The organism is Mycobacterium sp. NGS61 (assembly GCF_059812325.1).
Window position 1 is genome coordinate 287,721 of record NZ_JCALCL010000002.1, and the last position, 57,089, is coordinate 344,809.

Sequence of the window (57,089 nt, forward strand, 5' to 3'; positions counted from 1 at the left end):
GCACCATCTACCAGACCGCGCGCGGCCTGGAGGGGCTGATCCGCAACGCCGGGGTGCACGCGTGCGCGGTGATCATGAGCAGCGAGCCGCTGACCGAGGCGATTCCGCTGTGGAAGCGACCGCAGGACGGCGCCATCATCACCGGCTGGGATTACCCGTCGTGCGAGGCCATCGGCCTGCTGAAGATGGACTTCCTGGGCCTGCGCAACCTGACGATCATCGGCGACGCGATCGAGAACATCAAGGCCAACCGGGGCATCGACCTCGACCTGGAAACGCTGCCGCTGGACGACAAGCTGACCTACGAACTGCTGGGCCGCGGCGACACGCTCGGCGTGTTCCAGCTCGACGGCGGCCCGATGCGCGACCTGCTGCGCCGCATGCAGCCCACCGAGTTCAACGACATCGTCGCGGTACTGGCGCTGTACCGCCCCGGACCGATGGGCATGAACGCACACAACGACTACGCCGACCGCAAGAACAATCGGCAGGCGATCAAACCGATCCATCCCGAGCTCGAGGAACCGTTACGCGAAATCCTCTCCGAGACTTACGGTTTGATCGTCTACCAAGAGCAGATCATGTTCATCGCCCAGAAGGTCGCCTCCTACACGATGGGCAAGGCCGACGCGCTGCGCAAAGCGATGGGCAAGAAGAAACTCGAGGTGCTCGAGGCCGAGTACAAGGGTTTCTACGAAGGCATGACCGCCAACGGTTTCTCCGAAAAAGCGGTGAAAGCGTTGTGGGACACCATCCTTCCGTTCGCCGGGTATGCCTTCAACAAGTCGCACGCCGCCGGCTACGGATTGGTCTCCTACTGGACCGCTTATCTCAAGGCCAACTATCCCGCCGAATACATGGCGGGTCTGCTCACCTCCGTCGGCGACGACAAGGACAAGGCCGCGGTCTACCTCGCCGACTGCCGCCGGTTGGGCATCACCGTGCTGCCGCCCGACGTCAACGAGTCGCTGGTGAACTTCGCCTCGGTCGGCAAGGACATCCGCTTCGGGATGGGCGCGGTGCGCAATGTCGGCGCCAACGTCGTCGGCTCGCTGATCAAGACCCGCAACGAGAAGGGCAAATACACCGACTTCTCGGACTACCTGAACAAGATCGACATCTCGGCCTGCAACAAGAAGGTCACCGAGTCGCTGATCAAGGCCGGCGCGTTCGATTCGCTCGGGCATGCCCGCAAGGGCCTTTTCCTGGTGCACACCGACGCCGTCGACAGTGTGCTGGGCACCAAGAAGGCCGAGGCGATGGGCCAGTTCGACCTGTTCGGCGGCGCCGACGGCGACGGTGCCGGCGACGCCGTCTTCGCCATCAAAGTGCCCGACGACGAATGGGAAGACAAACACAAGCTCGCGCTGGAGCGCGAAATGCTGGGGCTCTACGTGTCCGGCCACCCGCTCAACGGGGTGGCGCACCTGCTGGCCACCCAGGTCGACACCGCGATCCCGGCGATCCTGGACGGCGACGTCCCCAACGACGCGCAGGTGCGGGTCGGCGGCATCCTGGCGTCGGTGAACCGACGGGTGAACAAGAACGGAATGCCCTGGGCATCAGCACAATTGGAGGACCTGACCGGCGGTATCGAGGTGATGTTCTTCCCGCACACGTACTCTAACTTCGGCGCCGAGATCGCCGACGACGTGGTGGTGCTGGTCAGCGGCAAGGTCGCGGTGCGTGACGACCGGATCAGCCTGATCGCCAACGAGCTGGTGGTGCCCGACTTCTCGAACGCCCAACCCAACCGGCCGCTGGCGGTGAGCCTGCCGACCCGGCAGTGCACGGTGGACAAGGTCAGCGCGCTCAAGCAGGTGCTGACCCGCCACCCCGGCACCTCGCAGGTGCATCTGCGGTTGATCAGTGGCGAGCGGATCACCACGCTGGAACTGGACCAGTCGCTGCGGGTGACGCCGTCGCCGGCGTTGATGGGGGACCTCAAGGAGTTGCTCGGCCCCGGTTGCCTGGGTGGTTAGACCGACCCCGGGACACGCCTTGACGCGTCGCGGGATACGGACTCGGCGGGATGATTGAGCCCCTATTCGGCGGGCCACGGACGTACGCTCACCGTTATGACCGCGCCGCAACCGGCCTGACAGCGAGGGAGTAAGAGTGACTGCACGCGAAGTCGGTCGCAGCGGGGTGCGAAAGCTGTTGCAGCGCACCGGGCTTGTCGACGAAGCCACGACGCCGCTGGCGACCGACCCGGACGCGGTTACCCAGCTGTTGGATGCGCAGTGGTTCGGCGAGCGGCTCGACGCGTTGGCCGGCGAGCTGGGCCGCGACCCGGAGAGCGTGCGGGTGGAGGCCGCGGGTTACCTGCGCGAAGTGGCGGCGTCCCTGGACGAGCGCGCGGTGCAGGCCTGGCGGGGATTCAGCCGCTGGCTGATGCGGGCCTACGACGTGCTGGTCGACGAGGACCAGATCGCGCAGCTGCGCGCTCTGGACCGCAAGGCCACGTTGGCGTTCGCGTTCTCGCACCGCTCCTACCTGGACGGCATGCTGCTGCCGGAGGAGATCGCGGCCAACCGGTTGTCGTCGGCCTTCACCTTCGGCGGCGCCAACCTCAACTTCTTCCCGATGGGCGGCTTCGCCAAGCGCACCGGCACCATCTTCATCCGCCGGCAGACCAAGGACATTCCGGTCTACCGGTTCGTCCTGCGGGCCTACACCGCGCAGCTGGTGCAGAACCACACCAACCTCACCTGGTCGATCGAAGGTGGACGCACCCGCACCGGCAAGTTGCGCCCGCCGGTGTTCGGCATCCTGCGCTACCTCACCGACGCCGTCGACGAAATCGACGGACCCGAAGTGTATTTGGTGCCGACGTCGATCGTGTACGACCAGCTGCACGAGGTCGAAGCGATGACCACCGAGGCCTACGGCGCGGCGAAACGTCCCGAGGACTTCCGGTTCCTGGTCCGGCTGTCCCGCCAGCAGGGCGAACGACTGGGCCGGGCCTATCTCGACTTCGGCGAACCGTTGCCGTTGCGCAAGCGTCTCGAGGAGCTGCGGGCGGACCCGTCGGGCACGGGCACCGTCGTGGAACGCATCGCGCTGGACGTCGAACACCGGATCAACCGCGCCACCCCGGTCACACCGACTGCGGTGGTGAGCCTGGCCCTGCTGGGCGCGGACCGTTCGCTGTCGATCAGCGAGGTACTCGCCACGGTGCGGCCGTTGGCGAGCTACATCGCCGCCCGTGAATGGGCGGTGGCCGGGGCGGCGGACCTGACCAACAAGTCGACGATCCGCTGGACCCTGCACCAGATGGTGGCTTCCGGCGTGGTCAGCGTGTACGACGCCGGCACCGAGGCGGTGTGGGGGATCGGCGCCGACCAGCACCTGGTCGCGGCGTTCTACCGCAACACCGCCATCCACATCCTGGTCGACCGGGCCATCGCCGAGCTGGCGTTGCTGGCGGCCTCGGAATGCCCGACCGAGGGCACGGTTTCGCCGGCATCTGTCCGCGACGAGGCGCTGCAACTGCGCGAGCTGCTGAAGTTCGAGTTCCTGTTCTCGGCGCGCGCGCAGTTCGAGATGGAACTCGCCGCCGAAGTGCGCCTGATCGGCCCGGTCGAAGACACCACCAAAGCGGTCAGCGCCGCCGAGGTACGGCACTTGCTGGAGTCGGCGGATCTGCTGTTGGCGCACCTGGTGCTGCGCCCGTTCCTGGACGCCTATCACATCGTCGCCGACCGGTTGGCCGCCCTCGAAGACGAAGCGCTGGACGAGGATGCGTTTTTGACCGAATGCCTGGAGGTGGGCAAGCAGTGGGAACTGCAGCGCCGCATCGCCAACGCCGAGTCCCGGTCGATGGAGCTGTTCAAGACCGCACTGCGGCTGGCGCGGCATCGGGAGCTGGTGGACGGTCCCGACCAGGCCGACCTGGCCAAGCGACGCCGGGAGTTCGCCGACGAGATCGCCACTGCGACCCGGCGGGTCAACGTGATCGCCGAACTGGCCCGGACGCGCTGATCGTCCTGCGCTCTCGTCAGCAAGGTGGCAGGGAACCCGCAGGCGATCCCCAGTTGGCGGTGAGTCGTGCGTCGAGCTATCGAATGGTGCTGCGGTGCAACGTAATTGAGCAGGCAAACCCGACGAGCGCCGGAACTGTCCGCGGGGAATCCCGCTGGTAGTCTCGCGGCAACAGCAGTGGTGAAAGCCGCCAGTAGCACATGAACGGCAAAAGCTAACGCCTGCAGCGTAATCGAAGCGGAGCCACTCGGATCTCGGTATATCTCGCGCGACGATGAGCCAGGCCGGCGCGTCGAGGAGGTTCCCATGCACGAGCTCGTGATCGTCAGCGGCGACGACGCGCTGGCTACGACGGTCATCGACGAACTGGTACGCGCGGGTGCCAGCGTCGTGCGGCTCAGCGCTGCAGATCTGGCCGGTAAGCAGGTCAACGGTGAACTGGCCAGGGCCGGAATTGCGACGGCCACCGCCGTGGTCTGTGCAGGTGACGACGACGCGATCAATCTGGAAATCGCGCTGCTGGCCCGCCGGGCCAATCCCGACGTACGCGTGGTGGCCCGGCTGACCAACGACGTGCTGCGCGAAGCGGTGGCCGCCGACGAGGGGCCGAGCGCGATCTTCGACGTCGCGACCCTCACCGCACCCGCGGTCGTGGAAGCGTGCCTGGCGCGCACCACACATCCCCTGCAGGTGGCAGGTATCGACTTCGTTGTGTTCGGCGCCGACGCGACCCGCGACGCGACCATCCGCGACATCTTCGGGCAGTTGGCGCCCGTCGCCGTCGTCCGCGGCGAGAACAGTTGCACCCCGGGCGATGTCGTGGCCTGCCCGGGCCGCGACTTGACGGTGCGTGCCGGCGACTGGATGTCGATGATCGGCACTCGGGACGATGCGGCCGCCTACGGCATCCGGGTGCCTCGGACCGAGACGACACGTACCCGCCCGTCGCGCCTACGGCGGTCGCTGGCGTCGCTGCGCGCTCTGCCCAGCGACGTCAACCCGGCGTTCTACCCGGTGATCGCGGCGCTGGTCTGCTTGATCGCCGGGTCGACGACGCTGTTGCACTTCTCCTACACCCATCCCGGAATGTCGTGGGTCGACGCGTTCTACTTCACCAACGAGACCATCACCACCACGGGCTACGGGGACTTCAGCTTCGCGCAGCAGCCCACCTGGTTGCGGATCTTCGCCGCCATGTTGATGTTGGGCGGCGTGACGACCACCGCGTTGCTGGTCGCGTTCGTCGCCGATGTGCTGCTGTCGCGCCGCTTCGTGATGGCGTCCGGGCGGCCGCGGGCCCGGCATCTGCGCAGCCACGTCATCGTCGTCGGGTTGAGCGGGCTCGGGATGCGGGTGGTCAGCGACCTCACCGCGGCCGGTCACGACGTCGCGGTGATCGAACGCGACCCCGGTAACCCGTATCTGTCGGCGATGAACGAACTCGACGTGCCCGTCATCTTCGGCGACGCCACCATGCCGAAGGTCCTGGCTGCGGCGCGTGCTGATCGCGCCCGTGCGGTGGCGGTGTTGACCCGCAGTGACATGATCAACATCGAGACCGGGATTGTGCTGCGCGGGTTGTTCGGCTCGCAGGGGGAGGGCGGGCGAAACCGCTGGGGCCGAGTACCTTTGGTGCTCCGCGTCTACGACCACGAGCTCGGGTCTGCGGTGGCGCAGCGTTTCGGTTTCGAAAACGTCAGATCCACCGTCGAAATGGCGGTGCCGTGGTTCGTCGGCGCAGCGATCGGCCTGCAGGTGCTGGGCACGTTCTCGGTCGGCAACCGGTCGTTTCTGGTCGGCGGAATGCACGTGCAGCCGGGCAGCGAACTCGACGGTCAGCAGATGTTCGAGATGTCGAACCAGATCCGCGTCATTGCGATCACCCGGGACGACGCAGCGGCGCAACTGTTGCCGCGCCGCGACGCCCGGCTCATCGCCGGCGACACCGTGTACCTGGTGGGGCCCTACCGGGAACTGCTGGCCACCCTGCGCAAGGGGCAACCCGATCGAGTCGCTGCCGCGGCGCGACCGGCGACCCGTGCCGAGATGGCCGGGGTGCGCAGTCTGCGATGACGGTCGGGCGCGGGCCTAGAGTGGGTGCATGCCGTTAGAAGGTGAATACGAACCCAGCCCCTGGGATTGGTCCCGCGAGCAGGCCGACAAGATCGCCGAATCCGGCGGAACCGAAGGCACCGAACTCAAGGGCATGAAAGTCGTCCTGCTGACCACGGTCGGCGCCAAGACCGGCAAGCTGCGCAAGACTCCGCTGATGCGCGTCGAGCACGACGGCGAGTACGCGATCGTCGCCTCGCTCGGCGGCGCCCCGAAGAACCCGGTTTGGTACTACAACGTCAAGAAGAACCCCCGGGTCGAGTTGCAGGACGGCACCGTCACGCGCGACTACGACGCCCGCGAGGTTTTCGACGACGAGAAGGCCGTCTGGTGGGAGCGTGCCGTCGCGGCGTACCCGGACTACGCGGACTACCAGACCAAGACCGACCGCCAGATTCCGGTGTTTGTGCTCACCCCGGTGAACTGAGCTGGCGTTGCCGTGGCATGGCACCATTGACCGGTGTCCGCCGAACTGAGCAGGAGCCTGTCTGACCCCACCGGTCTGCCGCTGTGTGCGGCCGACATCGACGGCGCGGCCAAGCGGATCGCGCCGGTGGTCACACCCACTCCGTTGCAGCTCAGCGACCGGCTGTCCCAGATCACCGGCGCCACGGTCTTTCTCAAACGCGAAGACCTGCAGGTGGTCCGCTCGTACAAGCTGCGTGGGGCCTACAACCTGCTGGTGCAGCTGTCCGAGGAGGAGCTGGCCGCCGGCGTGGTGTGCTCGTCGGCCGGGAATCACGCCCAGGGCTTTGCCTTCGCCTGCCGGTCGCTGGGGGTGCACGGCCGCGTCTACGTACCCGCCAAGACGCCCAAGCAGAAGCGCGACCGGATCCTCTATCACGGCGGCGAGTTCATCGAGCTGATCGTCGGCGGGTCCACCTACGACCTGGCCGCCGAGGCCGCCCGCCTGGACGTGGCCCGCACCGGCGCCACCCTGGTGCCGCCGTACGACGATCTGCGCACCATGGCCGGCCAGGGCACCATCGCCGTCGAGATCCTGGACGCGCTGGGAGTTGAACCCGACCTGGTGGTGGTTCCGGTGGGCGGCGGCGGCTGCATCGCCGGCATCACCACCTACCTCGCCGAACGCACCACCACCACGTCGGTGCTGGGGATCGAGCCGGCCGGTGCCGCTGCGATGATGGCTGCGCTGGCCGCGGGTGCGCCGGTCACGCTGGATGCCGTCGATCAGTTCGTTGACGGCGCTGCGGTGGCGCGCGCGGGCGCCCTGCCGTATGCGGCTTTGGCGGCGGCCGGCGACATGGTGTCGATCACCACCGTCGACGAAGGCGCAGTGTGCACCGCGATGCTCAACCTGTATCAGAACGAAGGCATCATCGCCGAGCCCGCGGGCGCCTTGTCGGTGGCCGGCCTGCTGGAGGCCGACGTCCCGGCCGGCTCGACGGTGGTGTGCCTGATCTCCGGCGGCAACAACGACGTCTCCCGATACGGTGAGGTGCTGGAGCGTTCGCTGGTCCATCTCGGTCTCAAGCACTACTTCCTGGTCGACTTCCCGCAGGAACCCGGGGCGCTGCGGCGGTTCCTCGACCAGGTGCTCGGCCCAGGTGACGACATCACCCTGTTCGAGTACGTCAAACGCAACAACCGCGAGACGGGTGAGGCGTTGGTCGGCATCCAGCTGGGATCGGCCGCGGATCTGGATGGTCTGCTGGCGCGCATCCGCGACACCGAGATGCACGTGGAAACGCTGCTGCCCGGTTCACCGGCTTTCCGCTACCTGGTGCACTGAGGCCGTTCCGGCGAGTCCGCGGGCGTGACGATCAGTCCGCGGGTGTGACGACGCCGCGGACCACGGCGACGCACAGATCGGCGCAGATCGTCGCCAAACCGTCGGTGCTCTCGACCGGCTCGCGCAGCCAGGCATCGATGATCTGATTGACGCCGCCGACCATGAACTGGGCGCCGCGGCGCAATTGGTCAGGCGGGGGCGGCTGCGTGGCGAGCACCCGCGGAGCCTGCTCGATGACCGAATCGGTGATCATCTCCAGGATGCTGGTGCGGTGTTCGGCCAGCCCGGCGACGGTGCTCACGTCGCCGGTGGCGATGCGGTGGATGTGCGGGTCGGCGGCGATGATGTCGAGGAAGGCCTGCAGCGCGGACCGCAGTTTGTCCGTCAAGGTGCCGGGATTGGCCACGCCGGCCAGGAGCAGCGCATCGAGGAGCTGATCGCGCACGTCGTCGGACACGGCGAACAGCAGTGCCTCCCGGTTGCTGAACTGCTCGTAGAAGTAGCGGGGGATGAGGCCGGCCGCGGTACACACGCCGCGCACGGTCACCTCCGCGACTCCCGATTCACCCCAGATCTGCCGGCCTGCTGCCAGCAGTTTGCGACGGCGTTCGGCGCGACGGTCGTCGGCGCTGATCCCGCCGTAGTCGCGAACCACCCCCGCGCGCTTCATTGACAGCACCTTACCCGCGCTCTACATTCGGATCACAGCCGTTATCCAAAACTCGGTTTCCCTCAGGAGGGGCGAAATGACTGCCCAGACGCCCATTCCCACCCGCCACCCCGACCGGCCCCGAAGTGTCCCCGCGGCCGTTCGGTTGTTGGCGATGGCGCTGGGAGTGCGGGGGCCGTCGCCGCAGCAATGGCGCCATCTCGGTGAACGGCTGACCGTCGGTGACCCGCCGATGGACCGCTTGGTCGATTGGATGGCGTCGACGGATCTGACGCACGGGCGCTCGTTGTTCGAACGTGCCCTCACCGAGGGCATCGCGAATGTGCCGCAAGCACCGGAACCGTTGCGCGACTTCTTTTTTCAGGTAGAGGCGACACCGGACTGGGTCGACTGGGAAGTGATGCGCCGTGGGCAGCGCGCGCTGCGCCGAGGCGGCGCCGACGGCATGTACATCGCGCGCGACGTCTCGCTGCTCGGCGGGTACCAGTTCTCGGGATTCAATAAGACTCTGGTGCGCACCGGCGCGCTGGAGAAAGGCTCGAACCGGCGCTTCGCCGAGACGATGCGCTGGGCCATCGATGTCATCGACGACGGGGAAATGGTCCCGCACGGTGTCGGCTACTGTTCGACGCTTCGGGTCCGGTTGATCCACGCCCTGGTTCGTCGACACGTGGCGGCGATGCCGGACTGGCGAGCAGCGGACTGGGGATTGCCGGTCAACCAGACCGATATGGCCGCCACGCTGGTGGGCGCCCTGATCGCCCCGACTGCCGGTGCCCTCGGCATGGGCATTCTGCAGACGCCGGGTGACCTCGACGCGATCGCGCATCTGACCCGCTACGCCGGCTGGCTGATCGGGGTCGACGACGACTGGCTGCCAAGGAATTTTCGCGATGGGATCCGGGTGCTCTTCCACACCCTGACGGCGCTCTCCGATCCCGACGAGTCCACCAAACAGCTCGCGGTCCCGATGGTCGATGACCCGCTGACCTGGCACTATCGCACGCTGCCGGGCCTGCGCCGCCGCTTGGCCTGGGCCCAACACCTGTCGCTGACGAGCGGGTTCCTGGGGCCGCGCGCCATGCGCGCGCTGGGTTTGCCGGTGTACATGCCGCCGTGGTTCCCGCTGTTGCGGCTGCCGGTCAATCTGGTCCGCAGTGTCCTCGCCCTGACCCGGCCGGACGGCCTCGACCGTGCGGCCGCCCGCGGCCAGCGCGAGCAGGAAGCGTTGTTGCGCACCATCATCGGTGACGGCGGGGTCACCATCGGCGGAGCCGCCGCGCACCTGACGGCCGGGGTCAGGGCCGCAGATACGGCGGCAGTGGGGTAGCCGGATCGAGTTCGGCGGCCGGTACCGGTGTTCCGGTGGCCAGGCACAGTGGTATCACCCCGGCCCAGTGCGGCAGGACCAGATCTTCCGGCTCGTCGGCCACTCCGCCGGCGCGCACTTTGGCCGACACGTCGACCAGGTCGAGGGCCAGCACCGCGGTGGCGGCGAGTTCACGCGCGTTCGGGGGCCGGCAGTCCGCGGCCCTGCCGTGTCGGATGTGGTCCAGCAGTGCGGTCAGGGCGTGTGCTTTCTCTGTCGGGTCGTGCACCAGGCGTGCGGTGCCCATCGCCACCACCGAGCGGTAGTTCAGCGAGTGGTGCATCGCCGACCGGGCCAGCACCAGCCCGTCGACCACGGTGGCGGTGACGCAGACGCCGATCCCGGCCGTGCGGGCGGCCAGCATGGGACCGGCACCGGATGACCCGTGCAGGTAGAGGGTCTGTCCGACCCGCGCGTGGGTGGTCGGCAGCACCACCGGACGGCCGTCGGTGACGTAGCCCAGGTGGCAGATCAGCGACTCGTCCAGGATGCGGTGCACGGTCTCGTGGTCGTAGCGGGCCCGATCCCGGTACCGGCTGGGAGTTGTGTGCGGAGCAGGTTGATATGCGGTGGCCATCGGCTTGCCTTTAATGTTGTACTAGTACATAATGATTAACGTGCCAGTACGATACAACATATCCGGAACCGGCGCCGACTCGATTGCCGCAAGCGTCGAAGAGGGCATCTCGCAAGGCGCCCTGGCCCCCGGCGACACCTTGCCGTCGATCCGGGAAGTCGCGACCCAGTTGGGCGTGAACCCCAACACCGTGGCCGCCGCCTACCGGCTGCTGCGCGATCGCGGCGCGATCGAGACCGCGGGGCGGCGCGGCACCCGGGTGCGGCACCGTCCCGCGACCACCTCCCGTTCGTTGCTCGGCATCGAGGTTCCCGACGGCGCGCGCGACCTGTCCAGCGGCAACCCCAGTCCCAAGCTGCTGCCGATCGCCGCGGCCCAGCTGGCCCCGCCGCCGGGTGCACCGGTGTTGTACGGGAAGCCGGCCATGTCGAGCGCGTTGCTCGATCACGCCCGCGCCGACCTGTCCGCCGATGGTGTCAGCGCCGAGCACCTCGCGGTCACCAGCGGTGCGCTGGACGGCATCGAGCGGGCGCTGACCGCTCATCTGCGCCCGGGCGACCGGGTTGCCGTCGAGGATCCGGGGTGGGCCAACTTGCTCGATCTGATTGCAGCTCTTGGTCTTTCGGCCGAGCCGGTGCAGGTCGACGACGACGGGCCACTGGTGCTGAGCATGGCGCGCGCGCTGCGCCGCGGGGTGCAGGCGGTCATCGTCACCCCCCGTGCGCAGAACCCGACCGGGGCGGCGCTGTCCAAGGAGCGTGCCGCCGCACTGCGCCGGTTGCTGGCGGGCAAGACCAGCGACGTGCTGGTGATCGAGGACGACCATTGCGCCGGCATCTCCGGTGCCCGGTTGCACCCGCTGGCCGGTGCGACGCGCCGCTGGGCGTTCGTGCGGTCGACGTCGAAGGCGTACGGGCCGGACCTGCGCCTGGCGGTCATGGCGGGGGACCGCCGCACCGTCGAACGGGTGCATGGGCGGCTTCGGCTGGGGCCGGGCTGGGTCAGTCATCTGCTGCAGGACCTGGCCGTGCGCATGTGGCTGGACGAGGAGGTGACGGACCTGGTGATCGCCGCCGGGGACCGGTACGCCAACAACCGCAACGCCTTGTGCGACGCCCTGGCCGAGCGCGGCGTAGCCGCGCAGGGGCGATCGGGGCTCAATGTCTGGGTGCCGGTTCCGGACGAGACGGCGGCCATCACCCGGCTACTCAGTGCAGGCTGGGCGGCGGCTGCGGGCACCCGGTTCCGGATCGACGCGCCGCCGGGGATGCGCGTCACCATCGCCGAGCTGAGCCATGACGACATCGAGCCGCTGGCGGATGCCATCGCCGATGCGGTCCAGGGCACCGGGCGACCCAGCGTGTGACCGATCAAGTGAGCAGCAACCACACGAATACGAACGCGTAAACAGCGAATTGGGCCGCCGACAGCGTGATGCCGGCGATGGCGAACCGGCGCCCGGTGCGGTCGCTTACGTCGGTCTCATACAGCGCGTTCACCCCGAAGGGGATCGTCACCAGCCAGCACGGAATGAATAGGAAGAAGTACTGCAGAACGCCGAAGGCCAGGCTGAGGATGGCCAGGTTGCTGGTCTTGCACCGCTTGCTTGAGCGGGTCTCGAACGTGGCGGTGGCCGGTTGCGGGGCGATCGTCGTCATGCCAATAGCGTCGGGCACCGCGCTTGGTAGATCCTTGGCGGTTTCGCACCGTCGCGGGCAACGCGTGCGGTGCATTGGGGCCGATGGGGGCGACCGTCGACGGTGGTCGGTGGTCGGCTCACTGTCCCCACGCGCCCCAGCCGTCACCGCGCCGGGAATGGGCTCGGCTTCGCCCAGCTCCGAGCGACAATCCCACCTCACAGCGACGATGCGCCGTCGTGGCCTGACTGCGGGACCATCCGCACAACCGCGACCGGCACACTTTCGGACGCGAATTGTCGCTGGTAGGTGAGAAAGTCGCGATGAGGTGGGCAAAGATGTGTTGCCCGCGAAAATCCGCTGCGGCGGGCGGGCAGAGTCATGCCCAGATGCCCTGCTTGTAGCCGCAGTTCCATACTTCGGTGATCCGGCCGTCGACGACCCGGAAGATTTCGATGCTCCCGATGTCCACCGCGGTGCCATCCTTCAATGTCATCGGGGATTGGTAGACCACCGCGACGTGTTCGCCGTCGTCACCGGCGATCACCAGGTTCAGGTCAAAGCGAATGGTCTCGAACATCGCCCAGTGTTCGACGATTCGGTTGACCGCCTGCTCGTGAGTGAGGGTGGTCGCCTCACCCACGTCGTGGCGAATCACCGTGGCGCCCATCAGCTCTTCGGCCAGCGCGAAGTCACGCTGATTCCACACGACCAAGTTGTACAGCTCGACTACCTCGCGCGCGGTGCGGGTGTTCATGGACAGCGCAGCACTGCCACCGAATGACCGGGTAGCCGGGTCGCGTCGGTGCCGACGTCAGGCGTGTCCCAGGCCAACACTGGTTCGCCCGTCACCGGCACGCTCACCGGCCCGGCACTGAGGTTACAGGCGATGGCCAACTGGTTGCGGCGCAGCACGATCCACTGCTGTTCTTCGTCGTAGTCGGTGACGAGATGATCGAGCTGCGCGTCGGACAGATCGGCCTCGTTGTGCCGCAACGCAATCAGCTCTCGATAGAAATCCAGCAGCCGTGCGTGCTGCTCGGAGGTGACTTCGGCCCAATCCAACTTCGAGCGCAGGAACGTCTGCCGATCCTGCGGATCGGGGATGTCGTCGGCGTCCCAGCCGTGTTCGGCGAACTCCGCCTTGCGGCCGTCGCGGGTGGCCTGCGCGAGCTCGGGTTCGGGGTGCGAACTGAAAAATTGGAACGGAGTCGACGCTCCCCACTCCTCACCCATGAAAAGCATTGCCGTGTACGGCGACCCGAGCACCAAAGCGGCCTTGACGGCGAGTTGCCCCGCGGTCAGGTTCTGCGAGGGACGGTCGCCCAGCGCACGGTTGCCCACCTGATCGTGGGTGCAGGTGTAGGCCAACAGTCGGGTTGCCGGCACCCGGGCGGGATCGAGCGGACGGCCGTGCCGGCGGCGACGGAAAGACGAATACGTGCCGGCGTGGAAGAAGCCGTGGCGCAGGGTCTGCGCCAGCGTGGCCACCGCACCGAAGTCCGCGTAGTAGCCCTGCCGTTCCCCGGATACCGAGGTGTGGATGGCGTGGTGGACGTCGTCGGCCCACTGTGCCGTGATCCCGTAACCACCCTGATCGCGCGGAGTGATCAACCGCGGGTCGTTGAGGTCGCTTTCGGCGATCAGTGCCAGCGGACGCCCCAATTGCTGTGACAGCCAATCAGTTTCGGTGGCGAGCTCCTCCAGGATATGCAGCGCGGTGGTGTCCACCAGTGCATGCACCGCATCCAGCCGCAACCCGTCGGCGTGGAAGTCGCGCATCCAACGCAGCGCACAGCCGATGATGTAGCGGCGCACCTCGTCGGAGTCGGCGTCGGCGATGTTGATGCCCTCACCCCAGGGGTTACTGCCCGACGACAGGTACGGGCCGAACCGCGGCAGGTAATTACCGGACGGCCCGAGGTGGTTGAACACCGCGTCGATCAGCACCCCCACGCCCCGCGCGTGACAGGCGTCGACCAGCCGGACCAACCCGTCGGGCCCCCCGTAGGGTTCGTGCACGCTGTACCACAGGACGCCGTCATAACCCCAACCATGGGTTCCGGCAAAGGAATTCACTGGCATCACCTCGACGAAGTCCACGCCGAGATCGACCAGGTAGTCCAGCTTGTCCACCGCCGAGTCGAAGGTGCCACCGTCGGTGAAAGTGCCGATGTGCAGCTCGTAGATCACCGCACCCTCGACCCGTTTGCCGGCCCAGTCGCTGTCCGTCCAGACCGCCGTCGCCGGATCCCACAACTGGGAGCGTTCGTGTACCCCGTCGGGCTGGCGTGGTGAGCGCGGATCGGGCAGCACGGTGGGGTCGTCGTCGAGTAGGAAGCCGTAGCGCGCTTCCGGTGGCGCGGCTACGTCGGCGTGCCACCATCCGTCGTCGGAACGGGCCATGTCGTGCACGGCACCGTCGACGTCAAGTCGCACCTGCTCGGGAATGGGCGCCCAGACCCGGAATTCAGCCACGGTCACGCTCCAGCAGGACGACCGGCAGGTCCGCGAACAGTTCACCGGCCGACGTCGGACCGCTGGCCATGGCGCCGGTCAGCCGATCGGTCCAGGAACCGTCGGGCAGCGGCAGGACCGTGTCACCCCAGCCGGTGTCGGCCAGCCGCACCGTCCAGCGGGTCACCGCAACCAGAATGTCGGGGCCACGGCGAAACGCCACCACGTGGTCGCCGGCCTGACCGACCGGCAGCACCGGTACGTAGTCACCGTCCACAAAGCAATCCGGCCGCGTGCGCCGCATCCGGAGCGCGGTGGTGACAACCCGAATCTTGGGATGTTGCAACTCTTTCAACGCAGCACGGCGGGCCGTGTAATCGACCTCGCGACGATTGTCCGGATCCACCAGGCTGTCGTCCCACAATTCGGTGCCCTGGTAGATGTCGGGTATGCCGGGCACGGTGAGCGCCAACAGCTTCTGGCCCAGCGCGTCGCTGGCGGCGTGCGGATTGAGCTGGACCACCAGTTCGGTCAGCGCGCCGGCCACCGGACCGTCCAGGACGGTGTCCACCCACCGGTGCACGGCGTCTTCGAATTCGGTGTCCGGATCGTTCCACGTCGTATGCCACGCTGCTTCGCGGATCGCTTTTTCGGCGTAGCCGTGCAGCCGGTCGCGAAGTTCGTCGGTCACCTCGCCGGTCACCGGCCACACCCCGAAGATGTTCTGCCACAGGAACTGTCCAGTCGCCGGCTCGGGCGACGGGGCCTGGACCTCCCAGCGTCGGACGAACTCCGTCCACAGCGAGGGCACCTGGGACAGCACGCCGATCCGGGCCCGGACATCCTCGCCTCGTTTGGTGTCGTGGGTGGTGAGCGTGGTCATGGCGCGTGGCCACAGCCGAGCGCGGGTCGCGGCGCTCTGGTGGAATTCGCCGGCGCCGACGCCGAATCGGTGCGGCTCGCCGCCGACTTCGTTCAGCGACACCAGCCGCGCATCGCGGTAGAACAGACAGTCTTCGACCGCCTTGGCGGTGACCGCGCCACACAACTGCTGCAGCCGGGTGGCGGCCTCACCGCCGTCGGCGAGTGCGGCGGCCAGCACCTGCAGCGCCGGGCCGAACTCCGGTCGCCCGGCTTGGGTTTCGGCCAGCGCGGTGGGCAGCAGAGCGGCCAGCCCGCGGTAGTCGCACCGGTAGACGTCGATATGGGTCAGCAGCGCCGCCACCGCGTCGGACAGCAGCGGATCGTCCGCCCCCGCGGTCGCCACGATGCTACGCCGCAACCGGGCCAGTTCACTGGCCAGCGTGTCGGTGGCGGCCCGGATTTTGAGGTCGGCCAACATCTGGGGCATGTCGGCGTAGGACATCCCGGCGGATTCGACGAGCGCGGTGAGCGCCGGGGCACCGGTGGGGTCGACGAACACACCGCCCACTTCCCGCAGCACGTCATATCCGGTGGTGCCGGCCACCGGCAGGGTCGGCTCCAGCGCCTCGTCGACCCCCAGGATCTTCTCGATCACGATCCACGCCTCGGGCCCTACCAGCGTGCGCAGCCACGCCAAATATCCTGCCGGATCGGCCAACCCGTCGGGGTGGTCGATCCGTACCCCGTCCACGAGTCCGTCCCGGAACCAGCGAGCCACCTCGGCGTGGCTGGCGTCGAATACCGTCTGATCCTCCTGGCGCAACCCGGCCAGCGAGGTAATCGAGAAGAAGCGGCGGTAGCCGACGACGCCGCGCCGCCAGCCCACCAGGCGGTAGTGCTGCCGGTCGTGCACGTCCGGCCCGGCGCCGTCGCCGGTGCCGGGGGCGATCGGCAGCGCCAGGTCGCCCAGCCGCAGCAGATCGCCGTCGACACTCAAGTCGGCGACGTCGTCGTCGGAACCCAACAGCGGCAGCACAATTCGGCCGGCATCGTCCAGCGACCAGTCGATGTCGAAGTAGGAGCTGTACGGCGAATCTTTCCCGTGCCGCAACACATCCCACCACCAGTCGTTCTGCTGCGGATCGTCGATGCCGACATGGTTGGGCACAACGTCGACGATCAGTCCCATGTTGCGTGAGCGCGCCGCCGCGGCCAGCCGGGCCAGGCCCTCCGGCCCGCCCAGCTCCGCGGACACCGTCGTGGGATCGGTGACGTCATAGCCGTGCGAGGAACCGGTGGCTGCGGTCAGGATGGGGGACAGGTACAGGTGTGACACCCCGAGTTCGTCGAGGTAGTCCAACAGGTCCTCGGCGTCGGCCAGGGTGAACGCAAAACCGCTGGATTCGCCGCGCAACTGCAACCGATACGTTGCCGAAATTGGAAAAGGCATGCGTCACAACGTCTTACGCAGCACGAACATGGATCGTCCGGGGGCTACCAGCTCTTCGCCATCTCGGAACACCCGCTCGGACGCGCCGGTAGGACAGGTCGTGTCGAGTTCCACGATCCACTCTCGGGCATATTCTTCGCGGGGCATTACGAAGGTCACCTCTTCGTGATAAGCGTTGAAGCACAACAGAAATGAGTCGTCGACCACCCGTTCGCCACGACGGTTGGGTTCGGCCAGCGCCTGACCGTCCAGAAACACCGCGATCGATTTACCGAAGTCGTTGTCCCAGTCCTGGGCGGTCATCTCCTGCCCGGACGGCGTCAGCCAGTTGATGTCGTGCACTCCGGTACCGCTGCGGATCGGCTGTCCCTTCAGAAAGCGTCGGCGCCGAAACACCGGGTGTCTCTTGCGCAGCGTCGTCGCTTTGCGGGCGAACGCCAGCTGGTCGGCGTTGTGTTCCACCAATGACCAGTCCATCCAGGACAATTCGGAGTCCTGGCAGTACACATTGTTGTTTCCCCATTGGGTTCGACCGATCTCGTCGCCGTGCGAGATCATCGGCGTACCCTGGCTGACCATCAGCGTTGCCCAGAAGTTGCGCATTTGACGACACCGCAACTCGGTGATCTCCGGGTCGTCGGTAGGGCCTTCCACGCCGCAATTCCAGGACCGGTTGTGGCTTTCACCGTCGCGGTTGTCTTCGCCGTTGGCGGCGTTGTGTTTCTCGTTGTACGACACCAGATCATGCATCGTGAAGCCGTCGTGCGCGGTGACGAAATTGATGCTGGCCGAAGGGCGCCGCCCCGTCGCCTCGTACAGGTCCGACGAACCCGTTAGCCGGGAAGCGAACTCACCCAGGGTTGCGGGTTCGCCCCGCCAATAGTCGCGCACAGTGTCGCGGTATTTCCCGTTCCACTCGGTCCACAAACCTGGGAAATTGCCGACCTGGTAACCGCCTTCACCGACATCCCACGGCTCGGCGATCAACTTGACCTGGCTGACCACCGGGTCCTGCTGTACCAGGTCGAAGAACGCCGACAACCGGTCGACGTCGTAGAACTCGCGGGCCAGCGTGGCCGCCAGGTCGAACCGGAAGCCGTCGACATGCATCTCGAGCACCCAGTAGCGCAGCGAGTCCATGATGAGCTGCAGGGTGTGCGGGTGGCGCATGTTGAGGCTGTTGCCGGTGCCGGTGAAGTCCTTGTAGTGCCGCAGATCTCCGTCGACCAGCCGGTAATAGGCGGCGTTGTCGATGCCTCGGAAGTTGATGGTCGGTCCGAGCTGGTTGCCTTCGGCGGTGTGGTTGTAGACGACGTCGAGGATGACTTCGATGCCGGCCTCGTGGAAGGCGCGCACCATCGACTTGAATTCGGCGACCGCGCCGCCCGGCTTGCGGGTCGCCGCGTACTGGTAGTGCGGGGCGAGAAAGCCGAATGTGTTATAGCCCCAGTAGTTTCGCAAACCGAGATCGACCAGCCGGTGATCGTGCAGGAACTGGTGCACCGGCATCAACTCGATGGCGGTGACGTTGAGCGACTTGAGATGCTCGATGATCACCGGGTGCGCCAGCCCGGCGTAGGTGCCGCGCAGTTCGGCGGGGACGCCGGGATGGGTTTGCGTCATGCCCTTGACGTGCGCCTCGTAGATGATGGTCTCGTGGTACGGCGTGCAGGGCGCGCGGTCCGATGCCCAGTCGAAGAACGGGTTGATCACCACACTGGTCATCGTGTGGCCGAGCGAGTCGACCATCGGCGGAATTCCGGTCTCCGACGGGTCCTGGGCCGCGACGGCCAGATCATAGGAGTACAGCGCCTGGCTGAAGGTGAAATCGCCGACGAACGCCTTGCCGTAGGGGTCGAGCAGCAGCTTGCTGGGATCGCAGCGATGGCCCGCCGCCGGATCGAACGGTCCGTGTACGCGAAATCCGTAGCGCTGCCCGGGTGTAACAGTCGGCAGATAACAATGCCAGAGGTAGCCGTCGACCTCGTCGAGTTCGATCCGGGTCTCGGTGCCGTCACGGGCGATCAGGCACAGTTCGACCCGGTCGGCAACTTCGGAGAACAACGAAAAGTTCGTGCCGGCACCGTCATACGTGGCGCCGAGCGGAAACGGCGCGCCGGGCCACACCATCTTCACCGACGGCGACTCGTCGGCGCCGTCAAACGCGAAGTCGGTCCCGGCCATCACTCGACCTTAACGGTGTCGGGGTCACACCGGACGGTATGCGGGAAGACCCCTCACCACCAGCCGGTGACCGCCGCGATCTGCCGGCCCAGCTCGGGCGCCAAAGTGCGCATGTACGTCGGGGTCAAGTGATGCGGATCACGGTAGATCAGCACGTTGCCCTCGACCGCTCGGCAGGTGTCCGGCTCGCATATCGCGTCGGACAGATCCAGAGGCTTCAACAGCGGGAACTGCCCGACGAAGTCCAGCGTGCTGTTGCGCTCGGAAAGCAACTCGGAGCGTTTGATCTCGCACGAGTGCGACCCGGTGGCCTTGGCCAGGCAGTCGGCCGGGTTGAACGGCTGTCCATCCTTGACCAGCCAGGGGGTGTCCCGCACGCCCAGGATCGGAATGTTGTTGTCGGACAACGTCTGCCAGATGCCGATGTAGGTGGCGGGCATCACGTCGCCGGACTTGATATTCCAGGGGCGCGTGGTGGTGGTGAACACGTAGTCGGGACGGTCGGCGACCAGCTTGGCCATCGTCGTCTCCACCCATTGGCGGCACTGCGGATACGGCGCGTTGTTGCCCATGATCAGTGGGACCTGCTCGGTGGACAGCGCGCAACCCATCTTCAGGTAGGTCACCACCCGGAAGTGGTGAATGCGGCCCAGCAGGTCAAGCGCGGTGAGCCAGTGTTCAGCGTGCGACCCGCCCGCCAGCGCGATGGTGCGGGGCGCGTCGGTGTCGCCGTAGGTGCAGTTCACCACCGCCGGGTTGACGAAATCGCTGATGCAGCCGTCGCGGGTGGAGGCGGGCAGGTCCTCCTTGACCTCCAGCACAGTGGGCCGCATCCGCAGACTGGGCACCCGGACGTGTTCGGTCAGGGCCCGGGCGCCGGGGTAGTCGGCGGCGCTGAGCCCGCTGAGTTCCTTGCCCGAGGCCCGCTCGACGACCAGGTGCTCGCGCCAGGTGAACGACGTGGCGGTCAGCGTCACGGCCAGCAGTGCCACGACCGATCCCAGCGCGATGGTCGGGCGGCGCAGTCGAACCTGCCAGGTGGCCTCGTGAGATGGCTGAGGAGATGCCCGGTAGCGCAACGGATCCTCGATGTGCCGGGAAGTCAGGTACGCCAGGACCCCGGACACCAGCAGCACGGCCAGGCCCTCGACGAAGTTGGCGTGCTTGTGGCCGGTGTAGGACAGCCAGAAGATGAGCAGCGGCCAGTGCCACAGGTACAGCGAGTAGGCCATCGCGCCCAGCGTCACCAGCGGCCGTGCCGCCAGCAGGCGGCTGGGCAGCGGCATCTTGCCGCCGGTGGCGGGATCGGCGGCCAGGTTGGCCCCGGCCAGGATCATCAGCATCGTGGCGCCGACCGGCACCAGCGCCCACGGGCCGGGAAATTCCTTGACACCGTCGATCAGGGCGCCGCAGGACAGAATCGCCGCCAGCGCCGCGGTGGCGACACCGGTGCGCAACCACATGGGCCAGCGCAGATAGGGCACCAGGGCGCCGACCAGCACGCCCAGCAACAGTTCCCACGCGCGGGCGAAGCTGTTGTAGTACGCGGTCGACTGGTTCGCCTGATGAGCGACGACGGCGAAGACGAACGACGCCACCGTCAGCGCGCTCAGCACCACCACGAACAAGGTCCGCAGATGTCTGCCCAGCGGGGCTCTGAACAGATAACCGCAACCGGCGATCAGAATCAGGAACGCGACGTAGAACTGGCCCTGCACCGACATGGACCAGATGTGCTGCAACGGGCTGACAGCCTCCCCGGCACGCAGATAGTCCGAGGCCGAATTGGCCAGCTCCCAGTTCTGGTAGTAGCCGAGGCTGGCCAGGCTCTGGTCGGCGAAGGTCTCCCACCGGGTCTGCGGCTGCACCAGCACAGTGAGCAGCGCACACGCGGCCAGCACGACGATCAGCGCCGGCAACAGCCGGCGCACCAGTCGGACGAACTCGGTCACCGGCGACAGCGACCCGCCCAGCCCGGCGCGCAGCACCTTGCCACCGAAGAAGAACCCGGACAGGGCCAGAAAGACGTCCACGCCGCCGGACACCCGGCCGAACCAGACGTGGAACACGGCAACCAGCGCGATGGCTATGCCGCGCAGACCGTCGAGATCGTGGCGGTAGAACCCCGACGAACGGGTGCCCATCGCGCCCGACGCCGGGTCGGCGGCCGGTGCGCTAGGCGGGGTCGAAGTCTGCATGATCACCGCTAACTTACCGAAAACCGCCACTTGCTCCTGCCGGAGCAAGTGGCGGTCGCCGGGAGCCTGCCGGGAGAGGGGAGGCTACCGGGCGGGCGCAGCCGGCACCAACTGCAAGGGCGGCGTCGGTACCGGCTGGCCAGGCACCTGCTGGGCGGGCAGCTGCTGCTGCGGAGCCTGCTGACCGGGCAGCTGTTGCACGGGGGCCTGCTGTAGCGGGGCCTGCTGCCCGGGTAACTGCTGGGCGGGGGCTTGTTGCAGTGGCGCCTGCTGCGCGGGAGCCTGCAGCAGTGGCGCTTGTTGGCCGGGCAGCTGCTGCACCGGGGCTTGCTGCAAGGGCGCCTGCTGCCCAGGCAGCTGCTGCACCGGCGCCTGCTGCCCAGGCAGCTGCTGGACCGGCGCCTGCTGCAGCGGTGCCTGCTGGGCGGGCAACTGCTGTTGCTGCAGCGGAGCCTGTTGCGCCGGAGACTGGGCCAGCGGCGCCTGCTGGACGGGTGCCTGTTGCGCGGGGGCCAACGGCGCCGGGGCCGTTTGCGCACCCAGAATCCGGACCAGGTAGGGCGCCATGCCGCTGCTGCGCACCGGGGAAACCTGGACAACGTCGCCGACCTCGAGCATCTGGCCGTTGCCCAGGTACATCGCGACGGCCTGGGTGCCCTCAGGGCCGTAGAAGATCAGGTCACCCTTGCGGGCCTGCTGCGGCGCGACCCTCTCGCCGACCCGGTACATCTGACCCGAGGACCGGGGCAACTTGAGCCCGGCACCGGCGTAGGCGTACTGCATCAGACCGGAGGCATCGAAGCCGACGGTGTTGATCCCGGAACCGGTGCCGCGGGTGGGCCCGGTGACACCGCCGCCGGCCCAGGAGAACGGCACGCCACGCTGCGAAAGACCGCGGGCGATCACCGTGTCGACGGCCTGCTGGGAATCGGCCGGCCTGGTATACGGATCAGCGGACGCGAGTCCTGCTGTGGTTGCCATCGGCGCTCCCAGCATCATCAGGCCGATCGCGAAGGCGTAAACGCGTTTCATCTCGTTGCCTCTTTTCTGGGGCCCGTTGGCCCCTCGGTGCCTCAGCGCGGTGACCGCGCGCATCCGCCGTCGTTCCCCGACGGACGCGATCCGGCCGCCACGTCGGGGCCGAGCGCCGCTGGATGACACTTGGTGCGGTGAACCAGTCGGTAAGCCCGTTGTATTCACACCAGTCACTACAGCCACTTTGACAACAGAGAAGAGTGTTGGCCAGGGAGCCGAAAGAGAATTTGTGAGAACGTGACCAGACGGTGACGGGACCGGCCAATCTCGTAATAGCCGTGAGGATTTCGCTGGCAGATGTGTTGCCGGGGCGTGATGTTGCCGTCGGGAACTCAGCGCCCGAAGGTGGCGCTGAAATCGGTCAGAGCCCGGCCCAGGACCGACGCCAGGCTGAGGACGCCGACCGCAACGATCGGCCAGAACGACATGAACCAGCCTTTCACCAGCGACACGAAGGGACCGACCAACGCCGCGGTACCGGCTGCGCCGATGCCACCCCACACCAGCGGGAAAATGTAGTAATTCACGCCGAACGGCACCGGCGGGCAGTCCTCGCCCTGGCAGACGTTGTCGGTGAAGGCGAACAGCCGCGTCGGCCAGGTGGTCATCGTGAGAGCGGCGATCAGCAACGCCAGCAGCACGAACATGGTGGCCACGTCCCAGGGGGCCAAGCGCAGCCGGATGACGCGGGGGCGTGATTCGTCGTACGACTGCGGCGCGTCGTCGCCCGTGTCGAGGGATTCATTCGGTGCAGCCACGCCAAGCATGCTTCCCGATGGCCGGGCATATCGCGACTCCACGCGGGGAGTCCGGTCACGTGTTGAGTGTGAATCAGGGCTTTGCCAGCGAGGTGACGGCGGAAAAATCGGACATTCTGCGCCCTGACTTCACTACCGAAGCCGTGGCCGCACACCAGACGAGAAACCCGGCGGGACTGCTGGACTACTGTCGATCTCCGTGGCAGCGGCCGATTTTCCCGGCCCGGGGTTGACTCCCGAGCAGATCAGCGCGATCGACGCAGCTCATCTGTGGCATCCCTACAGCACCATCGGCAGCGAAGCGATCCCGCCCGTCGTCGCCGTCGCCGCCCGCGGCGCCTGGCTGACGTTGATCCGGGACGGCCGCCCGATCGAGGTGCTCGATGCCATGAGTTCCTGGTGGACCGCGATACACGGCCACGGCCACCCGATGCTCGACACGGCCATGACCGCCCAGCTGCGCACGATGAACCACGTCATGTTCGGTGGCCTGACCCACGAACCGGCGGCCCGGCTGGCCCGGCTGCTGGTGCAGATCACCCCGCCGGGACTGGAAACGGTGTTCTTCAGCGATTCCGGTTCGGTGTCGGTCGAGGTCGCTGTGAAGATGGCGCTGCAGTACTGGCGCAGCCGAGGCCGGCCGGCCAAACACCGGCTGATGACCTGGCGCGGCGGCTACCACGGCGACACCTTTACCCCGATGAGCGTCTGCGACCCGGACGGCGGGATGCACTCGCTGTGGACCGACGTCCTGGCCGACCAGGTGTTCGCCCCGCAGGTGCCACGCGACTACGACGCCGCCTACAGCACAGCGTTTGAAGAGCAGCTCGTCGCGCACGCCGCCGAGCTGGCCGCGGTGATTGTCGAACCCCTGGTGCAAGGCGCCGGGGGTATGCGGTTTCATGATCCGCGTTACCTGGCAGACCTGCGCGACATCTGCACCCGTCACGACGTGCTGCTCATCTTCGACGAGATCGCCACCGGATTCGGCCGCACCGGCGCACTGTTCGCCGCCGACCACGCCGGTGTCAGCCCGGACATCATGTGCGTGGGCAAAGCCCTCACCGGCGGCTACCTCAGCCTGGCCGCGACACTGTGCACCACCGAAATCGCGCACACCATCAGCACCGGGTCGACGGGTGCACTGATGCACGGGCCCACCTTCATGGCCAATCCATTGGCCTGCGCGGTCTCGGTGGCCAGCGTCGAGCTGCTGCTCGCCCAGGACTGGCGGTCCCGAGTCAACGAGCTCGCCGTCGGCCTCACGGCCGGGTTGGAGCCGGCACGGGCGCTGCCCGGGGTGGTGGACGTGCGGGTGTGCGGCGGAATCGGAGTCATCGAGTGCGCCCGGTCCGTGGATCTGGCGGTGGCCACGCCGGCGGCGCTGCACTGCGGGGTGTGGCTGCGCCCGTTCCGCAACCTGGTCTATGCCATGCCGCCCTATATCTGCGGCCCCGCCGAGATCGAGCGAATCACCTCGGCGATGGTGCAGGTCGCGGGCCTCGTAGGCTGAACGCCATGCAGGCCCCCATCGAGACCTCGCCGCTGGCCTGGCTGGCGGCGGTGGAAACGCAGCGCCGCGCGGCCGGGCTGCGTCGCTCGCTGCGTCCCCGCCCCGCGGTGGGCACCGAGCTCGATCTGGCTTCCAACGACTACCTCGGACTGTCCCAGCACCCGGCGGTCATCGACGGGGGCGTGCAGGCGTTGCGAATATGGGGTGCCGGTGCGACGGGATCCCGCCTGGTCACCGGGGACACCGAATTGCACGCGCAGTTCGAGACCGAGCTCGCTGAGTACGTCGGCGCAGCTGCTGGATTGGTGTTCTCCTCGGGGTACACCGCCAACCTGGGAGCCGTGGTCAGCTTGTCCGGCCCGGGGACATTGCTGGTCTCCGACGCCTACTCGCACGCCTCCCTGGTGGACGCCTGCCGGTTGTCGCGGGCGCGCGTGGTGGTCACGCCCAGTCGCGACGTCGCGGCGGTGGATGCAGCGCTGGGGTCGCGCACCGAGGAACGCGCTGTCGTCGTCACCGACTCGGTGTTCAGCGCCGACGGGGCACTGGCCCCGCTGCGCGAGCTGCACGCGGTGTGCCGGCGGAACCAGGCGCTGCTGATCGTCGACGAGGCCCATGGGCTCGGCGTGCGGGGCGGGGGCCGCGGGCTGGTGCACGAGGTCGGACTGGCCGGTTCGCCCGACGTCGTGGTGACCACGACGTTGTCCAAGGCACTCGGCAGCCAGGGTGGGGTGGTGCTCGGTCCGGCCGAGGTGCGCGCACACCTGATCGATGCGGCGCGTCCGTTCATCTTCGACACCGGCCTGGCGCCGGCAGCGGTGGGTGCTGCGTTGGCGGCATTGCGACTCCTCAAGACGGAAACCTGGCGACCAGACGCAGTGCTTGCTCATGCAGCAGAGCTGGCCCGGGTCTGCGCTGTCCAGCAGGTCCCGCAGTCGGCTGTGGTGTCGGTGATCCTGGGCGATCCGGAGGTGGCGGTGGCCGCGGCGGCGGCGTGCCTGGACGCCGGGGTCAAGGTGGGCTGCTTCCGGCCGCCGACGGTGCCGGCCGGCACGTCGCGACTGCGACTGACCGCCCGGGCGTCGCTGAGCGTCGAGGAATTGGAGTTGGCGCGGCGCGTGCTCGCCGATGTGCTGCAGGCGCGCGCTTGACCGTTCTGGTCGTCACCGGGACCGACACGGGTGTCGGGAAAACGGTTGCCACCGCCGCCCTGGCGTCGCACGCCCGCCAGGCCGGTATCGATGTCGCGGTGTGCAAGCCCGCCCAGACCGGCATCCGCGACGGTGACGACGACCTCGCGGAGATCCGCAGGCTGTCCGGGGTGACCGAACTTGCCGGGCTGGCGCGCTACGAGTTGCCGATGTCACCGATGGCCGCGGCCCAGCAGGCGGGTCTGCAGTTGCCCACCCGTGACCAGGTGCTGCGTCTGATCCGCGACCTGGACCGCCCCGGACGTCTGACCCTGGTCGAAGGCGCCGGTGGACTGCTCGTTGAACTCGCAGCCGGTGGCGTCACCCTGCGCGACCTCGCCGTCGATCTGTGCGCCGCGGTCCTGGTCGTGGTCCGCGCCGGTCTGGGCACCCTAAACCACACCGCATTGACGTTGGAAGCGCTTGCGGCACAGCATATTTCGTGCGCTGGTCTGGTGATCGGCAGCTGGTCGGCGCAACCGGGGCTGGTGGAAACAACCAATCGGGAAGCGCTGAACCAACTGGCTACTGTTCGCGCGGTGCTGCCCGCCGGAGCCGCGTCGCGCGCCGACTTCGCCGCCATCAGCACTACCGCGTTCGATGCCGCATGGGTACGAAATCTGTTGCGCTGATGGCCCATTCGATCGAGCTGCTGTTCGACCCCGACACCGAGGACGTCCTCCGCAGGATGTGGGACGACCTGGCGGCCTCGAGCGTCGACGTCCGCATCCCGCCGGGCCGTCCGCATGTCACCGTGGTGGTCGCCGAACGCATCGACCCCATCGTCGACGAACTGTTGCGACCCGTCGCGCGGCGGTTGCCGTTGCGCTGCTTGATCGGTGCGCCGGTGTTGTTCGGCCGGGACCCGGTGGTGCTGACCCGGCTGGTGGTGCCCAGCCGGGAGCTGCTGCGGCTGCATGCCGAGGTGCACCGGTTGTGCAACGCGCACCTGATCCCGATGCCCAACAGCCTGCCTGGACAGTGGACCGCGCACGTCACGTTGGCCCGCCGGGTCGGTAGCGCCCAACTGGGGCAGGCGCTGCCCCTGGTGACCCGGCCACCGCAGCTGGTCGGTCAGTTCGCCGCGCTACGCCGCTGGGACGGCGACCAGCGGGTCGACTACCTGCTCGGTTAGCGGACCGTCCGCGATCGTGGGGCTCCTGCGTCAGGCGTACTCGTCCCGAAGCCGGGTATCCGCCAGGCAGGTGGTACGGCAGTCCGGAATGTCAGGACCACTCAGCCCTCGGCGGTCCTGAAACCGGCTGCCGGGGGCGCTCCAGGCGACGTTCTACGACGCGGATTAGGGTTTTTGGTATGGCCGGAGAAGCTGCGCAGGATCTCGCGTCGCTTCTCGGCGACCTGGCGGTCCACATGCAGGGTCAGACCGACGTCGGTGAGACCCTTGCCGCGATCGTCGAGGGCGCGGTCGCGCTGGTGCCGGGCACTCGGTGGGCCGGGATTTCACTCATCGAGGCAGGCGCGGTGCGCGCTGAAGTTCCGACCGATCCACGGGTCGCCGAACTGGACGAGATGCAGACCGCACTGAATGAAGGACCGTGCCTGGACGCGCTACGAGAGCACCACACAGTGCTCGTCGACGATTTGAGCAGCGAGAAACGGTGGCCGCGCTACGCCCGGGCGGCACGGGACCGGGGCATGGGTAGCGTCCTGTCGTTCCAGCTGTTCGTCAACCAGCAGAACCTGGGCGCGCTCAATCTGTACGCCGCCGAAGCCGGAGTGTTCGGCGAAGATTCGGTCCACATAGGACTCGTGCTGGCCCAGCATGCCTCGATAGCGCTCGCCGGCTCCGCCGCCGCCACCCACTTCGACGCGGCCTTGACCACCCGTGACATCATCGGCCAAGCCAAAGGCATCATCATGCAGCGGATGAATCTCACTGGCCTGCAGGCATTCAACTTACTCATCAAGACGTCGCAGCGCGGAAACATCAAACTCATCGAGATAGCGCGGTGGATCGTCGAACAGCACGAGGCGGGACTGGACCGTCCGTCCTGAGGCGTCCGCGGCAGCGGCATGATCGTGACAGCGATCGCGCGTTACGCCTGCGCGCACGCCTGTTCCACTCTGGCGCGCCGATTCTCGATGGCGCGGCCCAGCTCCTGCTGCAGCACCGGCCTGCCCATCACGAATTGAGCGAGATGCTCGCGATCTAGTTGCAGCGCGGTCACTTCGCCGATCGCCCGTGCGTCGGCCAGATTGGGCTGACGGGTCAGCGCGGTCGCACCGAGGAACGAACCTTCGTCCATGGTGCCGATCACCACGGGCGATCCGTCGTCGGCGACCGCGGTCAACCGCACGCTGCCCTCGATAAGGAACGTCATGCTCGACGGCACCCGATCAGCGTGTTCGACGATCTCGTCGGCCGCGTACCGCACGATCCTGCCGTACGTGCCCAACGCCTGCCGGTCGTTCTGGGTCAGGCGCAACGCAGGTGCCACCACCGTGCGCAACGCCCAGTCGACCCTTTCCGGCGTCGAATAGTCGTCGTCCTGTTCGTCGAGGCGCAACCCCTCGCGGCGGGCGGCGTACCACAACCAGCGCAGAAAGGTGGCTTGCGCTGCGGAGTCGTCGGCCGGTGAGCGCAATCCGATGGTGACGCGGTACTGGCCGGTGCCGATGGGCAGGGCGGTGCTGTCGAAGTCGGTCCGGCGCTGCGGCAGCGCATCGGCGGTCCGGGTCAGCAGCGCGCACACCCGTTCCGGCGGGTCGGCCGCCGCGAACGCGGCGGTGATGACCAGCATGTGAGCACCGGCCGGCCGGCTCAAATTGGTGAACGACGTCGTGGCCAGCACCGAGTTCGGAGTGATCTGCAGTCCCTGGCCGGTCTGGATGTGCACGGAACGCCAGTTTGCCTCGATGATGCGCCCGCGCGCGGCCGGGGTGTCCAGCCAGTCACCGATGCGGAACGGCTGTTCGAACAACATGAACAGACCCGACACGATCTGGCCGACGGAATTCTGCAGCATCAGGCCGATGACCACCGACGTCACGCCCAGCGCGGTGAAGATACCGCCGACGCGCACTCCCCAGACGTAGGAAAGGATGACCGCCAGCCCCACGCCGATCAGCAGGAATCGGGTCACGTCCAGGAAGATGTCCGGCACCCGCCTGCGCCACGACCCCTGCGGGGCCCCCTCGAACACGGTCGCGCTGAGCCCGGAGAGCAGCAGCACCAGCAGTACGAAGCCGAAGACCGTGGCCAGCAGTCGAACCGAGGGGACGTCGGCGGGCAGCTTCGCGACCTGGACCAGCAGCACCAACAGTGCCCCCAGCGGCACCAGGTAGCTGCGCAGCAGCAACACCGGCCGGGCCAGTGGGCTGGCGCCGCGGACCAGGCTGTGGTGCCACTCGGTCAGTGCGATCAGCAGCAGCGGAAGACCGACCACCAGTGCGGTGGCCCACCAGAGGAATGACGTGTCAGTGCTGGTCATCAGAGTCCTCCGACAATTTCCAGATCTGCACGTCCCGGCCGCCGACGCTGACCACGCCGGCTTCGGTGAACTGCCGGATGTCGCGCATCGCCTCGTACACCTGAGAGGTCACGTAGATCCCCGACCGTGTGGTGCTGCCACGCACGCTGTGGGCCAGATTGACCGCCGCGCCCCACATGTCGTAGACGATGCTGGACCGCCCGACCAGCCCGCTGATGACGTGACCGGTGTTGATGCCGGCGCGCAGCGACACGTGGTAACCGGTCTTGCTGTTGAACCGCTCGATGATGGCCTGCATCTCCACCGCGAACTCGACGGTGCGGTGCACGCTGTCCAGTCGCGGGAAATTCAGTCCGCAACTGGCCAGGTAACCGTTGTGCAGTGTTCGAATCGGTTCCACGCCAAGCGCTTCCGCTGCTGCATCGAGCTCCTGGATGAGGTCGTCGACGATGCCGACCAATTCGTTTCCGGACAGGTGGTTGGAAACTTCGTCCAGTCCGACGAAGTCGGCGAAGATGACAGTGACGTCCTGATGTTCCTGCGCGATGGTCTGTTCGCCCTCGCGGTATCGCTGGGCAACCGGCTCGGGCATCAGCGACCCCAGCAACCGGTCGTTCTCCTTGCGCTGCTCCGAGAGCAGCTCTTCCTTGATCTGCAGGTTGTGGCTCATGTCGTTGAAAGCCTCGGTCAGTTCGCCGATCTCGTCGCGTGATGTCACCGGTATGGCGACGTCGTAGTTGCCTGCGCTGATCTGATGGGTTCCGGCCTGCAACCGCCGGATGGGTCTCACGAAGATCTGGGCTACCAGCAGTGCCCCCACGCATATCACGAAAACCATTGCCGCAGTAGCGATTACGATTGTCTTGGTGAGCGAGAGGAACCGGGCGTTAGCTTCGGAGGTCTCTCGCGACGCGAGTATCGTCCAGTGCAGGTCGGAATTCGGCAGCGAGAGCGGGGCGTACGCGACCAGTTCGCGCCGGCCCAGATAATCTCTGTCAATCATGGTGCCGGTGTCGCCGCGCTGCGCGGCACGCACCGCGTCGGTCGCCACCGGCTGAACCAGTGTCGTTCCGCGCCAACGCATCGCCTCTTCGATGGTGTCGGGCCGCGTGCCTGCCGCTATCGCCTCGGTCTGGTACTGCTGCGGGTCTTCCAGGAACAACCGCGAGTCCGAGCGCATCAGGCTGTCCGGGCCGGCGAGGTAGGTTTCACCGGTCTTGCCCATTCCGGCGGCCAGCCAGTTGCGGTCGGCGGTCATGATGCGGTTCACCTTGGCGATCGGGAGCGGCAGCGCCAGCACCCCCGCGGCCTTACCGGGCGTTCCGATCGGCGCCACCAGCCATGCGACGGGTTGGCCGAGTTGCGCCGCATAGGGTTGAAAGTCGGTGATCCACACGAAATTCGATGAGTTCGCACCCATCGCCCGCTCGAAGGCGCCGCGCAGATTGGACTGACGGTACGGGCCGGTGGCGATGTTGCTGCCGAGCGAGGGATTCTTGCGCACGCTATAGACGACATTGCCGCGCGCGTCGAGCAACAATGCATCCCGGTACTCGAAGCGGGTTGCGATTTCGCGGAAGTACTCGTTGAAGCGGGCGTTGGCCGCCGACCAGGCGCTGCCGTCGCCGGCGTCGTCGAGCGCTGAGGCATTCGGCGCCACCGTGTAATGGGCCTGCAGGTACCGCTGTGCGTTGCTGGCGGGCAGCAGGGCATCGAGGTCCAGTTTGGTGCCGGTCGCGCTTTCGACCGGCTTGATCACCCGATCGTTGTAGTAGGTGACCAGTGCCTGCTGCTGTGCGGGATCCACGGGTGCGTTCGCGAGTTGGTCGAAACCCGCGGTGAACGCCTGAACCGCCTCCAGTGCCGTCGTCCCGCGGCTGTAGATCACCAGCGAATTGGCCAGATCGGAGAACAGCGTCTCCACGGCTCGCTTCTGCGACTCGCGCAACTGTGTCATCCGGTCCGAGGCCGACGGTAACAGCGCGTTGCGCGCGGCGATGTATCCGACCACCCCGATCACGCCCAACGACATCAAGCTGGCGACCAGCAACATCGCCATCACCTTGGATTGCAGACTGAACCACGACGCGACGTGCGGGCGCCGCCATCGTCGGCCGGTCGGGGGCGGGTCGCCCGCAGCAATCTCTTCGGTCGAACTCGGCGAGGTCAATGAGGTTCCTTTCCCTTGCCGCTCACCCTCTCAACCACCAAACAGCAAATACAAGCCCATGAAGGTGTAACCAACCATGACCAGCATCATGGTGAGCTGACCGGTGAGCTGGTGGTCTTTGGGGAGCAGACGTAACGCTTTGTCGTGCGCTGCGATGACCGCCACGATGTGACCCGTGACCACGCACGCCACCTTGATCGTCGACAGCACCGCCGGATGCATCGACAACACGTAAGCGACGTGCTGGTCGGCCAGCCCGAACGGATTCCAGCCGCGTCCCAGCGGATCGGCGAGCGCGATGACGGCCTGCTGTCCACGCTCCACCAGGTAAGTGAGGTAGTGCGCAAAGATATAGCCCACCACGATCGGGATCAACGAGTGCGCCAGCTGCCCGGGCAACTCGCGGCGCTGCCCGGCGTCCACCCCGCCGGTCGCGCGTGCCGCCAGCGAAAAGGTAAGCGCGACAATCGAAATGAAGATGATCAACCCGGCTGTCCGCAGCGCGGAGGAGGTCAGCGTCTCCGGCACGCCGTGCATACCGCGGGCGATGCCGTCCGCGAAATTCCGCCAGGCCGGCGCCGCCGAGAAACTGTCGAAGGCGGTGGAGCCGAGCAACACCGACAGCACCATCACCACTCCCGGGCGCACCGGCAGTGACGGCAGGTGGTCGAACGGGTTGCCGATCACGATCTTGCCGGTTTCGGTGTTGCGCCAGAACGGGCACAGTCGCGACACCGCCATGCTGTACACGCCGAACGGGTCGGCCCGGGCCAGGAAGCGCTGCCCGCACAGCCACGCCCCGACGAACAGCACCACCGCATAGATCAGCAACCATGTCTTCACCGCGGTCAACGAAGCTGGATCCGGGCTCGCCAGTTCCATCCAGACGAATGCGAACAACCCGATCGCGGCCGGACGGTACCCCCAGCTCTCCGGATAAGCCAGTCGGGTTCGACGCAGGCGCTCCGGCAGGCAGCGTCGCACCAGCAGATACACCGTGCGCACCGGGGAGACAACTCGCCAGACCGGGCCGAAGGACAGCGACAGCGCGACCAACCCGACCCACAGCAACACATAGAACGCCCCGAGCAGGCCGTTGGCCTGCGTCTGCGGACCCCACAGCCCGGAGGCCAGCACCCAGCAGGCGAACAGCAACGCCAGACCGGCAGCCACCCACCGGGTGATGCGGGCATCGACCACGGCGGTCACCGCATCCGGTAACGGACGACCCGGTTTGGCCGGATCGAACCGCGGCCGCTTCCAGGCCAGCGCGACCAGGGCGAAGGTGAACGTCAGCGCCCAGGCCGCGCCGATGAGGGCGAACGTGTACGGAACCGGGAGATCGTTGGACCCGCCGAGGCCGTGCGCGAGCACCGACGCCGAGCGGCTGTCGGTCACGGTTGGACTTGGATGGTCGCGATCGTCTTGTGCAGGTGGTGTGACTCCACGTCGACGCTGCCGGGCACGTCAACGCTGAACTGGAACGTCTGGTTCGGCGCGGCCGCGACCTGGAACCTGTGGTCGGGGACCGAGTGGACGTGCAGCTCGTCGGTGGCGTCACTGGTGACGTGCAGGGTGATCTGCTGCTTGACCTTGGCCTGCAGGGTGGCGTTGGTCGGGGAGATCTGTCCGTTGGCGATGGTCACGTTGAGTTCCAGCGCCGCCGGGGCGGAATTGCTCGTCGAATTGCCACCGCAGGCGATCAGCGCCGACATGAGCAACCCCGCCCACGCCGCGGCGAGGGCACGCTTGACTGTCATCGAGCTATGCCGCTTCAGGAAGGGGGTGCTTTTCCTCTTCCGGCTGCCGGGGCTTGGTGGTCTCGTTGTTGATCCGGCCGGCGCCCCACGTCAGCGCCGTGATCACCATCAGGGTGAAGATCAGCACCAGGATCGAGCCTCCGGTGAACAGCCATTCGGGCGCGTTCGGGTCGCGTTCGCGCTGCAGGATGGTGTTCTCCAGGACGAACGGCCGGGTGATGACCGGCTGGGCGGGCACCTCCGGTGCAGGAATCGCCTCGTCGGCCGGTTCATAAATCGGCACCGCGGTCATGGTGTAGCCGTCATGCACGCGCAACAGCGTCTTCCACGAACCCCATACCGGGATGGGTTTGGTGGTGCGGTAGTGCCCGGGACCCACCTTCTCGAGCCGGTTGATGACCAGACCGCGGTCGTTGACCATTTTTCCCTGCCACGATGTGGTCGACAGCCAATAGGGCTCGTCCTGGATCAGGTCCGGCGGGTTGATCAGCACGTCCGCCGAAACCATCCGTTTGCCGGGTTCGCCGGGCAGGTCGGTGAGCGTGATGGTCGCGGTGTTCTGGCTCGGGATGACGATGTGCAACCCGTTGGCCACCGCCACTCCGATGACCAGAACCGTGGCGGCGACGAATCCGATGCCGATGGCACGGCCGGGCAGTTTCTGCCCGGTCAGCACCATTCCGGTCATCGCTCCGCAGACGCCCATCAGCACCGCGACCGGCACTGCCATCGCCAGGGCCTCGCCCCACATGCTGACCGGCCACGGGTAGTGATAGACGGCGCCGATCCAGAGCGACTCCAGCCACAGGCCCACGGTGCCCACCAGCAGGCCGGTGACCGCGCCGAACACGATGGGACGCTTCAACAGCGGGGTGAGCGCCAGGATCTCGACCACCAGCGCGGGGCCGAGGTACAGCGGGAACCAGTTCAGTGGTGCGCCCAGGACGGGACCGACCGTGAAGGCCACCGCGCCGCGCAGCGCGATCGCGAACAGCGCTGCGATGATCGCCGCGCCCTTCCCCAGCGTCATGCGCGCCACGATCAGCGCGAGCGCCGCGACGCCGGCGATCATCATCGGTTGGAATACCAGGCGGAACTGCGGGACGCCGAAGTCGAACTCGATCTGATACACCGACAGGCCGATCAGCAGTCCACCGCAGGACAGGTAACGCAGGAACCGGACGAACGGCTTCTCCGGCGGCGCGTCGGGCAGCGCCCGCCCGCCTTCGTACTCGAGCATGAGCACGGAGAACAGGGACAGGCCCGCCCCACCGATCATCATCAGGTGGGTGGGACCCCACAGAGTGACGTCCTGGCCGAAGATGCGGTGCCAGATGTCGTCAAGCGGAAAACCGAACAAGGCGTACATGCCACAACCGGCCATCAAGATGCCGCCGACGGGGGCGTGCCAGTGTTCGGTGATCCGCACCGGGGCGGGACCGGGCTTGTCGAACGGGAGCGCGATCGCGGTCATGCCGGCCAGGAAGATGCCGAACAACCCGATAATGATGAAGTAGTGCGCCGGGTTTGCCAGCGGACCGGGGTCGCGACCTTCACCGATGTGCCAGCTGACGTCCCAGATGAAGCCGAACAGCGCGCAGATGATGGACGTGGTGTATACCAACACCGGCAGTGCCACCCAGGCCGGACGCTTGAACTTGACGCCGAGCCAGTTGGCGAACTTGTCCAGCCAACTGATCCGGTGGGTGCGATGAGCCCAACCAATACCCAGCATGATCAGCGTGATCACCAGTGCGGCAACTGACAGGCCGATGACCTGATTCAGTTCCGCACCGCGTGCTGCCGGCGCCTCCGCCACAACTGCCATTTCCATCGCGATCGCCTCCCGTTTTGCGCCGCTGATTAGGACGAATCTTTAATGCCCCATTGCAACACTGGTCAATCCTGCTTTTCGCTCGAGCTTCGCCGGTTCCGCATTGCGATATACAACACCACGCCTACGACAATCAACGCAGGAGTCAGTGCCGGAATCGCCAGCCAGACCCCGTGGTCAGCCAGGTAGATGACGTTTTCGTCGGTCATAGTGGTTCTCTACCCTGCCGGATGGACTTGTATCCCGGCAACTGTGTCAGTGCGGCACTGCGAGCCCGCTCCGGGTCCGCCGGGGCCGGGACCGTTAACCTAGCCTGAACATCTTTCGATTCGGGCCGCCGCGGCCGGAACGCGCGCGGGCCCGATCAAGAAGCAGGGGAGTACCTGGTGACCCAAGCGCCAATTCGACCGTCTACCGAGGCCGGCCTGGATCGCGACGCCGACGCGGACATCCTGGCCGTCGCCCGCCGGCAGGTGCTGGAGGGCGGTGCGGGGCTCAGCAAGGACCAGGTGCTGCAGGTGCTGCAGTTGCCCGATGACCGGCTCGAGGAGCTGCTGGCCCTGGCTCACGAGGTGCGGATGCGCTGGTGTGGTCCCGAGGTCGAGGTGGAGGGCATCATCAGCCTCAAGACCGGCGGCTGCCCGGAGGACTGCCACTTCTGTTCCCAGTCGGGTTTGTTCAAGTCGCCGGTGCGCAGTGCTTGGCTGGACATCCCCAGCCTGGTGGAGGCCGCCAAGCAGACCGCGAAGTCCGGGGCCACCGAATTCTGCATCGTGGCCGCGGTGCGCGGACCCGACGAGCGGTTGCTCGCCCAGGTCGCAGCCGGCATCGAGGCGATTCGTAACGAGGTGGAGATTCAGATCGCCTGCTCGCTGGGCATGTTGACGGCCAAGCAGGTGGATCGGTTGGCGGCGATGGGGGTGCACCGTTACAACCACAACCTCGAGACCGCACGGTCGTTCTTCACCAATGTCGTCACCACCCACACCTGGGAAGAGCGCTGGCAGACGCTGTCGATGGTGCGCGACGCCGGCATGGAGGTGTGCTGCGGCGGGATCTTGGGCATGGGCGAAACGCTGGAACAACGCGCCGAGTTCGCCGCCGACCTGGCCGAGTTGAACCCCGACGAGGTGCCGCTGAACTTCCTCAATCCGCGGCCCGGCACGCCGTTCGGTGACCTGGAAGTGTTGCCGGCCAGCGAAGCGCTCAAGGCGGTCGGTGCGTTCCGGCTGGCGTTGCCGCGCACGATGCTCCGGTTCGCCGGCGGCCGCGAGATCACTCTGGGCGACCTCGGCGCCAAGCAGGGCATCCTGGGCGGGATCAATGCGGTGATCGTCGGCAACTACCTGACCACGCTCGGCCGGCCCGCTGAAGCCGACCTCGAGTTGCTCAACGACCTGCAGATGCCGCTCAAGGCGCTCAACGCAAGTCTGTAATGGGCCGCGATCTGCCGGACCCGGTGGGGGCGGGCGTCTACAACGTCTATACCGGTGTGCAAGCCGGCACCGCGGTGCCCACCGCAGCCGAACTGGGCCTGGAACCGCCCCGGTTCTGCGCCGCGTGCGGGCGGCGGATGATCGTGCAGGTTCGGCCCGACGGTTGGTGGGCCAAGTGTTCGCGGCACGGACTGGTGGATTCTGCCGACCTGGACGTGCAGCGCTGACAGCTCACATGGCTCTGGCTGTGCCGGCGCAGCCGTGGGCCGGCGTCACCGACGCACTGTGGCCCGCAATCGGTGGCGTCGTCGACGGTGCCGCCCCCGGGCGCAGAGGCGCTCGCCTCGCGCGACCGTCCCCGAAATGCCGGCAAATGGGGCTGATGAGCGCACATATGAGGGCGCTGGGGACCGGCAAAGGCCCGGAGCCGACGACGCCGCGCCCCCAGGCTGATACCGCGACAACGATATGCTCGCGGGGCGTCTGCGATCGGAGGTGAGTGCAGGTGATGGACGGAGTGGCGGTGACGCCGCAGCAGCCGTCGGGTGCGGATCCCGGCCGGGTCGCGCCGCGGACCACGCGCCGGCGCGCGCTGCTGACCGTGGTGGCTGTCCTGACGGCGGCCGGCGTGCTCGTCGGCGCGCTGTGGGCGTGGATTGCTCCGGCTGTCCACGCCGTGGTGGCCGTCACCCGCAAGGGCGAGCGGGTGCACGAATACCTGGGCGGCCTGGACGGTGAGCCGCGGAACTTCTTCATCGCGCCGATGCTCTTGGTGAGTTTGCTGGGGGTCGTCGCGGTAGTGGCCGCGGTGGCGGCGTGGCAGTGGCGCGACCATCGCGGTCCGCAGATGGTCGCCGCGCTGTGCCTCGGACTGGTCGGCGCGGCCGCGGTCGCTGCCGGGGTCGGGGCGCTGCTGGTCCACGTGCGTTACGGTGCGTTGGATTTCGACAGTGTTCCGTTGTCGAAGGCCGACCACTCGCTGACCTACGTGACGCAGGCGCCCCCGGTGTTCTTCGGCCACTCGGCTGCGCACATCGTGGTCACCCTGCTCTCACCGACCGCGACGGTGGCCCTGGTCTATGCGGTGCTGGCGGCCGGGACGATCCGCGACGACCTGGGCGGCTACCCGCCGCAGCACCGGGTGCACTGGGTTGCGCCGATGCCCCCGGCGGGACCCCCGCCCGCTCCGAAGCCGATGACCCCGCAGGGCCCGCTGACGTAAGAACTAGAGCGGCCGGCGGTGGATCTTGCGGCCGGTGATCACTTTGGCCGCGATCACACCGAGCCGCGCCATGCCGGCATAGGTCATCGGGTTGAACATCGTGGGCCACGTCGTACGCACCAGGTGGTCGGTCAGCGGCCGGTCGGCGAACCGGTCGATCAACCAGCGCAGTGCCATGGGCGCCGACAGCGGGTGTAGGAACATGTGCTCGTTGAACGCATCCCGGTGGTAGGTGACGCTGGCGCCACCGGCGATGTAGGTCTCGGCGAGCTCGTCGATGTCGTCGACGGCGATCAGATAGTCGTGGACGGCCTGCACGATCAGCACCGGCGGGGTGGGGATGGCCGCCCCGAGCTTGATGTTGTCGAAGACGTGCACCACCGCCGGTCTGGACAGTGTCTGTTCCAGCGGTTCGTCGAGGTAGTCGCCCATGTTCTTGTGCGCCATCTTGACGACGGCTTCCACCGTGGTCATCGTCTCCAGCCGGTCGAGCAGGGCACGTCCCTCTTCGCTGGTGTGCTCCTTGATCACCGCGTCCAGACCGGGGTAGGTGTGCGTGAGCGCGGCGACCACCAGGGAGGGCAGACCGGCGAACAGGCCACCGTTGAGCCTGCGGAACGTATTGCCCAGGTTGCCGACGGGGGAGCCCAGGACCGCCCCGACGATGTTCAACTCGGGGGCGTATTCACCGCACATCTCGGCTGCCCACGCGCTGGCCAGCCCGCCGCCGGAGTAACCCCACAGGCCGATCGGCGCCGACGGCGACAAACCGAGCCGCTCGGTGTTCAGCGCCGCGCGCAGCCCGTCCAGGATGCGGTAACCGGGTTCGAACGGCACGCCCCAGGCGCCGCGCAAACCTTCGTGGTCGGGCACCGAAACCGCCCAGCCTTCTGCCACAGCCGCGGTGATCAGCAGCAGCTCGAGTTGACTGATGGATCCGAGCGCCTTCGCCCGCCGCCGCAGCGCATACGACGGAAAGCAGCGCGACGCCACCGCGTCGATGGCGCACTGGTAGGACAGCACCGGCGTCGTCTTGCCGGGCGCCACCTCCGCCGGGACGAGCACCGTGGTCACCGTCGCCTCGGGGTTGCCGTTCAGATCAGTGGTGCGGAAGAGCAACTGGACAGCCGTCATGGACTGCGGGATCAGGCCCATGAAGGCCAGTTCGACGTCGCGCGAACGCAGCACGGTCCCGGGTTCGGCGTGCTGGAAGCCGGGGGGCGGCTGATAGAACGGGTCGTCGGACGGCAGCAGCGGGCGGGTCTTGCGCTGCAACTCCTCGTGCGGAGCGCGGCCGATCCATTCCGCACCCGTTGCGCCTGCCACATTGGCCAGCTCCACCATCAAGGCTCCCTTCGAGGCCGATCGGCTTCGGTGTACGCGTGCCACCGGCCCCGATACCGCGGGATGGGCGCGCCGTCAGCCTGTCGAAGCGCAGCGTTGATGCTCACTCTGCGCCAGTAGCTTCTTAAACAACTCTTAAAGACAGTACAGGCCGGTTACGCCGATCCGAAGTCAGCACGCCGTGGTGCCCGTCACAAGGCTGCTCAGCCGGGCGGCCGCAGCGCGGCGAACTCGTCGGTGACCCGCAGCCGGGAGTCGGTGAATCGGTACAGCGCCGCTGGGCGGCCGCCGCTGCGTCCGGACTGGGCGATGGTGCCGGTCTGGGTGATGACCTTACGGCGGGCCAGCACCCGCTGCAGGTTGGTCGCATCGACCTGATGGCCCAGGGCGGCACCGTAGATATCGCGCAAGGTGGACAACGCGAATTCCTTCGGCGCCAGGGCAAATCCGATGTTCGTGTACGACATCTTGGCCACCAGTCGGGTGCGGGCGTGCGCCACCATCGGGCCGTGGTCGAACGCCATCTCCGGTAACGAGTTGACCGGGTGCCAGCGGGTGTCGGGCGGCAGTTCCGGCGTGGCAGGGGAGGGCACCAGACCCAGGAAGGTGGAGGCGATCATCCGGGTGCCCGGCACGCGCTCGGGGTCGGAGAACACGGCCAGTTGTTCCAGGTGCGAGATTTCGCGCAGATCCACTTTCTCGGCGAGTTGGCGACGAACCGAGGTGGTCATGTCCTCGTCGTTGCGCAACCGGCCGCCGGGCAGTGACCACGCACCCTGTTGCGGTTCCTGTGCGCGCTGCCACAGCAGGACGTTCAACTGCGGTTTTTGTGCCTGTAACCCCTTTGCAGTGCTGCCGGCACCCAGTGAAACCTGGAACACGACGGCAAGCACTTCGTGTGCGGTGCTACCATGAGGCATGTTTTCGATTATAAGTCGAAAACCTCCGGGTGCGAAAGGAGCCCCCATGACGGTCTTGAATCGCATGGACATCGCCGATGAGCTGGCAGCCCGCATCGTCAGCACGGCGACCGGCTACACCGGGATCGAGGGCGACGCGCAGTGGGCTGCCGAGATCCGCCGCCTGGCGCGGCTGCGCGGTGCGACCGTCCTGGCCCACAACTACCAGCTGCCGGCGATCCAGGACGTCGCCGACCACGTGGGGGACTCGCTGGCCCTGTCCCGCATCGCGGCCGACGCGCCTGAGGACACCATCGTGTTCTGCGGGGTGCACTTCATGGCCGAGACCGCCAAGATCCTGAGCCCGGCCAAGACGGTACTCATCCCGGATCAGCGCGCCGGGTGCTCGCTGGCCGATTCGATCACCGCCGACGAACTGCGCGCCTGGAAAGCCGACCATCCCGGGGCGGTCGTGGTCTCCTATGTCAACACCACCGCAGAGGTCAAGGCCCTCACCGACATCTGCTGCACGTCGTCCAACGCGGTCGAGGTGGTGGCCTCCATCGACCCCGACCGCGAAGTGCTGTTCTGCCCCGACCAGTTCCTGGGCGCCCACGTGCGCCGGGTGACGGGTCGGGAGAACCTGCATGTGTGGGCCGGCGAATGCCACGTGCACGCCGGGATCAACGGTGACGAGCTCACCGAGCAGGCCCGCGCCAACCCGGACGCGGAGCTGTTCGTTCATCCCGAGTGTGGTTGCGCCACTTCGGCTTTGTATCTGGCCGGGGAAGGAGCTTTCCCGGCCGACCGAGTCAAGATCCTATCCACCGGCGGAATGCTGGACGCCGCCCACCAGACCCACGCCCGCAAGGTGCTGGTGGCCACCGAGGTCGGCATGTTGCACCAACTACGCAGGGCCGCACCGGAAGTCGAGTTCCAGGCGGTCAACGACCGCGCGTCGTGCAAGTACATGAAGATGATCACCCCGGCCGCACTGTTGCGCTGCCTGCTGGACGGCGCCGACGAAGTCCACGTCGACCCGGACATCGCGGCGGCGGGGCGCCGCAGCGTGCAGCGGATGATCGCGATCGGCCAGCCGGGCGGTGGCGAATGACGACTGGCCCGGTCTGGCAGGACTCCGCCGACGTCGTGGTGATCGGCATGGGCGTCGCGGGACTGGCCGCCGGGCTGGCCGCGCACCGCGCGGGAGGCCGCGTCGTGGTCCTCAACAAAGCGACGCAGACGCGGGCGGTGACCGCCACCCACTACGCCCAGGGCGGCATCGCGGTGGTACTGCCGGACAACGACGACTCGGTCGACGCCCACGTCGCCGACACCCTGGCCGCGGGCGCGGGCCTGTGCGACCCTGAGGCGGTGTATTCGATCGTCGCCGACGGCTACCGGGCGGTGACCGAATTGGTCTGCGCGGGAGCACGATTCGACGAGGTGGTGCCGGGCCGGTGGGATGTTACCCGCGAAGGCGGGCACTCGCGACGACGCGTCGTGCATGCCGGCGGGGATGCGACCGGCGCTGAGGTGCAGCGCACCCTCGATCATGCGGCCCGCCTGCTGGACATCCGCAACGGCCACGTCGCACTGCGGGTGCTGCACGACGGTGACGCGGTCACCGGGGTGCTGGTCGGGCGTGCCGATGGTTGCGGCATCATCCATGCGCCGTCGGTGATATTGGCCACCGGTGGCCTCGGGCATCTCTACAGCGCGACCACCAACCCGGTCGGTTCCACCGGTGACGGCATCGCATTGGCATTGTGGGCCGGCGCGGCGATCGCCGACCTCGAATTCATCCAATTCCACCCGACGATGCTCTACACCCCCGACGGCGGGGGCCGGCGACCGCTGATCACCGAGGCGATCCGCGGTGAAGGCGCGAAACTGATTGACAAACAAGGCAATTCGATCACCGCCGGTATCCACCCGATGGGCGACCTGGCCCCGCGCGACGTCGTCGCCGCGGCCATCGACGCGCGGCTGAAAGCCACCGGCGAGCCGTGCGCCTACCTCGATGCCCGAGCCATCGCCGGCTTCCCGGCACGGTTCCCGACGGTCACCGCCGCGTGCCGCGCGGCCGGCATCGACCCGGTGCGCCAACCCATCCCGATCATTCCGGGCGCACACTACAGCTGCGGCGGCGTCGTCACCGACGTCTACGGCCGGACCGAACTGCCCGGATTGTTCGCCGCCGGGGAAGTGGCGCGCACCGGCATGCACGGCGCCAACCGGTTGGCCTCCAACAGCCTGCTGGAAGGTCTGGTGGTCGGCGCACGGGCCGGCACTGCCGCCGTCGCACACGCGGCGGCAGCGGGGCATCCGCGCGCGAAGCTGCCCGCACCGATCGTCCACACCGCGCCCGAGCGCGCCGACCTGCAGCAGGCGATGAGCCGGGATGCCTCGGTGGTCCGCGACGCCCCCGGGCTGCAGGCGCTGGCCGGGAAGCTGGGCGCCGCACCGGTCCGGGATGTGACAGACCGGCGCGGCGCCGAGGACGTCGCCCTGGCGCTGGCCGCCCGGACGGTCACCGCCGCCGCGCTGGCCCGCGCCGAAAGCCGCGGATGCCACCACCGCGCCGAACATCCGTCGGCCGCCACCGAGACCGGGCGCAGCATTCTGGTCCGGCTGGCCTTCGACGGCGAGCAGCCGACCGATTCTGTCCAGGTCGAAGCGTTGGCGGCGGTGGGCTGATGATGCTGGACGACGCCGAGCTGATCGACGCTCGGGAGACCATCCGACGGGGCCTGGTCGAAGACCTGCGTTACGGCCCGGACACCACCACGTTGGCCACCGTGCCGGCGAACGACGTGGCCACCGCGTCGATGGTGCCCCGGGAGCCCGGCGTGGTCGCCGGGGTGGACGTGGCGCTGCTGGTGCTCGACGAGGTGATCGGCAGCCGCGGGTACCAGGTGCTGCACCGGGTGGAGGACGGGGCGAAAGTCAACGCGGGCGAGCCGTTTCTGACGGTGCGGGCCGAGACGCGGGGACTGCTGACCGCCGAACGGACCATGCTGAACCTGGTCTGTCACCTGTCCGGGATCGCATCGGTGACGGCAGCGTGGGTGGAGGCCGTCAGCGGCACCAAGGCCAAGATTCGCGACACCCGCAAGACCCTGCCGGGTCTACGGGCGTTGCAGAAGTACGCGGTGCGCGTCGGCGGCGGCGTCAATCACCGGCTCGGTCTGGGCGATGCGGCGCTGATCAAGGACAACCACGTCGCAGCGGCCGGATCGGTGGTGGAGGCGTTGCGCGCCGTGCGGGCCGCCGCACCCGAGATGTGCTGCGAGGTCGAAGTGGATTCCCTCGAGCAACTCGACGAGGTGCTGCCCGAGAAGCCCGAGCTGATCCTGCTGGACAACTTCCCGGTGTGGCAGACGCAGACGGCGGTGCAGCGTCGCGACGCCCGCGCGCCAGAGGTTCTCCTCGAATCCTCCGGTGGGCTCAGCCTGGAGACGGCCGCGACGTACGCCGGCACAGGCGTGGATTACCTCGCCGTCGGGGCGTTGACGCATTCGGTGCGCGTGCTGGACGTCGGCCTGGACATGTAGCGCCGGGCATGGGCTTCAGCGCATGAGGTGACCGGGCAAGGATGGTGCGATGCGGCAATTGACACATGCGGAGCCCGGGCACTACGCGTGGCGCGAGGTCGCCGACCCGGTGCTGGCAGCGCCCGGACAGGCCTTGGTACGTCCGCTGGCCGTCGCCTGCTGCGACCTCGACGTCGCTGTCTGCGCTGGTCGGCTCCCGCTTCCGCCGGGTTACGCGGTGGGTCATGAAGGCGTGGCCGAGGTCGTCGCGGTGGGCGCGGAGGTGTCCAGCGTGCGAGTCGGGGACCGGGTGGTGGTCCCTTTTCAGATCAGCTGCGGCACCTGTCGGGAGTGTCGCCGCGGGGCGACCGGCTCCTGCGGTTCGCTGCCGCTGATGGCGATGTACGGGATGGGACCGATCGCCGGCCTGGACGGTGGCGGGTTCATGTCGGATCTGGTGTTGGTGCCCTACGCCGATGCGATGCTGATCCCGGTTCCGGCCGGGGTCGATCCGGTGGCCGTCGCCTCGCTGTCGGACAACATTCCCGACGGCTGGCGCACAGTCGGTCCCTTCGCCAGCGAACTAGCCCTGCTGGACCAGGCCGACCGGCGAGTGCTGGTGGTCGGCCGGTTGTCCATCGGGTTGTATGCGGTGGCGTTCGCTTCAGCGCTCGGCGCCCAGGTGGACTACGTCGACACCGACCCGCAGCGGTTGAGCGCGGCACAACAGCTTGGCGCGACTACGCACGACCGGCCGAAACCGGCCAAAGAGTGGGATCCCTATCCGGTGACGGTGAACACCTCGGCCGATCCGGAGCTACTTGCCGCTACGTTGCGCGCGACGTGGGCGGACGGCGTGTGCACCGACACCGGCATCTATCACCAGAACGTCGAGATGGCGCTGCTGCACCTGTATACCCGGGGCGTCAGGTTCGTCACCGGCCGGGTCAATGCGCGCGCGGCCATCCCGTCCGTGCTCGGGCTGATCGCCGACGGATGTGATCTGTCGGCGGCCGTCGACCGCGTGGTGCCGTGGGAAGAAGCCGCTGCCGCGTGGCCCACCATGACCGGCAAGACGGTCTTCACCAGGATTTGACTCGCGGCCTTCGGCACTTGCGGCTCAGGCGACGTCGCCGACCAGGACCGCCATCCGGCGCAGTTGCAGTCGCGCCAACCAGGGCAGCCCGGCCGCCTCGGAACCGGCGGGCAGGATCCGGGGATTGGTGATGTGCACCACCCGACGGGTGTAATGCACGTCGGCTTCACCGGCGGCCAGCACGTTCTTCGCCCAGTCGGTCTTGCCGTGACCCAGCGCGACCGCCAACAGACCGCCTTTGCGGTAGGTGGTAACGATGGTCCGGTACGGCTTGCCGGACTTGCGTCCGCGGTGCTCGATCGTCGCCGTGCCGGGCAGGTAGCGGACGATCGGTTTGAGCGCCGGGTTGAGGTATCTGACTTGGAGGTTCTCGAACCACACCGGGTAGATCATCGGGACGCCGGGGGCGTTGTTGGGGTGTTGATCCCGACCGGGCATAGCTGGCTCCCTCCGCTACCGGGCCTGACTTCCACCGGGCACACTACCGGTGGAATATCGATGTGAGCTGCTCTGGGACAATGGTGGGCGTGACGACTACACCGACCGGCGAGCCTGCGCTGCTGTCCCGTATCGATCTGCGGGGTGTGGAGCTGACGGCCGCGCGGCTGCGGGCCGAGCTGCCGCGCGCCGGGGTGGACGTCGAATCGGTGCTGGACCGGGTGCGCCCGATCGTGCAGGCGGTCGCTGAGCGTGGTGTCGAGGCGGCCCTGGAGTACGCCGAGCAGTTCGACGGCGTGCGACCTGCGGCGGTCCGGGTACCCGAAGGTGCGCTGGAGGCCGCGATCGTCGGACTCGACGACGATGTGCGCGACGCGTTGCAGGTGATGATCGAGCGGGCGCGTGCCGTGCACGCCGACCAGCGCCGCACCGACACCACCACCACATTGGGTCCGGGCGCGACGGTCACCGAACGCTGGGTCCCCGTGGAGCGGGTCGGCTTGTACGTGCCCGGCGGAAACGCGGTCTACCCGTCCAGCGTGGTGATGAACGTGGTGCCGGCGCAGGCGGCCGGGGTCGACTCGCTGGTGATCGCCAGCCCGCCCCAGGCGGAGTTCGGCGGGCTGCCCCACCCGACCATCCTGGCTGCGGCCGGGCTGCTGGGTGTCGAAGAGGTGTGGGCGGTCGGCGGGGCGCAGGCCGTGGCGTTGCTGGCGTACGGCGGCCTCGACACGGGTGGACCGGAGCTCGTTCCGGTCGACATGATCACCGGTCCCGGCAACATCTATGTCACCGCCGCCAAACGGTTGTGCCGGTCCCTGGTCGGAATCGACGCCGAGGCCGGGCCCACCGAAATCGCGATCCTGGCCGACCAGACGGCCAACCCGGTGCACGTCGCCGCTGATCTGATCAGCCAGGCCGAACACGACGAGATGGCCGCCAGCGTGCTGGTCACGCCCAGCGTCGAACTGGCCGACGCCACCGACGCCGCACTGGCCAACCAGCTGCAGACCACCGTGCACCGGCAACGCGTCGAGGCGGCGCTGTCCGGGCCGCAGTCGAAGATCATCCTGACCGACGACCTCGACGCCGCCGTCCAGGTCGTGAATGCCTACGCCGCCGAGCATTTGGAGATCCAGACCGCCGACGCAACGGCAGTGGCAAGCCGAATCCGTTCCGCCGGAGCGATTTTCGTCGGGCCTTATGCCCCGGTCAGTCTCGGTGACTACTGCGCGGGGTCCAATCACGTGCTGCCCACCGCGGGTTCGGCACGGCACTCCAGCGGCCTGTCGGTGCAGACCTTCCTGCGCGGCATTCACGTCGTCGACTACACCGAATCAGCTCTGAAGGATGTTGCCGGGCACGTGGTCGCGCTGGCCCAGGCCGAGGATCTGCCCGCCCACGGCGAGGCCGTCCGGCGACGGTTCGAGTCATGAAGCCGACCCTGGACGACTTGCCGCTGCGCGCTGACCTGCGCGGCAAAATTCCCTACGGCGCACCGCAATTGGAGGTACCGGTACGGCTGAACACCAACGAGAACCCGCACCCCCCCACCCGGGCGCTGGTCGATGACGTCGTAGCATCGGTGCGTGCAGCGGCCGCCGATCTGCACCGGTATCCCGACCGCGACGCGGTGGCGCTGCGCACCGATTTGGCCGCCTACCTCAGCGCCCAGGTCGGTATTCCGGTCGGCCCCGAAAGCGTCTGGGCGGCAAACGGATCCAACGAGATCCTGCAGCAGCTGCTGCAGGCCTTCGGCGGCCCCGGGCGCAGCGCGATCGGATTCGTGCCGTCGTACTCGATGCATCCCATCATCTCCGACGCCACCCGCACCGAATGGCTGGAAACCGCCCGCGCCGACGACTTCAGCCTCGATATCGAAGCCGCCGTCGCCGCGGTCACCGACCGCCGACCCGATGTGGTGTTCATCGCCAGCCCCAATAATCCGTCCGGACAGAGCATCACACTGCCGCAACTGCGCCGGCTGCTCGATGCGGTGCCCGGGATCCTGATCGTCGACGAAGCCTATGGCGAGTTCTCCGCGCAGCCCAGCGCGGTGACGCTGGTCGAGCAGTACCCGACCAAACTCGTCGTCACCCGCACCATGAGCAAGGCATTCGCCTTCGCCGGCGGCCGGCTGGGTTACCTGGTGGCCACACCCGCCCTGGTTGAGGCCATGCTGCTGGTGCGCCTGCCGTATCACCTGTCCTCGGTCACCCAGGCCGCCGCGCGGGCCGCCCTGCGGCACGCCGATGACACCCTGGGCAGCGTCGCCGCCCTGATCGCCGAACGCGAGCGGGTGTCGACCGCGTTGGCCGGCATGGGTTTTCGGGTGATCCCCAGTGACGCCAATTTCGTGCTGTTCGGTGAATTCGCCGACGCGCCGGCCGCGTGGCAGCATTACCTGGATTCCGGCGTGCTGATCCGCGACGTCGGCATCCCGGGTTATCTGCGCGCCACCACGGGGCTGGCCCACGAGAACGACGCCTTCCTGGCGGCGAGCGCCCGGATCGCCGCCACCGAACTGGCCCCGGCCCCGCAGCCTTGTATAGGAGCATCGTGACAGTCCACGAACCTCGGCGCGCGCGTATCGAACGCCGCACCAAAGAGTCCGACATCGTCATCGAGCTCGACCTAGACGGCACCGGCCAGGTCGACATCGACACCGGCGTCCCGTACTTCGACCACATGCTGACCGCACTGGGCAGCCACGCCAGCTTCGACCTGACCGTGCGCACCAAGGGTGACGTCGAGATCGAGGCGCACCACACGGTCGAGGACACCGCGATCGCCCTGGGCCAGGCGCTGGGGGAGGCGTTGGGCGACAAGAAGGGCATCCGCCGGTTCGGTGATGCGTTCATCCCGATGGACGAGACGCTGGCGCACGCGGCTGTCGACGTGTCGGGCCGCCCGTACTGCGTACACACCGGTGAGCCGGATCATCTGCAGCACTTCACGATTGCCGGCAATGCGGTGCCGTACCACACCGTCATCAACCGGCACGTGTTCGAATCGCTGGCCATGAACGCCCGCATCGCGCTGCACGTGCGGGTGCTCTACGGTCGCGACCCGCATCACATCACCGAGGCCGAATATAAGGCGGTGGCCCGCGCGCTGCGTCACGCCGTCGAGTTCGACTCCCGGGTTTCGGGCGTGCCATCTACCAAAGGTGTTCTGTGACAGCGCAAGTCGTTGTTCTCGACTACGGTTCGGGCAACCTCCGGTCGGCTCAGCGGGCGCTGGAGCGCACCGGCGCCCGGGTCGAGGTGACCGCCGACGCCGAGGAAGCGCTGGCCGCCGACGGACTGGTAGTGCCCGGGGTCGGGGCATTCGAAGCCTGCATGGCGGGTCTGCGCAAAGTCGACGGGGAACGCATCATCGCCGAGCGGGTCGCGGCCGGACGCCCGGTACTGGGTATCTGCGTGGGCATGCAGATCCTGTTCGCCCGCGGCGTCGAGTTCGGCGTGGAGACCACGGGTTGCGGGCAGTGGCCCGGCGCGGTGACCCGGCTGGACGCCCCGGTGATCCCCCACATGGGCTGGAACGTCGTGCAGGCCGCGCCCGGCAGCACGCTCTTCAACGGTCTGGCCGAAGACACCCGGTTCTATTTCGTACACTCCTACGCCGCACAGCGGTGGGAAGGATCACCCGCAGCGATGTTGACCTGGGCGACACATCAGGTGCCTTTTCTAGCCGCGGTCGAGGACGGGCCGTTGTCGGCGACCCAGTTCCACCCGGAGAAGAGCGGCGATGCCGGCGCGGCCGTGCTGGGTAACTGGGTCGAGGGGCTGTCGCGATGACGCTGATCCTGTTGCCCGCCGTCGACGTGGTCGAGGGCCGAGCCGTGCGCCTGGTCCAGGGCAAAGCCGGCAGTGAAACCGAATACGGCTCCGCGCTGGATGCCGCGCTGGGCTGGCAGCGCGACGGCACCGACTGGATACATCTGGTCGACCTCGACGCCGCGTTCGGTCGCGGCTCCAACCGGGAGTTGCTCGCCGACGTGGTGGGCAAACTCGATGTGCAGGTGGAGCTATCCGGCGGTATCCGCGACGACGACTCGCTGGCGGCGGCGCTGGCGACCGGTTGCGCGCGGGTCAACCTGGGCACCGCGGCGCTGGAGAACCCGCAGTGGTGTGCGCGGGCGATCGCCGAGCACGGCGAGAAGGTCGCCGTGGGCCTGGATGTTCAGATTGTGGAGGGCGAGCACCGGTTACGCGGACGCGGTTGGGAGACCGACGGTGGCGACCTGTGGGAGGTGCTGGACCGCCTGGACAGCGAAGGATGCTCGCGCTACGTGGTCACCGATGTCACCAAAGACGGAACGCTGGGCGGGCCGAACCTGGAGTTGCTGGCCCGGGTCGCCGAGCGCACCGACGCGCCGGTGATCGCCTCCGGCGGGGTGTCCAGCCTGGACGACCTGCGTGCCATCGCGACCCTGACCGATCGGGGCGTCGAGGGCGCCATCGTGGGCAAAGCCCTCTACGCCGGTCGTTTCACGCTGCCACAGGCGCTCGCCGCGGTAAAGGATTGACTCGCAATGGATCTGGACGCGTTGGTGGTTCAAGCGTCGGCCATCCTCGACGACGCGGTCGAACCGTTCCTGGCCGGCCACCGTGCCGATTCGGCAGTCGCCAAGAAGGGCAATGACTTCGCCACCGAGGTGGATCTGGCGATCGAACGGCAGGTCGTCGACGCGCTGGTCGCGGCCACCGGAATCGAGGTGCACGGCGAGGAGTTCGGCGGCGCGGACTTCGACTCGCCGTGGGTGTGGGTGCTGGACCCGATAGACGGGACGTTCAACTACGCCGCGGGGTCGCCGCTGGCGGGGATTCTGCTGGGGCTGCTGCGCGAGGGTGAGCCGGTGGCGGGGCTGACCTGGTTGCCGTTCACCGGCCAGCGGTATACCGCGGTGGCGGGCGGTCCGCTGCTGCGAAACGGAGTGCCGCGGCCCCCGCTGGCGCACTCCGAACTGGGCGACGCGCTGGTTGCCGCGGGATCCTTCAGCGCCGACTCGCGCGGCCGGTTCCCCGGCCAGTACCGCCTGACCGTGCTGGAGAACCTCAGCCGGGTGTCCTCCCGGTTGCGTATGCACGGCTCCACCGGGCTCGACCTCGCCTACGTCGCCGACGGAATACTCGGCGGGGCAATAAGTTTCGGAAGCCATGTGTGGGATCACGCGGCGGGCGTCGCGCTGGTGCGGGCCGCGGGCGGTGTCGTCACCGACCTGGCCGGCCAACCGTGGACCCCGTCGTCGCGGTCCGCCCTGGCCGCCGCACCGGGTGTGCACGGGGAGATGCTGGAGACCCTGCGCGGCACCGGCGAACCGGAAGACTTCTGATGCCGAGCAGACACAAAAGTCCCCGACACGCCGATGAAAATGGAGCTTTTGCGTCTGCTCGCGAGGGGACAGGTGGCCTCGCGGTGCGGGTAATCCCGTGCCTGGACGTCGACGACGGTCGTGTCGTCAAAGGCGTCAACTTCGAGAACCTCAGGGATGCAGGTGATCCCGTCGAACTGGCGGCCGCCTACGACGCCGAGGGCGCCGACGAACTGACTTTCCTCGACGTGACCGCTTCCTCGTCGGGACGGGCCACGATGCTCGACGTGGTGCGCCGCACCGCCGAGCAGGTGTTCATCCCGCTGACGGTGGGCGGCGGCGTGCGCGCGGTGGCCGACGTCGACATGTTGTTGCGCGCGGGTGCCGACAAGGTGTCAGTCAACACCGCCGCCATCGCCCGGCCCGACCTGCTGGCTGAAATGTCGAGACAGTTCGGCTCGCAGTGCATCGTGTTGTCCGTCGACGCGCGCACGGTGCCGGCCGGATCGGCACCTACGCCGTCGGGTTGGGAGGTCACCACGCATGGCGGGCGCCGCGGCACCGGCATCGATGCCGTGGAGTGGGCGACCCGCGGTGCGGAGTTGGGTGTGGGCGAGATCCTGTTGAACTCGATGGACGCCGACGGTACCAAAGCCGGATTCGACCTGCCCATGCTGCGCGCGGTGCGCGCCGCGGTCACCGTGCCGGTGATCGCCAGCGGCGGCGCCGGAGCAGCAGACCACTTTGCACCCGCGGTCGCCGCAGGTGCCGATGCGGTGTTGGCGGCCAGCGTCTTTCACTTCCGGGAGTTGACCATCGGCCAGGTGAAGGCCGCGATGGCCGAGCGGGAGATCACGGTGCGATGACCCTGGACCCACGAATCGCCGCGCGGCTCAAGCGCAACGCCGACGGACTGATCGCCGCAGTGGTGCAGGAACGCGGCACCGGCGATGTGTTGATGGTCGCCTGGATGGACGACGACGCGCTGGCCCGAACTCTGAAAACCCGTGAGGCCACCTATTTTTCGCGATCGCGCGGTGAGCAGTGGATCAAGGGCGCGACATCGGGGCACACCCAGCATGTGCACTCGGTGCGTTTGGACTGCGACGGTGACACCGTGCTGTTGACCGTGGACCAGGTGGGCGGCGCGTGCCACACCGGTGACCACACCTGTTTCGACGCCGAAGTGCTGCTGGAATCCGATTAGCGGGAGCCGACGTTCAGGCCCGCGGTGGCCTCGAGTGCAGCCTTGGCCCACTTGCCTTGCGCCACCGCGGGTTTGATGCGCTCCTGACGAATCTCGTCAACATTGATGGCGCCTTTGCTGACCGCCGGTGGGACCTGGAAGGCGAAACTCGCCGATTCGGTGGCGATGGCGAGGATGGCGTCATGGTCCTGGAAGTTGTTGCTGCGCATGATCCGTGCCGCCCACTCATCCGGGGCAACACCACCGAAGTTGCTGACGTACACCACATAGAGCATGGTGCCGCGCTGGGCGTGGAGCTGGTCGAGGGCGACCTCCACCGAGAAATGCTCGCTCTTGTTCAAGACGTGGTTCTCGTCGGTGACCTGGCCGGTCAGATGCGGCACCTGTTTGGCCGCCGTTGGTACCGGACTGCCGGGCGGGGCCGGTGGTCGCGAGGTCACGCTGGTCTGACTGGACGCATCGGCCCCGCGGCTGCCGGGCTTCTCGGTCATCACGAACACACCGAGGATCACCGCAATGCCGACCAGGGTGATGGCCGCCAGCGTCACGATCAACGTCGCGTGCCCGCCGCCGCGCGGGGGCGGGGGCATCATCGGCACCGGCGGGTTCATCGCCATCGGAGGCACCGGCACCAGGCCGGGCGGGGCGCCGAGTGCGGCCGCGAACTCCGTGCACGAGGCAAAGCGTGCCGCCGGGTCCTTGGCCATCGCCCTGACGATGACGCCGTCGAGGTAGGCGAGGTCGGGCCGTCGCGCACCGAGCAACGGCGGCGGCGCGGACAGATGCTGGCTGATGATCACCGCCGAACTGGTGTGGTCGAACGGTGCAACACCGGTGAGCAGCTGGTATGCGGTGCACCCCAGCGCGTACTGGTCGACGCGCCCGTCGAGGTCCAGACCCTGCAGCTGCTCCGGCGAACAGTAGGCAGTGGTGCCCATAGTGATATTCGTGGCGGTCAGATTGCTGCTCGCGCCGAGCTCGCGGGCGATACCGAAATCGGCGAGCACGATCCGTCGTCGTGGTTGGGCGTCACCGAGCAGGATGTTGGCGGGTTTGACGTCGCGGTGCAGCAAGCCGCGGGAATGCGCGTAGTCGAGCGCGTCGGCCACGGCCGAGATGATCTGCACCACCTCCGGCAGCGGCATCCCGTTGGGGTAGTGCTCGTGCAGCAGTCGCGCGGCGTCGGTGCCCTCCACATAGTCCATCGAGAGCCACAGCTGCCCCTGGTATTCGCCGCGATCGTGGATGCCGACGATGTGCTGGTTGTAGAGGCTGGCTGCCAACTCGGCCTCGCGGTTGAAACGCTGGCGGTACTCCGAATTCGAGGTCAGCTCGGCGGGCAGGATCTTCAGCGCGTCACGTCGCGGCAAGCGGGGGTGTTGAGCCAGGTAGACCTGGCCCATGCCGCCGGCGCCCAGCCGTCGCACGATGGTGTATCCGGCGAACAGCTCACCCGCTGTCAAGCCCTCGCCGGGACCGTCGCTTGTCGGCATGTGAGCATGCTACTGAGCGACCCGGCCCGTTCGCCGGGCAATGCCCGCAGCGGTGTGCCCCGTTTCGGCGCGCGGAAGATCGTCGCAGCTCCGCTGGTAGGATCGGGGGCGCCGTGAGTTGCACCGATGCGCGCGTCGATGGGGCGGTGACATGCCTTTCATGGGGTGAAATCTGTTCTGTTCGTCAGTGATTCGAACGAGGCGGACGGTGTTGCGCTGATGCGCAGTGCGCCCCAACGTGATTCCGTGACGTGAGTGGGTCCACCCGGCGGTCTCAGGGCTGATGACGTTCTGCAGCAAGCACTTTGATTGCACTGACGAGAGGATGGTAGATGCGCAGATTGGTGTCCTGGAACGTGCTGACGCCGCTGATCGCCGTCATCTCGCTGGCCCTCACCTGGGGTGAGGATATTGGGCCGCTGCTGGGCGCGGTGGAGGCCGTGTTGCTCGGCGGTGCTGTACTGACCGCCGTCCACCACGCCGAGGTCGTCGCGCACCGGGTCGGTGAGCCGCTGGGGTCGCTGGTGCTCGCGGTCGCGGTGACCGTCATCGAGGTGGCGCTGATCGTCACGCTGATGGCCTCGGGTGGGGACAAAGCGGAGACGCTGGCCCGCGACACCGTCTTCGCGGCGGTGATGATCACCACCAATGGCATCGCCGGCTTGTCGTTACTGGTCGGCTCCCGACGCTACGGCGTGACGACGTTCAACGCCGAGGGCAGCGGTTCGGCGCTGGCCACCATCGCGACACTGGCAACGCTCGGTCTGGTGCTGCCCACGTTCACCACCAGTCATCCCGGCCCGCAGTTCTCCGCCGGCCAACTCGCCTTCGCCGCGGTCGCGTCACTGGCGCTGTATCTGATGTTCGTTTTCACCCAGACCGTGCGGCACCGCGACTTCTTCCTGCCGGTGCGCCAGCAGGGTGCCGACGAGCGTGACGACCACAACGAGCACGCCGATCCGCCGAGCACCAAGGCGGCGCTGGCCAGTCTGGGCCTGCTGCTGGTGGCGCTGGTAGCGGTGGTGGGCCTGGCAAAGGTGGAGTCGCCCATCATCGAGCGGATGGTGGCATCGGCGGGTTTTCCGCATTCCTTCGTCGGCGTGGTGATCGCCACGCTGGTACTGCTGCCGGAAACCCTCGCCGCGGTGCGTGCGGCGGCGCAGGGCCGGCTGCAAATCAGCCTGAACCTGGCCTACGGGTCGGCGATCGCCAGCATCGGGCTCACCATCCCGGCCATCGCGCTGGCATCGATCTGGATCCGTGGGCCGCTGGTGCTGGGACTGGGCGCCACCCAGCTGGTGTTGCTGGCGCTGACCGTCGTGGTGAGCGTGCTGACGGTGGTTCCCGGCCGGGCGACGCGGTTGCAGGCCGAGGTGCATCTGGTGCTGCTGGCCGCGTGCTTCTTCCTCGCGATGAGCCCGTAGCGGCAGGCGTCAGCGGCCGCGCAGCGTCTGCAGCGCTTTGTCGGCGTGACTGTCCATGCTGATCTCACTGGCGATCACGTTGAGCACGGTGCGGTCGGTGTCGATGACGAAGGTGGTGCGCTTGACCGGCATCAGCTTGCCTAGCAGGCCCCGCTTGACGCCGAACTGGGTGGCCACGGCGCCGTCGGCGTCCGACAGCAGCGGGTAGTCGAACCGCTGGGAATCAGCGAACTTGGCCTGCTTCTGCACCTCGTCGGTGCTGATGCCGACGCGGTTGGCGCCGAGTGCGGCGAACTCGGCGGCCAGGTCACGGAAATGGCAGGCCTCCTTCGTGCACCCCGGCGTCATGGCCGCCGGATAGAAGAACAGCACCACCGGCCCGTCGGCGAGCAGCTCGCTGAGCTTGCGCGGCGTACCCGTCTGATCGGGCAGCTCGAAGTCGGCCACGGTGTCACCAATTTTCATGACCGTCACGCTACGCGGGCCGTCGGCCCGGGGTCTGAGCCACCTCATCTGATTGGATGGTTCGGTGCACGCCAACCTCGCAGCCACCACCACTCGGGAGGACTTCCGCGTGCTGGCGGCAGAGCACCGGGTGGTTCCGGTGACTCGCAAAGTCTTGGCCGACAGCGAAACTCCGCTCTCGGCGTACCGCAAACTCGCCGCCAACCGGCCCGGGACCTTCCTGCTCGAATCCGCTGAGAACGGTCGGTCGTGGTCGCGCTGGTCGTTCATCGGTGCCGGCGCGCCCACGGCGTTGACGGTGCGAGACGGGCACGCGGTCTGGCTGGGCGCCGCACCCAAGGACGCGCCCACCGGGGGCGACCCGCTGGATGCGCTGCGCGCCACGCTGGAGGTGTTGGCCACCGCCGCTCTGCCGGGTTTGCCGCCGCTGTCGGGCGGCATGGTCGGCTTCTTCGCCTACGACATGGTGCGCCGGCTGGAGCGCCTGCCGGAGCTGGCCGTCGACGACCTGGGGCTGCCGGACATGCTGCTGCTGCTGGCTACCGACGTCGCCGCCGTCGACCACCACGAAGGCACCATCACCCTGATCGCCAATGCGGTCAACTGGAACGCCACCGACGAGCGGGTGGACGAGGCCTACGACGACGCGGTGGCGCGGCTGGACGTGATGACCGCGGCCCTGGGTCAGCCGTTGCCCTCGACGGTGTCCACTTTCAGCAAGCCCGAACCGCGGTACCGCGCCCAGCGCACGGTCGAGGAGTACAGCGCGATCGTCGAGCACCTGGTGGAGCAGATTGCCGCCGGGGAAGCGTTCCAGGTGGTGCCCTCGCAGCGCTTCGAGGTCGACACCGACGTCGACCCGATCGACGTGTACCGCATGCTGCGGGTCACCAACCCCAGCCCCTACATGTATCTGTTACAGGTCCCCAATAGTGAAGGGGCAGTGGATCTTTCGATCGTCGGATCGAGCCCGGAGGCATTGGTCACCGTGCAGGACGGCCGTGCCACGACACATCCGATTGCCGGCACCCGGTGGCGCGGACAGACCGACGAGGAAGACGTCCTGCTGGAAAAGGAACTGCTGGCCGACGACAAGGAACTCGCCGAACACCTGATGCTGGTCGACTTGGGCCGCAACGACCTGGGCCGGGTCTGCACCCCGGGCACCGTGCGGGTCGAGGACTACAGCCACATCGAGCGCTACAGCCACGTGATGCATTTGGTGTCGACGGTGACCGGGCAGCTGGCTGAGGGTCGGACCGCGCTCGACGCGGTGACGGCGTGTTTCCCGGCCGGCACCCTTTCGGGCGCGCCGAAGGTGCGGGCGATGGAGCTGATCGAGGAAGTCGAAAAGACCCGCCGCGGCCTGTACGGCGGCGTGGTGGGGTACCTCGACTTCGCCGGCAACGCCGACTTCGCGATTGCCATCCGCACCGCGCTGATGCGGCACCGGACGGCATACGTGCAGGCCGGTGGCGGCGTGGTGGCCGACTCCAACGGCGAGTACGAATACAACGAGGCCAGGAACAAGGCCCGGGCGGTGCTCAACGCCATCGCAGCCGCCGGGACGCTGACCGTCCCCGACACGACGCCCGACCCGGGTAGCAGTGACTGAGACCGCCCGCCGCGCCCGGTTGACGACTGGGATCGCCCAACTGCTGCTGGTGGTCGCCGCCGCAGCGCTGTGGGCGGCGTCTCGGCTGACGTGGGTGGTCATCCGTTCATTCGACGGGCTGGGACAGCCCCGCGACGTCGCGCTGACCGGCGCTACCTGGTCGACCGCGCTGCTGCCGTTGGCGATCGTCAACCTGGCCGCCGCGGCCGCGGCACTGGCGGTACGGGGCTGGCAGCTGCGGGCGCTGGCGGCGCTGCTGGCGATATCCAGCTTTGCCATCGGCTATCTCGGCGTCAGCTTGTGGGCGGTTCCGGATGTGGCGGCGCGCGCCGCGGATCTCGCGCACGTACCGGTGGTCACCCTGGTGGGCAGCTCGCGTCACTACACCGGTGCGGTGATCACGGTTCTGACCGCGGTGTGCACGCTGATTGCGGCCGCGTTGTATCTGCGCGCGGCCAAGACCGCCGGCCCGACGCCCGCAGGCGGCACAAAATATCTGGCGCCCGGCGCCCGTCGGTCGATCGCGCGGCGCGACGCCGCGCAGCCCGATGAGACGCCGCTGTCGGAACGCATGATCTGGGACGCCCTCGACGAAGGTCAGGACCCCACCGATCGGCCCGACGGGCCGGA

The 57,089-nt window shown here is 67.7% G+C and carries 50 protein-coding genes and 1 pseudogene (2 of these 51 cut by a window edge); 30 read left to right on the plus strand and 21 right to left on the minus strand.

Annotation, left to right across the window (positions count from 1 at the left end):
- From dnaE to ilvA, 5 genes are all read left to right on the plus strand, one after another.
- Positions 1–1,982, plus strand: the 3' portion of a protein-coding gene (gene dnaE / locus AC5Y3Z_RS06010; protein WP_473139647.1) for a DNA polymerase III subunit alpha. 1,558 nt of this gene lie to the left of the window's left edge; 1,982 of the gene's 3,540 nt are visible here — the last part of the coding sequence; the start codon falls outside the window, past its left edge; its stop codon occupies positions 1,980–1,982.
- A 136-nt stretch (positions 1,983–2,118) separates the two neighbouring features.
- Entirely contained in the window at positions 2,119–3,984 is a 1,866-nt protein-coding gene (locus AC5Y3Z_RS06015; protein ID WP_463825162.1) for a lysophospholipid acyltransferase, read from the plus strand.
- A gap of 306 nt (positions 3,985–4,290) precedes the next feature.
- Positions 4,291–6,057 (plus strand): NAD-binding protein, encoded by a 1,767-nt coding sequence (locus tag AC5Y3Z_RS06020; RefSeq protein WP_473139648.1) that lies wholly within the window; start codon positions 4,291–4,293, stop codon positions 6,055–6,057.
- Positions 6,058–6,085: 28 nt separating this feature from the next.
- On the plus strand, positions 6,086–6,523 hold the full coding sequence (locus AC5Y3Z_RS06025) for a nitroreductase family deazaflavin-dependent oxidoreductase (protein WP_463825164.1): 438 nt from the start codon (positions 6,086–6,088) through the stop codon (positions 6,521–6,523).
- Positions 6,524–6,556: 33 nt separating this feature from the next.
- On the plus strand, positions 6,557–7,849 hold the full coding sequence (ilvA, locus tag AC5Y3Z_RS06030; RefSeq protein ID WP_473139649.1) for a threonine ammonia-lyase IlvA: 1,293 nt from the start codon (positions 6,557–6,559) through the stop codon (positions 7,847–7,849).
- Positions 7,850–7,880: 31 nt separating this feature from the next.
- Here ilvA and AC5Y3Z_RS06035 read toward each other — a convergent pair whose 3' ends face one another.
- Positions 7,881–8,519 carry a TetR/AcrR family transcriptional regulator gene (locus AC5Y3Z_RS06035; protein ID WP_463825166.1) on the minus strand — a complete coding sequence of 213 codons (639 nt, stop codon included), beginning with the start codon at positions 8,517–8,519 and terminating at the stop codon, positions 7,881–7,883.
- A 76-nt stretch (positions 8,520–8,595) separates the two neighbouring features.
- Here AC5Y3Z_RS06035 and AC5Y3Z_RS06040 point away from each other — a divergent pair, with 76 nt between their 5' ends.
- Complete coding sequence (locus tag AC5Y3Z_RS06040) at positions 8,596–9,849, plus strand: oxygenase MpaB family protein (protein WP_473139650.1); 1,254 nt, start codon at positions 8,596–8,598, stop codon at positions 9,847–9,849.
- On the opposite strand, the gene AC5Y3Z_RS06045 is transcribed toward AC5Y3Z_RS06040, so the two are convergent.
- Positions 9,818–10,465: a pyridoxamine 5'-phosphate oxidase family protein gene (locus AC5Y3Z_RS06045; protein ID WP_473139651.1), complete on the minus strand. Its 648-nt coding sequence runs from the start codon at positions 10,463–10,465 to the stop codon at positions 9,818–9,820. The genes AC5Y3Z_RS06040 and AC5Y3Z_RS06045 overlap by 32 nt on opposite strands.
- Before the next feature lie 40 nt (positions 10,466–10,505).
- Between AC5Y3Z_RS06045 and AC5Y3Z_RS06050 the strand changes: the two genes are divergently transcribed.
- The gene (locus AC5Y3Z_RS06050) at positions 10,506–11,831 is read left to right on the plus strand and encodes an aminotransferase class I/II-fold pyridoxal phosphate-dependent enzyme (protein WP_463825169.1); all 1,326 of its coding nucleotides are present in this window, start codon (positions 10,506–10,508) and stop codon (positions 11,829–11,831) included.
- Between the two features lie 4 nt (positions 11,832–11,835).
- Here the strand turns inward: AC5Y3Z_RS06050 and AC5Y3Z_RS06055 are convergent, their stop codons facing one another.
- From AC5Y3Z_RS06055 to AC5Y3Z_RS06090, 8 genes and pseudogenes are all read right to left on the minus strand, one after another.
- Entirely contained in the window at positions 11,836–12,123 is a 288-nt protein-coding gene (locus AC5Y3Z_RS06055; RefSeq protein ID WP_463825170.1) for a DUF4190 domain-containing protein, read from the minus strand.
- Positions 12,124–12,481: 358 nt separating this feature from the next.
- On the minus strand, positions 12,482–12,859 hold the full coding sequence (locus tag AC5Y3Z_RS06060) for a nuclear transport factor 2 family protein (RefSeq protein WP_463825171.1): 378 nt from the start codon (positions 12,857–12,859) through the stop codon (positions 12,482–12,484).
- The gene (treZ, locus tag AC5Y3Z_RS06065; protein WP_473139652.1) at positions 12,856–14,580 is read right to left on the minus strand and encodes a malto-oligosyltrehalose trehalohydrolase; all 1,725 of its coding nucleotides are present in this window, start codon (positions 14,578–14,580) and stop codon (positions 12,856–12,858) included. The genes AC5Y3Z_RS06060 and treZ overlap by 4 nt, the downstream gene beginning before the upstream one ends.
- Positions 14,573–16,873 carry a malto-oligosyltrehalose synthase gene (gene treY / locus AC5Y3Z_RS06070; RefSeq protein WP_473139653.1) on the minus strand — a complete coding sequence of 767 codons (2,301 nt, stop codon included), beginning with the start codon at positions 16,871–16,873 and terminating at the stop codon, positions 14,573–14,575. The genes treZ and treY overlap by 8 nt, the downstream gene beginning before the upstream one ends.
- Before the next feature lie 3 nt (positions 16,874–16,876).
- On the minus strand, positions 16,877–19,057 hold the full coding sequence (glgX, locus tag AC5Y3Z_RS06075) for a glycogen debranching protein GlgX (protein ID WP_463825174.1): 2,181 nt from the start codon (positions 19,055–19,057) through the stop codon (positions 16,877–16,879).
- 53 nt (positions 19,058–19,110) lie between these two features.
- Positions 19,111–21,255, minus strand: a complete 2,145-nt coding sequence (gene sucT, locus AC5Y3Z_RS06080) for an acetyltransferase SucT (protein ID WP_463825175.1) — start codon at positions 21,253–21,255, stop codon at positions 19,111–19,113.
- 351 nt (positions 21,256–21,606) lie between these two features.
- Positions 21,607–22,287, minus strand: a pseudogene (ripD, locus tag AC5Y3Z_RS06085) (NlpC/P60 family peptidoglycan-binding protein RipD); the annotation flags it as partial.
- Between the two features lie 335 nt (positions 22,288–22,622).
- Positions 22,623–23,057 (minus strand): hypothetical protein, encoded by a 435-nt coding sequence (locus AC5Y3Z_RS06090; RefSeq protein WP_463825177.1) that lies wholly within the window; start codon positions 23,055–23,057, stop codon positions 22,623–22,625.
- Between the two features lie 190 nt (positions 23,058–23,247).
- Between AC5Y3Z_RS06090 and AC5Y3Z_RS06095 the strand changes: the two genes are divergently transcribed.
- From AC5Y3Z_RS06095 to AC5Y3Z_RS06115, 5 genes are all read left to right on the plus strand, one after another.
- Positions 23,248–24,561: an adenosylmethionine--8-amino-7-oxononanoate transaminase gene (locus AC5Y3Z_RS06095; RefSeq protein WP_463825178.1), complete on the plus strand. Its 1,314-nt coding sequence runs from the start codon at positions 23,248–23,250 to the stop codon at positions 24,559–24,561.
- A gap of 5 nt (positions 24,562–24,566) precedes the next feature.
- Positions 24,567–25,712 (plus strand): 8-amino-7-oxononanoate synthase, encoded by a 1,146-nt coding sequence (locus AC5Y3Z_RS06100; protein ID WP_463825179.1) that lies wholly within the window; start codon positions 24,567–24,569, stop codon positions 25,710–25,712.
- Positions 25,709–26,383 (plus strand): dethiobiotin synthase, encoded by a 675-nt coding sequence (gene bioD, locus AC5Y3Z_RS06105; protein WP_463825180.1) that lies wholly within the window; start codon positions 25,709–25,711, stop codon positions 26,381–26,383. The genes AC5Y3Z_RS06100 and bioD overlap by 4 nt, the downstream gene beginning before the upstream one ends.
- Positions 26,383–26,886, plus strand: a complete 504-nt coding sequence (locus AC5Y3Z_RS06110) for a 2'-5' RNA ligase family protein (RefSeq protein ID WP_473139654.1) — start codon at positions 26,383–26,385, stop codon at positions 26,884–26,886. The genes bioD and AC5Y3Z_RS06110 overlap by 1 nt, the downstream gene beginning before the upstream one ends.
- Before the next feature lie 179 nt (positions 26,887–27,065).
- Positions 27,066–27,767: a GAF and ANTAR domain-containing protein gene (locus AC5Y3Z_RS06115; RefSeq protein ID WP_463825182.1), complete on the plus strand. Its 702-nt coding sequence runs from the start codon at positions 27,066–27,068 to the stop codon at positions 27,765–27,767.
- Between the two features lie 41 nt (positions 27,768–27,808).
- On the opposite strand, the gene AC5Y3Z_RS06120 is transcribed toward AC5Y3Z_RS06115, so the two are convergent.
- The 6 genes from AC5Y3Z_RS06120 to AC5Y3Z_RS06145 form a co-directional block, all read right to left on the minus strand.
- Complete coding sequence (locus tag AC5Y3Z_RS06120; RefSeq protein ID WP_463825183.1) at positions 27,809–29,203, minus strand: mechanosensitive ion channel domain-containing protein; 1,395 nt, start codon at positions 29,201–29,203, stop codon at positions 27,809–27,811.
- Positions 29,190–31,373 (minus strand): adenylate/guanylate cyclase domain-containing protein, encoded by a 2,184-nt coding sequence (locus tag AC5Y3Z_RS06125; protein WP_463825184.1) that lies wholly within the window; start codon positions 31,371–31,373, stop codon positions 29,190–29,192. Before AC5Y3Z_RS06125 ends, AC5Y3Z_RS06120 begins: the two co-directional genes overlap by 14 nt.
- Positions 31,374–31,403: 30 nt before the next feature.
- A complete protein-coding gene (locus AC5Y3Z_RS06130; RefSeq protein ID WP_463825185.1) occupies positions 31,404–32,771 on the minus strand; it encodes a hypothetical protein in 1,368 nt (455 codons plus the stop codon).
- On the minus strand, positions 32,768–33,133 hold the full coding sequence (locus AC5Y3Z_RS06135; RefSeq protein ID WP_463825186.1) for a hypothetical protein: 366 nt from the start codon (positions 33,131–33,133) through the stop codon (positions 32,768–32,770). Before AC5Y3Z_RS06135 ends, AC5Y3Z_RS06130 begins: the two co-directional genes overlap by 4 nt.
- A 4-nt stretch (positions 33,134–33,137) precedes the next feature.
- Positions 33,138–34,967: a hypothetical protein gene (locus AC5Y3Z_RS06140; protein ID WP_463825187.1), complete on the minus strand. Its 1,830-nt coding sequence runs from the start codon at positions 34,965–34,967 to the stop codon at positions 33,138–33,140.
- A 65-nt stretch (positions 34,968–35,032) separates the two neighbouring features.
- A complete protein-coding gene (locus AC5Y3Z_RS06145; protein ID WP_463825188.1) occupies positions 35,033–35,176 on the minus strand; it encodes a hypothetical protein in 144 nt (47 codons plus the stop codon).
- A 177-nt stretch (positions 35,177–35,353) separates the two neighbouring features.
- Here AC5Y3Z_RS06145 and bioB point away from each other — a divergent pair, with 177 nt between their 5' ends.
- The 3 genes from bioB to AC5Y3Z_RS06160 all read left to right on the plus strand — a co-directional run bounded on the left by bioB (position 35,354) and on the right by AC5Y3Z_RS06160 (position 37,625).
- Complete coding sequence (bioB, locus tag AC5Y3Z_RS06150) at positions 35,354–36,403, plus strand: biotin synthase BioB (RefSeq protein ID WP_463825189.1); 1,050 nt, start codon at positions 35,354–35,356, stop codon at positions 36,401–36,403.
- On the plus strand, positions 36,403–36,630 hold the full coding sequence (gene bsaP, locus AC5Y3Z_RS06155) for a biotin synthase auxiliary protein BsaP (protein WP_463825190.1): 228 nt from the start codon (positions 36,403–36,405) through the stop codon (positions 36,628–36,630). Before bioB ends, bsaP begins: the two co-directional genes overlap by 1 nt.
- 281 nt (positions 36,631–36,911) lie before the next feature.
- Entirely contained in the window at positions 36,912–37,625 is a 714-nt protein-coding gene (locus AC5Y3Z_RS06160) for a DUF2567 domain-containing protein (protein ID WP_463825455.1), read from the plus strand.
- A gap of 3 nt (positions 37,626–37,628) precedes the next feature.
- On the opposite strand, the gene AC5Y3Z_RS06165 is transcribed toward AC5Y3Z_RS06160, so the two are convergent.
- Both AC5Y3Z_RS06165 and AC5Y3Z_RS06170 read right to left on the minus strand, forming a co-directional pair.
- Positions 37,629–38,969, minus strand: a complete 1,341-nt coding sequence (locus AC5Y3Z_RS06165) for a lipase family protein (protein ID WP_463825191.1) — start codon at positions 38,967–38,969, stop codon at positions 37,629–37,631.
- Positions 38,970–39,172: 203 nt separating this feature from the next.
- Positions 39,173–39,889, minus strand: a complete 717-nt coding sequence (locus AC5Y3Z_RS06170; protein WP_463825192.1) for an NUDIX hydrolase — start codon at positions 39,887–39,889, stop codon at positions 39,173–39,175.
- A 46-nt stretch (positions 39,890–39,935) separates the two neighbouring features.
- On the opposite strand from AC5Y3Z_RS06170, the gene nadA reads away from it, so the two are divergent.
- From nadA to AC5Y3Z_RS06190, 4 genes are read left to right on the plus strand one after another with little or no spacing between them, the layout of a single operon-like run.
- Complete coding sequence (gene nadA / locus AC5Y3Z_RS06175) at positions 39,936–40,982, plus strand: quinolinate synthase NadA (RefSeq protein WP_463825193.1); 1,047 nt, start codon at positions 39,936–39,938, stop codon at positions 40,980–40,982.
- Positions 40,979–42,568 carry an L-aspartate oxidase gene (locus AC5Y3Z_RS06180; protein WP_463825194.1) on the plus strand — a complete coding sequence of 530 codons (1,590 nt, stop codon included), beginning with the start codon at positions 40,979–40,981 and terminating at the stop codon, positions 42,566–42,568. The genes nadA and AC5Y3Z_RS06180 overlap by 4 nt, the downstream gene beginning before the upstream one ends.
- Entirely contained in the window at positions 42,568–43,425 is an 858-nt protein-coding gene (gene nadC / locus AC5Y3Z_RS06185) for a carboxylating nicotinate-nucleotide diphosphorylase (protein ID WP_463825195.1), read from the plus strand. Before AC5Y3Z_RS06180 ends, nadC begins: the two co-directional genes overlap by 1 nt.
- A 49-nt stretch (positions 43,426–43,474) precedes the next feature.
- Positions 43,475–44,500, plus strand: a complete 1,026-nt coding sequence (locus AC5Y3Z_RS06190) for a zinc-dependent alcohol dehydrogenase (protein ID WP_473139655.1) — start codon at positions 43,475–43,477, stop codon at positions 44,498–44,500.
- A 24-nt stretch (positions 44,501–44,524) separates the two neighbouring features.
- On the opposite strand, the gene AC5Y3Z_RS06195 is transcribed toward AC5Y3Z_RS06190, so the two are convergent.
- Positions 44,525–44,938 (minus strand): nitroreductase family deazaflavin-dependent oxidoreductase, encoded by a 414-nt coding sequence (locus AC5Y3Z_RS06195; RefSeq protein ID WP_473139656.1) that lies wholly within the window; start codon positions 44,936–44,938, stop codon positions 44,525–44,527.
- 119 nt (positions 44,939–45,057) lie between these two features.
- Between AC5Y3Z_RS06195 and hisD the strand changes: the two genes are divergently transcribed.
- From hisD to hisI, 8 genes are all read left to right on the plus strand, one after another.
- A complete protein-coding gene (gene hisD / locus AC5Y3Z_RS06200) occupies positions 45,058–46,374 on the plus strand; it encodes a histidinol dehydrogenase (RefSeq protein ID WP_473139676.1) in 1,317 nt (438 codons plus the stop codon).
- Positions 46,371–47,501, plus strand: coding sequence for a histidinol-phosphate transaminase (locus AC5Y3Z_RS06205; protein WP_473139657.1), 1,131 nt, complete (start codon positions 46,371–46,373; stop codon positions 47,499–47,501). The genes hisD and AC5Y3Z_RS06205 overlap by 4 nt, the downstream gene beginning before the upstream one ends.
- Positions 47,498–48,118: an imidazoleglycerol-phosphate dehydratase HisB gene (hisB, locus tag AC5Y3Z_RS06210; protein ID WP_463825199.1), complete on the plus strand. Its 621-nt coding sequence runs from the start codon at positions 47,498–47,500 to the stop codon at positions 48,116–48,118. Before AC5Y3Z_RS06205 ends, hisB begins: the two co-directional genes overlap by 4 nt.
- Positions 48,115–48,738, plus strand: a complete 624-nt coding sequence (gene hisH, locus AC5Y3Z_RS06215; RefSeq protein ID WP_473139658.1) for an imidazole glycerol phosphate synthase subunit HisH — start codon at positions 48,115–48,117, stop codon at positions 48,736–48,738. The genes hisB and hisH overlap by 4 nt, the downstream gene beginning before the upstream one ends.
- On the plus strand, positions 48,735–49,469 hold the full coding sequence (gene priA / locus AC5Y3Z_RS06220) for a bifunctional 1-(5-phosphoribosyl)-5-((5-phosphoribosylamino)methylideneamino)imidazole-4-carboxamide isomerase/phosphoribosylanthranilate isomerase PriA (protein ID WP_463825201.1): 735 nt from the start codon (positions 48,735–48,737) through the stop codon (positions 49,467–49,469). Before hisH ends, priA begins: the two co-directional genes overlap by 4 nt.
- 6 nt (positions 49,470–49,475) lie before the next feature.
- Complete coding sequence (locus AC5Y3Z_RS06225) at positions 49,476–50,276, plus strand: inositol monophosphatase family protein (protein ID WP_463825202.1); 801 nt, start codon at positions 49,476–49,478, stop codon at positions 50,274–50,276.
- An 83-nt stretch (positions 50,277–50,359) separates the two neighbouring features.
- Positions 50,360–51,121, plus strand: coding sequence for an imidazole glycerol phosphate synthase subunit HisF (gene hisF, locus AC5Y3Z_RS06230; RefSeq protein ID WP_463825203.1), 762 nt, complete (start codon positions 50,360–50,362; stop codon positions 51,119–51,121).
- A complete protein-coding gene (gene hisI, locus AC5Y3Z_RS06235; RefSeq protein ID WP_463825204.1) occupies positions 51,118–51,462 on the plus strand; it encodes a phosphoribosyl-AMP cyclohydrolase in 345 nt (114 codons plus the stop codon). The genes hisF and hisI overlap by 4 nt, the downstream gene beginning before the upstream one ends.
- On the opposite strand, the gene AC5Y3Z_RS06240 is transcribed toward hisI, so the two are convergent.
- Positions 51,459–52,955 carry a serine/threonine-protein kinase gene (locus AC5Y3Z_RS06240; protein WP_463825205.1) on the minus strand — a complete coding sequence of 499 codons (1,497 nt, stop codon included), beginning with the start codon at positions 52,953–52,955 and terminating at the stop codon, positions 51,459–51,461. The genes hisI and AC5Y3Z_RS06240 overlap by 4 nt on opposite strands.
- A 332-nt stretch (positions 52,956–53,287) precedes the next feature.
- Here AC5Y3Z_RS06240 and AC5Y3Z_RS06245 point away from each other — a divergent pair, with 332 nt between their 5' ends.
- Entirely contained in the window at positions 53,288–54,379 is a 1,092-nt protein-coding gene (locus AC5Y3Z_RS06245; RefSeq protein ID WP_463825207.1) for a calcium:cation antiporter, read from the plus strand.
- 9 nt (positions 54,380–54,388) lie between these two features.
- Here the strand turns inward: AC5Y3Z_RS06245 and AC5Y3Z_RS06250 are convergent, their stop codons facing one another.
- On the minus strand, positions 54,389–54,844 hold the full coding sequence (locus tag AC5Y3Z_RS06250; RefSeq protein ID WP_463825208.1) for a peroxiredoxin: 456 nt from the start codon (positions 54,842–54,844) through the stop codon (positions 54,389–54,391).
- Positions 54,845–54,908: 64 nt separating this feature from the next.
- Here AC5Y3Z_RS06250 and AC5Y3Z_RS06255 point away from each other — a divergent pair, with 64 nt between their 5' ends.
- Both AC5Y3Z_RS06255 and AC5Y3Z_RS06260 read left to right on the plus strand, forming a co-directional pair.
- Entirely contained in the window at positions 54,909–56,459 is a 1,551-nt protein-coding gene (locus AC5Y3Z_RS06255; protein WP_463825209.1) for an anthranilate synthase component I, read from the plus strand.
- Positions 56,452–57,089: the 5' portion of a TIGR02234 family membrane protein gene (locus AC5Y3Z_RS06260; RefSeq protein ID WP_463825210.1), read on the plus strand. Its footprint extends 16 nt past the window's final position; 638 of the gene's 654 nt are visible here — the first part of the coding sequence; the start codon lies at positions 56,452–56,454; the stop codon falls past the right edge of the window. Before AC5Y3Z_RS06255 ends, AC5Y3Z_RS06260 begins: the two co-directional genes overlap by 8 nt.

What these genes read in the sequence shown, in the direction of transcription:
- AC5Y3Z_RS06020 (WP_473139648.1), top strand. Translation starts at nt 4,291, where the DNA reads ATGCACGAGCTCGTGATCGTCAGCGGCGACGACGCGCTGGCTACGACG.
- AC5Y3Z_RS06025 (WP_463825164.1), top strand. Translation starts at nt 6,086, where the DNA reads ATGCCGTTAGAAGGTGAATACGAACCCAGCCCCTGGGATTGGTCCCGC.
- AC5Y3Z_RS06035 (WP_463825166.1), bottom strand. Translation starts at nt 8,519, where the DNA reads ATGAAGCGCGCGGGGGTGGTTCGCGACTACGGCGGGATCAGCGCCGAC.
- AC5Y3Z_RS06040 (WP_473139650.1), top strand. Translation starts at nt 8,596, where the DNA reads ATGACTGCCCAGACGCCCATTCCCACCCGCCACCCCGACCGGCCCCGA.
- AC5Y3Z_RS06045 (WP_473139651.1), bottom strand. Translation starts at nt 10,465, where the DNA reads ATGGCCACCGCATATCAACCTGCTCCGCACACAACTCCCAGCCGGTAC.
- AC5Y3Z_RS06055 (WP_463825170.1), bottom strand. Translation starts at nt 12,123, where the DNA reads ATGACGACGATCGCCCCGCAACCGGCCACCGCCACGTTCGAGACCCGC.
- AC5Y3Z_RS06060 (WP_463825171.1), bottom strand. Translation starts at nt 12,859, where the DNA reads ATGAACACCCGCACCGCGCGCGAGGTAGTCGAGCTGTACAACTTGGTC.
- treY (WP_473139653.1), bottom strand. Translation starts at nt 16,873, where the DNA reads ATGCCTTTTCCAATTTCGGCAACGTATCGGTTGCAGTTGCGCGGCGAA.
- glgX (WP_463825174.1), bottom strand. Translation starts at nt 19,057, where the DNA reads ATGGCCGGGACCGACTTCGCGTTTGACGGCGCCGACGAGTCGCCGTCG.
- sucT (WP_463825175.1), bottom strand. Translation starts at nt 21,255, where the DNA reads ATGCAGACTTCGACCCCGCCTAGCGCACCGGCCGCCGACCCGGCGTCG.
- AC5Y3Z_RS06090 (WP_463825177.1), bottom strand. Translation starts at nt 23,057, where the DNA reads ATGCTTGGCGTGGCTGCACCGAATGAATCCCTCGACACGGGCGACGAC.
- AC5Y3Z_RS06100 (WP_463825179.1), top strand. Translation starts at nt 24,567, where the DNA reads ATGCAGGCCCCCATCGAGACCTCGCCGCTGGCCTGGCTGGCGGCGGTG.
- AC5Y3Z_RS06110 (WP_473139654.1), top strand. Translation starts at nt 26,383, where the DNA reads ATGGCCCATTCGATCGAGCTGCTGTTCGACCCCGACACCGAGGACGTC.
- AC5Y3Z_RS06115 (WP_463825182.1), top strand. Translation starts at nt 27,066, where the DNA reads ATGGCCGGAGAAGCTGCGCAGGATCTCGCGTCGCTTCTCGGCGACCTG.
- AC5Y3Z_RS06120 (WP_463825183.1), bottom strand. Translation starts at nt 29,203, where the DNA reads ATGACCAGCACTGACACGTCATTCCTCTGGTGGGCCACCGCACTGGTG.
- AC5Y3Z_RS06135 (WP_463825186.1), bottom strand. Translation starts at nt 33,133, where the DNA reads ATGACAGTCAAGCGTGCCCTCGCCGCGGCGTGGGCGGGGTTGCTCATG.
- AC5Y3Z_RS06140 (WP_463825187.1), bottom strand. Translation starts at nt 34,967, where the DNA reads ATGGAAATGGCAGTTGTGGCGGAGGCGCCGGCAGCACGCGGTGCGGAA.
- AC5Y3Z_RS06145 (WP_463825188.1), bottom strand. Translation starts at nt 35,176, where the DNA reads ATGACCGACGAAAACGTCATCTACCTGGCTGACCACGGGGTCTGGCTG.
- bsaP (WP_463825190.1), top strand. Translation starts at nt 36,403, where the DNA reads ATGGGCCGCGATCTGCCGGACCCGGTGGGGGCGGGCGTCTACAACGTC.
- AC5Y3Z_RS06160 (WP_463825455.1), top strand. Translation starts at nt 36,912, where the DNA reads ATGGACGGAGTGGCGGTGACGCCGCAGCAGCCGTCGGGTGCGGATCCC.
- AC5Y3Z_RS06165 (WP_463825191.1), bottom strand. Translation starts at nt 38,969, where the DNA reads ATGGTGGAGCTGGCCAATGTGGCAGGCGCAACGGGTGCGGAATGGATC.
- AC5Y3Z_RS06170 (WP_463825192.1), bottom strand. Translation starts at nt 39,889, where the DNA reads ATGCCTCATGGTAGCACCGCACACGAAGTGCTTGCCGTCGTGTTCCAG.
- nadA (WP_463825193.1), top strand. Translation starts at nt 39,936, where the DNA reads ATGACGGTCTTGAATCGCATGGACATCGCCGATGAGCTGGCAGCCCGC.
- AC5Y3Z_RS06180 (WP_463825194.1), top strand. Translation starts at nt 40,979, where the DNA reads ATGACGACTGGCCCGGTCTGGCAGGACTCCGCCGACGTCGTGGTGATC.
- nadC (WP_463825195.1), top strand. Translation starts at nt 42,568, where the DNA reads ATGATGCTGGACGACGCCGAGCTGATCGACGCTCGGGAGACCATCCGA.
- AC5Y3Z_RS06190 (WP_473139655.1), top strand. Translation starts at nt 43,475, where the DNA reads ATGCGGCAATTGACACATGCGGAGCCCGGGCACTACGCGTGGCGCGAG.
- AC5Y3Z_RS06195 (WP_473139656.1), bottom strand. Translation starts at nt 44,938, where the DNA reads ATGCCCGGTCGGGATCAACACCCCAACAACGCCCCCGGCGTCCCGATG.
- AC5Y3Z_RS06205 (WP_473139657.1), top strand. Translation starts at nt 46,371, where the DNA reads ATGAAGCCGACCCTGGACGACTTGCCGCTGCGCGCTGACCTGCGCGGC.
- priA (WP_463825201.1), top strand. Translation starts at nt 48,735, where the DNA reads ATGACGCTGATCCTGTTGCCCGCCGTCGACGTGGTCGAGGGCCGAGCC.
- AC5Y3Z_RS06225 (WP_463825202.1), top strand. Translation starts at nt 49,476, where the DNA reads ATGGATCTGGACGCGTTGGTGGTTCAAGCGTCGGCCATCCTCGACGAC.
- hisI (WP_463825204.1), top strand. Translation starts at nt 51,118, where the DNA reads ATGACCCTGGACCCACGAATCGCCGCGCGGCTCAAGCGCAACGCCGAC.
- AC5Y3Z_RS06240 (WP_463825205.1), bottom strand. Translation starts at nt 52,955, where the DNA reads ATGCCGACAAGCGACGGTCCCGGCGAGGGCTTGACAGCGGGTGAGCTG.
- AC5Y3Z_RS06245 (WP_463825207.1), top strand. Translation starts at nt 53,288, where the DNA reads ATGCGCAGATTGGTGTCCTGGAACGTGCTGACGCCGCTGATCGCCGTC.
- AC5Y3Z_RS06250 (WP_463825208.1), bottom strand. Translation starts at nt 54,844, where the DNA reads ATGAAAATTGGTGACACCGTGGCCGACTTCGAGCTGCCCGATCAGACG.